Genomic DNA, 57,671 nt, shown 5'->3' with positions numbered 1-57,671 from the left:
AGCCGAAAACCCATACTCGTTGTCAGAAACGAAGCTAAAACTACTTATCAGCGCGTGCTTGTTACTGTCGATTTTTCGCCAAATTCATTGACAGCATTCGCATACAGCAATGTGATTGCACCGCACAGTGAAATTTATCTGATACATATTTTTGAAGCACTCTTTGAAGGTAAGATGCTATACGCAGGCGTCAGGGATGAAATCATTCAGGAATACCGTATCAATGCACGCCGCGAAGCCGAAGCGGAGATGAGGAGGTTTATCGAAGCATCAGGAGTGGAGAGAGGTAATATCTATCGTTTTATCGAACATGGGCATCATGTTCCCAGCAAACTACTGGATAAGGCGCGCGAAATCAGTGCGGATCTGGTCATCGTTGGCAAGCACGGCAAATCACTGGTTGAACAATTGTTGTTGGGCAGCGTGACGCTGCATCTGCTGAGAGAATGTCCTTGTGACGTGCTGGTTGCACAATAAGCAGAAGCAATTGTAACTGCGGTGCGCAATGTAACTTACTGGAAGCCCTTAACGGCGATTCCTGACTTTGGATGTTGGTTGATTTGATGAGCGCTGTGCCCAAAGCAGCAATCCTATACCGACAGCAATCATGGGCAGAGACAGCCACTGCCCCATGCTGACCCCTAAAGTTAATACGCCCATAAAGCCGTCATCAGGTTCACGGAAAAATTCTGCAAACGAGCGGAATACGCCATACCCAATCATAAACATGCCGGAGACAGCGCCCACCGGCCGGGGCTTACTTGAATAGATCCAAAGCAAAATAAACAGCATAATTCCTTCCAGGGAAAATTCATACAACTGAGAGGGATGTCGCGGCAGATTGTCGACATGCGGAAAAATCATGCCCCAGGCAGCATCTGTGGGCCGCCCCCATAATTCACCATTGATGAAATTGCCGATACGGCCTGCTCCCAACCCTAGCGGTACCAGCGGGGCAATGAAATCAGTTACAGCAAGCCATGGTAATTTATGCTTATGTGCCAACAGGATCATGGCCATGATGACGCCAATGAGGCCACCATGAAATGACATGCCGCCTTGCCATATTGCAGCTATTTCCAGCGGGTGCTGCAAGTAATAACTGAACTGGTAGAACAAGACATGTCCTAGCCTTCCTCCCAGGATAACGCCGAGGACCCCATAGAAGAGCGCATCGTCAAGGATGTTACTGGTAAACACTGACTGTGGATTTTGCTTGATGCGATAGCGGCCAAGCAAAATAAAGAGAGAAAATCCAAACAAGTACATTAGGCCATACCAATGAATGGAAAGCGGGCCAATAGAGAGTGCGACCGGATCGAATTGGGGATGGATAAGCATAGGTTCGGTACTGATTTACGGTAAAATAATCATTATACGGTAAGTAAGCCTGTCGCAGCAGTGCACGGCTTGTTAATCAAATTGCATTTTTGGTTTTTCAGGAGAAATTATGCCAGACAATAAACGTAGTCAAGCTATTACTCAAGGAGCAAAGCGTTCTCCCAACCGCGCCATGTTGCGGGCAGTGGGTTTTTGTGACGGAGACTTTGATAAGCCCATCGTTGGAGTTGCCAATGGGTTTTCTACCATTACACCCTGTAATATGGGACTCAATGATCTGTCCCTCAGTGCCGAGCGCGCATTGAGAAAAGCAGGAGCAATGCCGCAAATGTTTGGCACGATTACGGTATCCGATGGTATCTCCATGGGAACCGAAGGGATGAAATATTCGCTCGTCTCGCGAGAAGTCATCGCGGACTCGATCGAAACAGCTGTGCAGGCAGAAAGCATGGATGGCGTGATTGCGATCGGTGGTTGTGACAAAAATATGCCGGGTGCAATGATTGCGCTGGCGCGGATGAATGTACCCGCTATCTTTGTCTATGGTGGCACCATTAAACCAGGACACTATAAAGGACAGGATCTGACAATTGTAAGCGCGTTTGAAGCCGTGGGTCAGTATACTGCTCATAAAATCGATGACAAGGAGTTACTGGAAGTTGAACGGCATGCCTGTCCTGGTGCAGGCTCGTGTGGCGGTATGTTTACGGCTAATACCATGTCGTCAGCAATCGAAGTGATGGGAATGAGCTTGCCCTACTCGTCAACCATGGCAGCAGAAGATGAAGAGAAACGGCTCAGTGCTGCCCGTTCTGCAGAAATTTTGGTCAATGCAATTAAGCGGCAAATCTTTCCGCGCGATCTGATCACACGCAAATCACTGGAAAATGCCATCTCTGTTGTGATGGCGGTTGGCGGATCGACCAATGCGGTACTGCATCTGCTAGCAATTGCGCATGCTGCCGAGGTGGATCTGAGTATTGACGATTTTGAAGAAATACGCGCACGGGTACCTGTATTGTGCGATCTGAAACCTTCGGGACGTTATGTGATCACTGACCTGCATCGAGCAGGCGGTATTCCGCAAGTCATGAAAATGCTGCTGATGCAAGGTTTGCTGCACGGGGATTGTATGACGATCAGTGGTGAAACAACAGAAGAGGTATTACGCGATGTGCCCGAGAAACCGCGCCTAGATCAGGATGTCATCAGGCAATGGGATAATCCTTTGTATGCACAGGGTCATTTGGCCATTCTCAAAGGCAATTTGTCGCTAGAAGGTTCAGTCGCTAAAATCAGTGGCGTGAGAAATCCCCGAATTACTGGACCTGCACGTGTGTTTGATTCGGAGGAGGCCTGTATGAATGCCATTCTTGCCAGGGAAATTCGGCCAGGAGATGTTGTCGTGATCCGATATGAAGGACCCAAGGGCGGACCAGGGATGAGAGAAATGTTGTCGCCTACTTCGGCGTTGATTGGTGAAGGCCTCGGCGATTCAGTGGGATTGATTACGGATGGTCGATTCTCGGGAGGGACTTACGGGATGGTGGTAGGTCATGTCGCACCGGAAGCTTTTGTGGGTGGAACCATTGCTCTGGTGAAAGAAGGTGATTCTATTACCATTGATGCGACGCAGCGCTTATTGCAGCTCAATATCTCGGAGGAGGAACTGAGGCAGCGTCGTGCGGCATGGCAGCCGCCACAACCGCGTTACACACGCGGTGTGCTGGCGAAGTTCGCAAAACTAGTATCGACTGCTAGCCGCGGAGCAATTACCGATTGACGACATGACCATGCGGTGAGTCATGTTGCTGATTACATGTCAATGAGTGCCCGATTTTTAATAATCCCAGAATCGCAATCGACTGCTTGGTTGGAGGGTTAAGGCCATGATATATTGGAGAATTTTCTGCATTTTCTTAGTCAGCTATATGATGAGGCCGCTACGGGATGCATCGCATGTTGCTCCAGGCTCAAATGCAGCATTGTGTCTTGTTACAGGTTGCGGCCTCGGCGCGCCCGCCTTGCACCAGTATCGCCACGCGCTGTGTTCCGTTCAATTGCAGCTTCTAGGATAACGTCATGTCCAATTATCTGGCGGGTGAGACAAGTCCCTATCTTTTGCAACATGCAGATAATCCGGTAGAGTGGTATCCTTGGGGAGAAGAAGCGCTCGCCCTGGCGCGCAAGCAGGATAAACCTATCCTGCTATCTATTGGTTACTCTGCATGCCACTGGTGTCATGCCATGGCGCAAGAGTCATTCGAAGACAAGGAAGTGGCGGCAGTGATGAATGAACACTTTGTCAATATCAAAGTGGATCGAGAGGAGCGTCCTGATCTTGATCAGATATATCAGACAGCCCATTATATGCTTAACCATCGTCATGGTGGCTGGCCACTGACTCTCTTTCTGACACCAGACCAGAAGCCATTTTTTGGAGGTACTTATTTTCCTAAAGAGTCTCATCATGGTATACCTGGTTTTCTTGAACTATTGCCGAAGATTGCCGAACTGTATCATACGCGTAGAGACGATATTGAGCAGCAAAACAGCGCGCTCGTGAAAATGCTTGCGGAGACAATACCTGCTTCAGGCACTCACATTCCTGCATTTTCCCCTCATCTCATTGATCAGGCAATTACCCAGCTTCTAGGGTATTTTGATCGAGAGTATGGCGGATTTGGTTCTGCGCCGAAATTTATTCATCCAGCAGAGCTCGAATTCTGTTTGCGCTGTTATTTTTCTGACGGTGATACGCAAGCCATGCACATGACGACTTATACCCTAGAGAAAATGGCTATGGGGGGTATTTATGATCAGCTAGGGGGAGGATTTTACCGGTACAGCACCGATCAGTATTGGCATATTCCCCATTTTGAAAAGATGCTTTACGACAATGGTCTTCTGTTACAGCGTTACTCGGATGCCTGGCTTGCAGCACGTAACCCTTTGTTCAAACGAATTGTGCAAGAGACGGCTAGCTGGGTGATGCGGGAAATGCAGTCTGCGTATCAGGAAGGAGGCTATTTCTCGACACTGGATGCAGACTCGGAACATGAAGAAGGAAAATTTTATCTTTGGGATAAAGATGAGATTGCGCAAATTCTGTCAACCGATGATTTTGCTGTGATCGCTCCTTACTTTGGTCTTTCGCGTCCCCCCAATTTTGAGAACAAGCACTGGCATCTTGAAATTAATCAATCTGCGACAGCGATAGCTAACGATCTGGGTATTAGCGAAGAGGAAGTACAGCAACGGATTGACTCAGCGCGGTGTAAACTTTTCAATAGGCGTGAACAGCGTGTTCGTCCTGGTCGTGACGAAAAAATCCTGACTAGCTGGAATGGATTGATGATCAAGGGCATGGCGCGGGCAGGCATGATTTTTGAGCGCAGAGAATGGGTGCATTCGGCGATGCAAGCGGTAGATTTTATCCATACTGCGCTCTGGAAAAACAATCGGCTCTTGGTTACCTACAAGGATGGCAAGGCGCGCCTCAACGCCTATCTTGATGATTATGCATTTTTGCTAGATGGTCTGATAGAGCTGATGCAAGTTGAATTTCGTCAATCCGATCTGGATTTTGCGATCGCATTGGCAGAGGTATTGCTGGATCAGTTTGAAGATAAGCAATTAGGTGGATTCTTTTTTACGAGCTATGATCATGAAAAGCTTATTTATCGACCCAAGGCAGGTCAGGATAATGCGATTCCGTCAGGTAATGGTGTAGCTGCGATAGCGCTCCAGCGGCTTGGCCATTTGCTCGGGGAATACCGTTATTTGCAGTCGGCGGAACACACACTTAAATTGTTTTACGCTGAAATGCGGCAACACCCAAGTTCCTATTGTAGTTTACTGATTGCGTTAAAAGAATGGCTTGTGCCACGGCAAACTGTTGTTTTACGTGGGAAAACAGCTGCACTGACAGAGTGGCGACGGACATTAACATTTTGTGCGCCGAATACGATAGTTCTGGCGTTACCGATGGAACTAACCGGATTACCGCAAAGTCTGAATAAAGCCTTACCCGTAGATCAAGATGTCAATGCTTGGGTTTGCGCAGGTGAGAAATGTTTGCCAGAAATCACCGATTTACAGGAATTGCTGCAAGTCTGCGAAGTTAAGGGTAGAATGTAATTCCCTTTATAATTCAAAATAAGGAAAAAAATATGATGAGAAAATTTTTGTTAGGAGTAATGGCAGCATCTGCTGTATTGTGGGTTGGTAGCGTTCAAGCAAATGCAGACTTGGCAAAAAGCAGCGGTTGTTTAAATTGCCATCAGGTTGACACCAAATTGGTAGGACCTTCACTTAAAGATATCGCTGCAAAATATGCAGGCCAAGAGGGTGCAGCCGATATGCTGGCAGGAAAAATAAAAAATGGTAGTAATGGAGTATGGGGAACCATTCCAATGCCACCGAATGTAAAAGTTAGCGACGCGGATGCTAAAGTCCTAGCAGAGTTTATTCTGACGCTTAAGTAATACAGGTGATGGAGAGAGGCCGATGCGTAATAAAAGCGCATCGGCCTTTTATTTTGTAGTGATGAGCTGCTGTTGTTTTATCCTGAAAGGAAGAGCATTTATTGATAGCTTTATCGAAGCAACGTATTAGATTATGACAATAGAGAAAATTATCTTTGGGGCAGGCTGTTTCTGGGGCGTTGAAGCTACTTTCCGTGGTGTTCCTGGTGTATGCAATGTCACATGTGGTTACGCTGGTGGTCATACTAGCTATCCTACTTACCGGGATGTATGCTCAGATCAGACGGGTCACGCAGAAGTTGTGCTGGTAGAATATGATCCTTCTTTGATTTCCTTGGAAAGATTGTTAGATGCTTTCTGGAATTGCCATAATCCTACTACCTTTAATCGTCAGGGGCCAGATATTGGTTCTCAATACCGCTCGGTCATATTCTTTTACTCACCGCAGCAGGAAGTTGCCGCAAAGCTATCGCGTGACGCATTGCAGCAAAGCGGACATTGGCGGGATCCGATTGTAACTGAGATTTTGCCTGCTACTAAATTTTATCCTGCTGAAGAGGAGCATCAACGCTATTTTGAGAAACATGGGCTACATTGAAATCGCTTTGTGGGAATATTAAATACTCATTTATATAAAATGGAAATTTTCTTCTCAAACTGCAATGGAGATCCAATATAATCGCAAAATGAGTAGCTTATTTATAATCAGTGCACCTTCAGGAGCTGGCAAGACCAGCTTGATTAAAGCTTTACTTCAAACCAACGTTAATTTGAGTCTGTCTATCTCCCATACTACCCGTCAACCACGTGCTAATGAAGTAAACGGTCAAGATTATTTTTTTGTAAGTCGGGAAATTTTTCAACAAATGCTGAAACAAGGAGAATTTCTTGAAAGTGCGGAAGTTTACGGGAATTTATATGGCACTTCGCAACATTGGGTTACAGAAACCATGGCTTCAGGTCAAGATGTTTTGATGGAAATTGATTGTCAGGGAGCTCAACAAGTACGCCAGGCTTTTCCACAGGCAGTAAGCATTTTTATCCTGCCTCCTTCTCTGGCATCGTTAGAAGCTCGTTTGAAACAACGGGGGCAGGATGATCCAGAAATAATTGCACGCCGTTTGAAAGCAGCTCGTGAAGAGGTAAGTCAGGTGAGTAAATTTGACTACGTTGTGATCAATAATGAACTGGAAGAAGCGCTTCAAGATATTTGTTGTATCATCCGCGCAGAACGTCTAAAAATAATGCGGCAGCTTGCCAAGCAGTATGCCCTGGTAGCGCAGTTTAGCTAAACAGTATTTTTTTGTGAAGTTTTTTAAAGGAAATAGGAAGGGTATAATTATGGCTCGTATTACAGTTGATGATTGTTTGAAAATTATTCCCAATCGCTTTGATATGACACTGGCAGCGACTACGCGAGCAAGGCAGATAGCAATTGGCTCTGCTCCGATGATAGATGTCGCTCGAGATAAACCTACAGTTATTGCATTACGTGAATTAGCTAAGGGAAAAGTAACTCTTGATATTCTTAATACTATACGTTGAGAAGATCTTTAGCAAAGAATCAAACAATTATATTAAAAAAATTGTGAACAAAATTTATCTTTTGCTAAGTAATGGATTGAATGAAATACGGAGTATTATCAAATTTCTTATTTGAATTTTTATTAACTTTGCTTTTCTTATCTTGCACAATACGAAAATTACTATAAATTTAACGGTAGCTGGATTTGGTGCTGATTTATAGGATCTTTTGATCAGAAATACTTGTAATTTCAGCATCGCGGTTGAAGTTACAAAAATCTTATTCACTAGTTGTGGAGGAAAGTTGTATTAGCACAGCGAAAAATAAGGAAACTCTTATGTCAGAGCTTGCATTGTCAGATTCTCCGAAGATTACTTCTGAAACTGAGTCGTTATTTTCTGAAGTAACAAAATATTTCAAACCAGAAGATTTGACTTTACTCAAGAATGCCTTTTTTTTCAGTCAGGGTGCGCATTCTGGTCAGTTCCGTAAAACGGGCGAGCCTTATATCTCTCATCCCGTGGCGGTTGCCGGTATTCTTTGTGAACTTCATTTAGATGTAATCACGCTTGCTGCTGCGCTATTACATGACGTGGTAGAAGATACAGCTATTTCTAAGGAAGAAATTGGGGAGAGATTTGGCGTATCAGTAGCGGAGTTGGTGGATGGCGTTTCCAAATTGGAGAAAATTGAGTTTCAGACGCACGCCGACGCTCAGGCTGAGAATTTCCGTAAGATGTTGTTAGCTATGGCGCAGGATGTAAGAGTCATCCTGATTAAATTAGCTGATCGCTTGCATAATATGCGCACGCTTGAAGTGATGCGCCCTGATAAACAGCGACGTATCGCACGGGAAACCTTGGAGATTTATGCGCCAATCGCTCATCGCCTAGGATTAAACAGCATTTACCAAGAATTGCTGGAGCTGGGATTTCGATATTTTTACCCTAATCGTTATCGCGTACTAGTGAAAGCGACAAAGGCTGCACGTGGAAATCGCCGCGAAGTGGTTGGAAAAATTCTCGAGGCAATCAAACATCGACTTGAAGATGCAGGCTTAGATGCAATAGTGGCTGGAAGAGAGAAGCATCTTTATAGTATTTATAAGAAAATGGTTGAGAAGCACTTAAGCTTCTCAGAAGTGCTGGATATTTATGGTTTTCGTATTCTGGTGAAGGATATACCTTCATGTTATGTGGCACTGGGGGCGTTACATAGTTTATATAAGCCCATTCCTGGGAAATTTAAGGACTATATCGCAATTCCTAAACTCAATGGCTACCAATCACTTCACAATACATTACTAGGTCCTTATGGACTGCCAATAGAAATACAAATTCGTACCTATGAGATGCATCGTATTGCTGAAATGGGTGTTGCTTCACATTGGCTCTATAAAAATAATGGCGCAGAAGTGGATGAATTGCATTTAAAGACGAATCAGTGGCTAAAAAGTTTACTGGAAACATTAAGCGACTCTTCTGATTCTATTGAGTTTCTGGAACATCTCAAGGTTGATCTATTTCCTGGCGAAGTTTATGTGTTTACGCCCCAAGGAAAGATACTTGAGTTGCCAAGAGGGTCTACTGCAGTTGATTTTGCTTATGCAATCCATACAGATGTTGGTAACTGTTGTGTTGCAGCTAAAATTAATGGTGAAAGTATACCCTTACGTACTAAATTAAAAAATGGTGATCGTGTAGAAATCGTCACTGCACCCTATGCGAACCCTAATCCTGCCTGGCTTTCTTATGTTGCTACTGCAAGGGCGCGTTCAAGTATTCGTTATTTTCTTAGAACTATTCAGTTTGACGAATCAGTAAAACTCGGTGAACGTTTGCTAAATCAGGCTTTTTTGTCATTAGGTATCAATGCTGAAACAATTAATGAAGCACAATGGGAAAGGCTTGTCAGAGACAGCGGGGTTAAGACAAAAAAAGCATTGCTTGCTGATATCGCCTTAGGAAAACAGCTGCCAGCAGTGATTGCAAAGCGTTTGGCGGCGCCTGCGGAATCGATATCCGAAGTCAAAGGCATAAGTAACCCGGTTGTGATCCTTGGTACGGAAGGGATGACAGTCCAGTTTGCACGATGCTGCTATCCAATTCCAGGGGATGCGATTGTCGGATTGATTAAAAAAGATCAGGGCTTAGTGATTCATACCCATGATTGTACCGCCGTTATAAAAATCCAGAGAAGCGCGGAAAATGTATTGGATGTGGCATGGGGCAAAGATATTACTAGAACTTTTGAGATTGGCATTACCATGACAGTGGTAAACCAACGTGGTGTACTTGCCAGGGTCGCTGCAGAAATTGCCAGAGCTGGCTCGAATATTGATGATGTTACAATGGAAAGTGATAAAGATTACACCATTATGCACTTTATTTTACAGGCGAGGAATCGTCGGCATCTTGCCCAAATCATGCGAGGATTGCGGCATATCCAAGAAATCGTGAGGCTTGGTCGGGTAAAAAATTAGCTGCGTTTGCCAGACAGCTCAATAATCCTAGAAACTGTCGCCGATCGTAGTGGATCACTTAATTGGAAAATTAGCGTCATGACCTATAGGTCGGGAGAATTTTCGGAATTTTCTCATTCACCTGTATGGTGAGATTGCTACAGAGCGCGTCGCATGGTGTTGTGAGTGTGAGTGCTGTGTTGTTCTTCGTTGCAGGGGAGGCTCTATGACTCCATCACACCTAGCTTCACAGCAGGATCGCCATACGCTACACCACCCCCTATCCAACTACGGTTTTCAAATAATCAGATTGACCTTATCATGCCATCAAATGTGCTTACGAGCATTTCGGCCACTTTAATTGGAAATTTTTTCTTTCCGTGCTTTGTTAATTAATTCATCCAGTATCTGGACAGTATCGCGAGGTGTACCGCTCATCTTTCCGCTAGTTAGGTATTTTCCATCGACCACTAAGGCTGGCACACCAGTTAATTTGTATTGCCTCATTATTTGTGAGATTCTTGCTACTTGATTTTGAACGGAAAAAGAATTGTAGGCATTGATAAATTTCTCACGTTGAATTCCTTGTTTTTCAATCCAATCAAATAGTAAAGCTTCCTTGGATAAATCGATTTTGTCACGATGAATAGCGTTATACACCTTATCATGAAGCTCGTTGAAAATGTCCAGCACTTCCATTGCATAGAAAGTTTTTGCTCCAGGAGTCCAGTTAGTGCGGAAAATTGCTGGAACATAACGGAATTTTACATCCTGAGGAGCATTTTTACGCCAATTATCGATATGTGGATGTAATTCATTGCAATGTGGGCAGCCATACCAAAAAAACTCAATGACCTCAATGCTCTGCTTGTCATCGGTTGGTTGAGGGTTTGCGAGAGTAATATAATCGCGTCCCTCAATGATTTCTGCATGCGCAGGTATTATGCTTGCTAGAATAAGGCCAAAGAACAATAAGAAAAATTTAAAGAGTTTATTCACTTCCATTTTTTCACTTCCATGAGTTGTTAAATAACTTACTCTCAAGTAACAGGCTGTAGCAAATCGGGAATGTTATGGTGTTTTTCTGGGAACCCTGACAAAATTAGCTTCTATTCCATTTTCTTGCAATGAAGCGCGTACCTGATCAACTTCACCGACTTTTGAGTATGGGCCTATGCGCACTCTGTATCTTGTTCCTTTGTCAGAAGATTCTGCTGTTTGAACAGAGGCGATCATTCCTAGTAACGCTAATTCTGCTTTCATTCTTTCTGCTTCGGCAGCGTTTTTGTATGAACCTATCTGTAAAAAATAATCACTAACGACACTCGTGTCGTTAGTTATGGAAGGAGGCGATTTCATTTCTTGTGCAAATGATTCTTCGGCCAAGGGTTCATCAATACCTGGCAATATATTGTAAAAATCAAAGCGAGGTCTATTTGCGCTTGCCTGATCAATTTCTTTGGTAGTGTTATTATTCTGTGATTTTTGGGTAATGCTTTCGTCAGGCTTATGTTTGACTGATTTTTCTTCAGTGATAAATGGGCTTGGAGCCTGATTGATAAATGCCCATACGCCAATTGCGCTCACTATACCAAGCGCATATCCGATAAAGAGCCCTAGAATAAGTGAACCACTGCTCCTTGCGGTTACCTTACTCTTGGATTTGTAGTCTCTGCTCATGAAAATTCCTTTTTGGTTACATTTTGCTGGGAGCGGTTACGCCTAATAATTTTAATCCATTTGCCAGCACTTGCCTGATAGCTGCAATCAAAGTGAGTCGTGCTAATCTTACTGAGTGTTCTGGCACGATAAAACGAGTCGAATTATAATAACTATGGAATTCGCCCGCTAAGTCTTTGAGATAGAAGGCAAGCAAATGAGGAGAACGATCATTTGCTGCCGCTTCTAGGATATCGGGATAGTCAATTATTTTTTGTAGGAGCATCAATTCTGCCTGGCTGGTTAATAAATCAGCAGCGGCATTAGCGAGTATGGTTTCATCTTCGCCCCATTGAGCGAGCACGCTACAAATGCGTGCATGGGCATACTGTATATAATATACCGGATTATCATTAGATTGTGATTTTGCAAGGTCCAGGTCAAAATCCAAATGCTGATCACTTTTTCGCAATACATAAAAGAACCGTGCTGCATCATTGCCGACTTCTTGACGTAATTCCCGTAATGAAACAAATTCTCCAGAACGGGTGGACATGGAAGCTTTTTTACCATTACGGTAGAGCACGGCGAACTGGACAAGGGCAATTTCAAGTATGTCGGGATCAAGCGCTAATGCATGGATTGCGCCTTTTACTCGTGTAATATAGCCGTGGTGGTCTGCACCCCACACATTGATAATGTGTGCGAACTTACGTTCGAATTTATTGAGATGATAGGCTATATCAGAAGCAAAATAAGTATATTGCCCGTTTTCTCGTTGCACTACACGATCTTTTTCATCTCCAAAATAGGTGGAGCGGAACCAAGTAGCACCATCTTGCCTATATAAAGCATTTTTTTCATCAAGTAATTGAATAACCCGAGCTACCATGCCGCTTTCAAACAGTGATTGCTCCGAGAACCAAGTATCAAATTCTACGCCGAATTCCATTAAATCATTACGACAATCGCCTAGTTGTTCAGTAAGAGCAAAGTTGTGGATATAAGCATAATCTTCGCCTAACGTTTTTTTTGCGATAGCGATCAACTGGTCTAGGCGTTCATCAGCTTCAAGTGCTGTTTCAATTTGAGAGAGTTCTTTTAATATTAAATCGGATTGGTGAACATAGCGGTTACCATGCGCGCTATGAATTAGCTTGGCCATATCGGTTACGTATTTACCCTGATAAGCATTATCCGGGAATGGAAAGATATGCCCGCATTGCTCGAGGTAACGTAACCAGGTAGAAAGCGCTAATATATCCATTTGCCTGCCTGCATCGTTAACATAATACTCTCGAGTGACAGCGTAACCGTTAGCCGCCATAATGTTTGCGAGGCTGGCACCATAAGCTGCGCCACGGCCATGTCCAACATGCAGCGGGCCGGTTGGATTCGCGGAAACAAACTCAATCTGAATCTTTTTTCCTTCCCCCGCCTTACTATGGCCAAATTTATCACCCTGCTGTAACACACTGGATAAAAATTGCTGTTTTGCTGTAACCTTCAGAAATAGATTGATGAATCCATTGCCTGCAACTTCAGCTCTTTCCAGATAAGGCGATTGAGGTAATGCATCAATAAGTGTAGCTGCAATTTCACGCGGATTTTTATGTAAATGCCTGGCTAATTGCATCGCCAGGTTGCTTGAGTAATCACCATGATTAGTTTGCTTGGGGCGCGCCAATTCAATGCTGATGTTGTAATCCTGAGAAAGAATCTTTTGGGAAGCTAGAAGCAGTAACTGGGAAAGGTGAGATTTAAAATTACATTGAGTTGATGCTGTCATGATAAAAAAATCGATTAAATAAGGCATTATTATAACGAGGAAGGAACAAGCTAAGTTTACAGTTTTAATGGTATAACCTGATAGGCGGCAGTGATTATTTTGAATGCCTATCTGGTATTTTCTGGCTTTTAGTGCTCGCTAGCCAGTATATAATATGGTACGTTATAAATTTTGCTTAAAAAATAAAGGTTGTAAGCATGGAAGATTCAATGGTCGATCAAGAAACAGTAATGTTGGATAATTGTATTCGGCATACAAGAGAAGTGCTGAATGAGCAGATCGCACATATCAAAGGTAAGGGCTATGATTTTGCTCCTCAATTCAAAGAGATGACGATTCAGCTTTACCTGGTAGGGGTTATGTGGCGGTTCTATGAAGAACATGTTTCTTCAGAAACAGCACGTGAGAAAGCATTCTCAGCACTATGTTCGATGATGATTAAGGATGGTATCAAGCCTAAACGGGCAAAGAAGCAAGTGGATTTCCTTAAGAGAATGTCTAAGTTGGAAGATGGGGATGATGCTTTGGCAATAGCAATCGGTCATGAGTCCAAGGCAGAAGATGAGGCTCTGGCTGAGATTTTTGATCATTATGTTGATGAGATTCGTGTTTCGGGGGGCTTATGGCGACATTATGATCTAGGGAAAAAAATCATCTTATTTGGTGGATTATTGATGGGTTTTGCTGGAGTATGGTTTGTCACAATCTTCTTGCCCCAAAGCAGTGACATGTTCATTCTGGCTTTTGGTTTACTGACAGCGTTTCTTTTTGTCATTTCAGTATCGCTGATTGGCCTACTGATTTATCGTATCAAGTTCAAAAAAGGTAAACATTCAAAAATACCGCCTGCAGCATAACTAAAGCAGCTATGATTCTTGTGTCAATAATGATTGTGATCAAGGAAAATGTTTCTTTTTTACACAAGTATTCAATTTAGCCTATTTTTTATAAAGTAATGAGTGCTGACATTATTAATGGCAATATAATCGCCAGTAAAATTCGTGCGGAATTGAAAATACGCGCTGAGAATCTTGTGAAGCGTGGTATGCAACCTGGTTTGGCTGTTATTCTAGTGGGTGATGATCCTGCTTCTGCTATTTACGTACGTAATAAGGCCAAAGCCTGTAGAGAATCAGGAATGCGCTCTGAAGTTTATAATTTTCCGGGCGAAACTTCGCAAGAGGCAGTGCTTGAGCATATCCATGCATTGAACGTAAATCCTGAGATTCATGGCATTTTAGTGCAGCTGCCGTTGCCGGCACACTTTGAAAGTCACCGGCTCATCGCTTCCATCGCAATTGAGAAAGACGTGGATGGATTTCACCCTTGTAACGTTGGCGCACTCGCAACTGGCAATGCTTTATTTTATCCTTGCACGCCTTATGGTGTCATGATGATGTTAAAGGAGCGAGATATATTGATTGAGGGGCAGCATGCAGTCGTGGTAGGGCGCAGTAATATTGTGGGTAAACCGATGTCATTGATGCTTCTGGAGAAAGGCGCTACAGTTACCATTTGCACATCTAAAACAAGAGAGTTGACTGAATATACTCGCAGCGCAGATATTCTGGTTGTGGCTACGGGGAAGCCGCGCATGATAACTGCTGGCATGGTTAAATCAGGCGCAACAGTGATTGATGTTGGGATTAACCGTATGGATGATGGGACATTATGCGGTGATGTGGATTTTTTTCCGGTTATGGAAAAAGCCGGTCATATTACACCTGTTCCAGGAGGAGTTGGACCTATGACGATTACCATGTTAATGAGCAATACCATTGAGGCAGCCGAGCGCGCTCGGAAAGCTAGGTAATTTTTGCCTGCAACTGATCATATATTATTTCCAAACTGAGATACGGAGCTGCTATTCAATATGAATTCACAGGATATTGATCCACAGGAAACACAGGAATGGCTGGATGCATTGGAGTCTGTGCTTACCAATGAAGGGACTGAACGCGCACACTATTTATTGGAGAGATTGGTTGAAAAAGCGCGGCGTTCCGGCGCATACCTTCCTTATAGTGCTAATACTGCTTACATCAATACGATTCCCTCGGGCAAGGAAGAACGTTCACCTGGTAATCACGCAATAGAGCATCGTATTCGTTCCTATGTGCGCTGGAATGCTATGGCGATGGTTGCGCGTGCCAATCGGAATACCAATGTAGGGGGGCATATTGCTAGTTTTGCATCAGCAGCGACCTTATATGATGTTGGTTACAATCATTTCTGGCAAGCGGCAAGTGAGCAGAAAGGGGGGGATCTCGTTTATGTCCAGGGACATTCATCTCCAGGAATTTATGCTTATGCATTTCTGCTGGGAGTGTTGACTGAGGAGCAGCTTGATAATTTTCGTCAGGAAATAGGTGGAAAAGGCCTATCTTCTTATCCTCATCCATGGCTGATGCCGGATTTCTGGCAATTCCCAACCGTATCGATGGGGTTGGGGCCACTAATGGCGATTTATCAGGCGCGCTTTATGAAATACCTGGGCAGTCGTAAGTTAGCTCATACCGAGGGGCGTAAAGTCTGGGTTTTCACGGGCGATGGTGAAATGGACGAACCTGAGTCATTGGGTGCAATTTCACTGGCTTCACGGGAAAATCTGGACAACTTGATTTTTGTGGTGAACTGTAACCTTCAGCGACTTGATGGGCCTGTCAGAGGCAACGGTAAGATCGTGCAGGAATTGGAGGCGACGTTTAGAGGAGCTGGCTGGAATGTCATCAAAGTGATCTGGGGTTCTTACTGGGATCCACTACTGGCAAAAGATACCAAGGGACTTCTCCAGCAGCGCATGATGGAGTGCGTGGATGGAGAGTATCAAACTTTCAGGGCTCGAGACGGTGCATATGTCAGAAAGCACTTTTTTGGCAAATACCCTGAGCTGCTTGAAATGGTTGCCAATATGTCAGACGATGATATTTGGCGACTAAACCGGGGTGGGCATGATCCGCACAAGGTTTATGCAGCCTATGCTGCCGCAGTCAAACATCAGGGACAGCCTACCGTGATCCTTGCCAAGACTGTCAAGGGATATGGAATGGGTGAATCCGGTGAGGCACAGAACATTACCCACCAGCAGAAGAAAATGGGCACTACCTCACTTAAGGCTTTTCGCGATCGATATGGTTTACCGGTGCCGGATGATAAAATAGATGAGATTCCTTATCTCAAATTTGATAAGGATTCTCCTGAGCTTGCTTACATGCAGACGCAGCGTGAGGCATTAGGAGGTTTTTTGCATCATCGCCGGCGTAAGGCTGCGGCGTTGCAAATTCCACCATTGACAGCGTTCGAGGCTTTGCTGAAAAGCAGTGGCGAAGGGCGGGAGTCTTCCACCACCATGGCATTTGTGCGTATTCTCAATGTCCTGACCAAGGATAAAAATATCGGTAAACATATCGTACCTATCGTCGCTGATGAATCGCGAACGTTTGGTATGGAAGGCATGTTCCGTCAACTCGGTATCTGGTCGTCAGTAGGGCAGCTTTATACCCCCGAGGATGCTGATCAGCTAATGTTTTACAAAGAAGATAAACATGGCCAGATCCTACAGGAAGGTATCAACGAAGCAGGGGCTTTGTCTTCCTGGATTGCAGCCGCAACCGCATATAGCACGCACCACGTGCAGATGATTCCTTTTTTCATTTTTTATTCCATGTTTGGCTTTCAGCGTGTGGGCGATCTTATTTGGGCTGCGGGCGATATGCGCTGCCGTGGTTTTCTGCTGGGTGGTACGGCTGGACGAACCACGCTGAATGGCGAAGGGTTACAGCATGAAGATGGTCATAGTCATCTTGCTGCTTCTACCATACCTAACTGCATATCCTATGATCCAACTTATGCCTATGAGTTAGCGGTAATCATCCAGGATGGCTTGCGTCGCATGTATCAGGAACAGGAAGACGTGTTCTACTACATTACAGTGATGAATGAAAATTATGCTCATCCTGATCTTCCTCAAGGCACAGAGCAAGGGATATTGAAAGGCATCTATTTGCTTAAAGAAGGCAATAAGCGTAGTAAAGGGGCGCGTATACAGTTGCTTGGTTCAGGCACCATATTACGTGAAGTTATTGCAGCGGCAGACATTTTGCAAAAGGAGTATGGTGTTATCGCAGACATCTGGAGCGTCACCAGCTTTACGGAATTACGACGTGAGGCGCTGAGCATTGCGCGCTGGAATATGTTACATCCGACTGAGCCCGCTAAATTATCGTATGTTGAAAGCTGTTTCAAAGATCGCGAGGGACCTGTAGTAGCTGCTACTGATTACATGAAGATCTATGCAGATCAGATACGTGCGTTCATTCCAAAACGCTATTGTGCGCTGGGTACGGATGGCTTTGGACGCTCAGATACACGCGAAAAGCTCAGGCATTTTTTTGAAGTGGATCGTTATTACATTACGGTTGCGGCGCTTAAAGTCTTATCAGAAGAAGGTAAAATTCCGGCAAAACAGATTGCGCAGGCAATCAAGGCATTCGGGATCGATCCGGACAAGCCAGATCCCGTTAAGCAATAGGCAGCGAGTAAATATTGAGTACATATAAGAAATAGTCAGCTTTGTGGCTGATAAATAGATTGAATATCAATTGAGGAAAGCGTGTGAGTGCAATCAAAAAGGTACAGGTTCCTGATATTGGTGACTTCAAGGATGTGCCAGTCATAGAAATACTCGTCAATGTGGGTGATGTTCTCAAGGTAGAGGATTCGCTTATCACGTTGGAATCAGATAAAGCTACGATTGAGGTTCCTTCACCTTACTCAGGTACCGTCAAGGAAATTAGCGTCAAAGTAGGTGACAAGGTGTCTGAAGGCTCTGACATCCTTATCATGGAAATTTCTGCCGAACAGACTGACGATGCTGCTAAGCCTACTCAGCTTTCCACGACAGAAGAGACGACGCGCGGCAACAGTACCGTGAGCCCGACGAAGCAGGACACAGCAGTTACAGTTGCTGCCACTGATCAGGAATCACCGCAAGGCGGGCAGCTACAGTCATCTGTACAGCTTGCAGCAGCGAGTCAGCCGATTCATGTTACCGGGGTAAAACCTCATGCCAGTCCGTCTGTAAGACGTTTTGCGCGAGAATTAGGTGTGGATTTGAGCAAAATCGTGGGTAGTGGCCCGAAGCAGCGCATACTCAAAGAAGATATCCAAGCTTTTGTTAAACGAGAACTAACGAAATTACAAAGTGCAGGCTTAGGTGGTGGTGTACTTGATTTATTGCCGTGGCCTCATGTCGATTTTGCAAAATTTGGGCCAGTTGAATTAAAGTCGTTAACGCGGATCAAGCAAATTTCTGGCGCTAATTTGCATCGTAATTGGGTCATGATTCCACATGTGACGCAGTTTGACGAGGCTGATATTACCGATCTGGAGGCGCTCAGGAAAGAATATAATGAAAGCCAACAGGAGAATGGCGTCAAATTAACAATCCTGGCTTTTCTGATGAAAGCCACCACGGCAGCATTGAAAAAATACCCCGAGTTTAATGCTTCACTGGATAGTAGTAATGAAGAATCTTATCTAGTTCTCAAGCGCTATTACCATCTTGGATTTGCAGTAGATACACCCAATGGTCTGGTAGTGCCTGTTATTCGTGATGCCGATCAAAAAGGTGTCATTACGATAGCAGATGAGCTAGGAAGGCTCTCTTCACTTGCGCGCGAAGGTAAATTAAAACCGGCTGATATGCAGGGCGCAAGTTTTACTATTTCGAGTCTGGGGGGAATTGGTGGCACAGCTTTTACACCTATTATCAACGCGCCCGAGGTTGCTATCTTGGGAGTTTCGCGGGCTAGTCTGAAACCAGTGTATCGTAATGGAGAGTTCATTCCTCGTTTGATTGTTCCTTTGTCATTATCTTATGATCACAGAGTGATCGATGGCGCATCGGCTGCCCGTTTTACGTCACATCTGGCGAGTATATTAGCGGATATGCGCCTTGCTTTGTTTTGATAATTCCTGCCCTGACAATAGGATTCCCATTATTCTGCTAGCAGAGAATATTTCTCAATATTTTTTCCATTATTAATTAATGTCTTATGATACCTTTTCCCCTGATTGGAATTTATGGAGGAACGTTTGATCCGATCCATTTTGGGCATTTAAGGGTTGCAGAAGAACTCGTTGAAATTTTACGGCTAGATGAAGTACGTTTTCTTCCTGCTGGCTGTCCACGCTTGCGCAATAAGCCTGTTGCTTCGCAGCATCACCGTATGGCAATGCTGCAAGAAGCCATTCATGACAATGGAAGATTCCGGCTAGATGATCGAGAAATCAGGCGTTCTGGAGAAAGTTATAGTGTGGAATCTCTGCGTGAGCTAAGAGATGAATTCATAGGGAAGAAGACGGCATTCTGTTTTATCATAGGAATAGACGCATTCATGAAGCTATCCAGTTGGTATCTCTGGCGTGAATTGTTTGAGTTAACTCATTTTGTGATCGTTAACCGACCAGGCCATGCTTCTGTAGTGAATCAAGCAATTTTACCACCAGAATTAAAGAATGAATGCTTAGGACGCTGGACACACGATGTGGAGATGTTAAGGTCTACTCAATCCGGGCATATTTTTACCGCCATGACAACACTATTGGATATTTCAGCAACAACAATTAGAGCTTGTATTGCTGCGAAAAAGAGTGCACGTTATCTGCTTCCTGATACTGTATTGAATTATATTGGCATACATCATGTTTACCACGAGGAAAAATGAAAACAGACGAGCTGTTGAGAATAGCTACCGCTGCGCTGGAAGATTTGAAGGCTCAAGATATTCTGGTACTGGAGGCAGGGAAAATTACATCATTATTTGATTACATGATTATCGCCAGTGCCAGCTCAACGCGTCAGACCAAAGCGTTAGCCCATCATGTGCAGGAAAAAGTCAAGGCTGCAGGAGGTAAAGTATATGGTATTGAAGGTGAGCAAGCGGGAGAATGGTTACTGGTAGACTTGGGCGATGTGATCGTGCATATTATGCAGCCAGCTATCCGTGAATACTATGATTTGGAATCGCTGTGGGCAGAATCCAGTGCAATCAAGGAAAAAAATTCCTTGATGTAATAGGGGCAATTTGAGGAATGAAACTCTATATCCTGGCTGTAGGAAATAAAATGCCAGACTGGGTCGTTGCCGGCTTTATGGAATATGCACAGCGCATGCCAAGAGAAATTCCCATTCATTTGATCGAAATTAAACCAGAGAAACGGGGCTCCAAGCAAACCGAGCAATTGTTATTTAATGAGAGCGAGCGTATCCAGGCTGCACTACCATCGGCTTGTTACATTGCAGCCATGGATGAACAGGGTAAACAATTCACTACAGCTAAATTGGCAGAGTCATTGGTTGACTGGATGAGAAATGGGAGAGATGTTGCCTTCATTATTGGTGGTGCAGATGGATTGCATCGTGATATCAAGAGTATGGCCAATGAAATGCTGGCACTTTCCAGACTGACGCTTCCGCATGGTTTAGCGCGTGTCTTATTAGCAGAACAACTTTATCGCGCATTATCCATTATCAGACAACATCCTTATCACCGTGTATAACTTTTGCGGTAGATTACTAATAAGTGGTAACAGCTTTACTGCCGAGAAGAAAGTTATTGAAAAATTAAATTGGAATAAACACTCACCTCACTGATTCAAGGCATCATGACGCTTGCTGAAAATTATATATATCTAGCTTCTCGTAGTTCCCGTAGAAGAGAGTTGCTGAAACAGATTGGAGTAAGACATAGTGTGCTGCTCATGCGGGAAACCGTATCCCGCCCTGTTGATGTTGATGAGACTCCCTTGCCAGACGAATCTCCGACTGATTATGTTTACCGTATTACTCACGCGAAGGCGGAGGCAGGGTGGACGCGTTTGATCCAGCGCAAATTACCACTATTTCCAGTCTTAGCTGCTGATACGATTGTTGCATTGGATGGATGTATTTTCGGGAAACCCAGGGATGCTACTCACGCTGAGAAGATGCTGTCAGCACTTTCAGGCAGAACGCATCAGGTGCTAACTGCTATCGCCTTAAATTTGCATGGTAATATCAAACATCGTTTATCAATCACAACAGTACGGTTTCGTGATATTGGTAAGCGTGAGATTCAAGCTACTATTGCAAGCGGTGAGGTTTTTGATAAAGCAGGTGCTTACGCAATTCAAGGCATGGCGGCCGCCTTCATTATTGAGATTCTTGGGAGTTACAGTGGGGTCGTGGGGTTGCCTTTGTTTGAGACAGCCCAGTTATTGGAAGAGTCCGGGATAAAGATATTTCCTTGAGATCTGAAAGAAAGATTGTGCTATCTGCCTAAATGAGTAACGAGATTCTTGTTAATGTCACACCACAGGAAACGCGTGTTGCTGTTATTGAGCAAGGTGTCGTACAGGAATTACACATAGAGCGGACAAGCAGCCGGGGAATTGTTGGTAATATTTACAACGGCCGTGTAAGTCGTGTATTACCAGGTATGCAATCAGCTTTTATTGACATAGGCATGGAGCGGGCTGCATTCCTCCATGTGGGAGATATCAAGGAGTTGAGCTCAAGTGGTGCGCAGGATAGACCGATCGAAAGATTGTTGCATGAGGGGGGCAATATACTCGTTCAGGTGATCAAAGACGCAATTGGCACCAAGGGAGCGAGGCTTTCTACCCAGATCAGTATTGCTGGCCGCATGCTTGTCTATTTGCCACAAGAGTCTCATATTGGTGTTTCCCAGCGTATCGAAGATAATCTTGAACGTGAATTGTTGCGCGAGAAATTACAGCAGATTCTTCCATCTGATACAAAAGGGGGTTACATCATCCGGACGATGGCTGAGGCGGCAAGTGAGTCAGATCTGCATGCCGATATAGAGTATCTGCATAAGCTTTGGCACGATATTCAGAATAGATCACTAACGGTGAGTGCGCCTACTTTGCTTTATCAAGATCTGGATCTGAGTCATCGTGTATTGCGCGATTTTGTTGACGATGATACGCACCGTATCTTGGTGGATTCACGAGAAACTTTCCTGAAGCTGATTGCTTTTGCTCAAAACTATATGAGCAATGTTGCCAGCAGAATCAATCATTATACTGGGGAGCGTCCTCTCTTTGATTTATATGGTGTCGAAGAGGAAATTGAAAGATCACTCGCGCGGCGGGTTAATCTCAAATCAGGTGGCTATGTCATTATTGATCAGACCGAAGCATTGACTACCATGGACGTTAATACGGGTGGGTTTATTGGGGTGCGTAATTTTGATGACACTATATTTAAAACAAATCTGGAGGCAGCACAAGTCATAGCACGGCAGCTCCGCCTGCGAAATTTGGGGGGTATCATCATCATCGACTTTATCGACATGGAGGATGAAGAGCATAGAAATGCTGTTTTGGCAGAATTTAACAAAGCCTTAATGAAAGACAGAATGCGTATGACTGTCAGTGGATTTTCCACCTTGGGGTTGGTAGAAATGACGCGAAAGCGGACGCGCGAGAGTCTTGCGCACACGCTATGTGAACCCTGTCCAACTTGTCAGGGACGTGGGCAAATCCGGACAGCCCAAACGATCTGTTACGAAATCTTACGTGAGCTATTGCGAGAATCCCGGCAATTTGATGCTCATGAGTTCCGTATTCTTGCTTCGCAGCAGGTTATCGATTTGTTTTTGGATGAGGAGTCACAAAGTCTTGCGCAACTCGCCGACTTTATTGAGAAACAAATCAGTCTGCAGGTAGAAGCCTCTTATACACAAGAACAGTACGATGTTATTTTGATATAAAGTCAGCAATGAGTTGAGTTTGACGTGGTGATTGCTTATAAAGGTATAAGGCATAACCGAGCAAAGAACAAGGTATAATTTTAAAGTCTCTACCCGGTTATTAATAAGTTAATTACGCATAGCAACGTAACCGGCGTGAGAATTTTTCCAGTACTTCAATTCCGCTCTCTTCTGCACGATGACACCAGTCCTCAAGCTGTTTGACCAGTTCATCTTTAGACGCCGCTGAACGCTGCCAGATGGCAGCAAGTTCTTCGCGCATTGTATAAACCTTATCAAGGTTTTTGGCTTTACTTAAAACCAGATTCAGTTTGATGCGCTCTTCTTCTCGTAATGTTTTCGCATCTGCCAGTATCCAACGTTTTAGCATATTGCCGTCTATCCCTTGATGGGCAGCCACTTCGCGTAAATGGGCCACTTCCTTCTTGAGCATTGCTTTGAGTGACTGCGTATATCGCGCTAGCACTTCATAACGATGGGCAATTACTGCCTGCAGTGTGTCGAAATCACATTCGGTTTTGGTTTTGTTGATATTGAGTTTAGGTGCAATTTTTTTGACGGTCGCCAAGCCCATCATCTCTAGAATGCGGATGTACATCCAGCCAATATCAAATTCATACCACTTATTGGATAGTCTGGCTGAGGTAGGGTAGGCGTGATGGTTGTTGTGTAATTCCTCCCCTCCGATCAGAATACCCCATGGCGAGACATTGCGGCTGGCATCTTCTGCTTGAAAATTGCGGTATCCCCAGTAGTGGCCAATACCATTGATAACACCCGCAGCGAAGATAGGTGTCCACAGCATTTGAACCGCCCATATGGTAATACCAATAGGGCCAAACAGAACGAAATTAATGACGAGCATCAGGCCAATGCCCGTTGCGCTATATTTTGTGTAAATATTACGTTCTATCCAATCATCGGGCGTACCGTGACCATATCTTTCCATAGTTTCTTTGTTCTTTGCCTCCAGCCGGTAAAGTTCCGCTCCTTCGGTCAGTACCTTCTTAATACCAAAAATCTGGGGACTGTGGGGGTCATCCAATGATTCACATTTTGCGTGATGCTTACGATGGATCGCAGTCCATTCTTTAGTAACCATCCCGGTCGTCAACCATAGCCAGAAACGAAAGAAATGACTGGGGATTGGATGTAAATCCAATGCTCTGTGGGCGGAGTGGCGATGCAGGTAAATCGTGATGCTCGCAATCGTGATATGAGTAATTACCAAAGTAACAACGATATATCCCCACCATGGCAGATCAATTAATCCTGATAGTGCTGAAACGATATCCATATTAGTTTTATTCCTCCTTTAAAATCGGGCTATGGTTCAATGATGCAATCTAAAGTGATGGACAAGGTTAGTCAAGAAGTTTCGTGACATTTTTGTTGTAGCAGTTTTCTAATTTTTTATTCGCGATTCTAAGCGGAAGTTTAAGCAGAAATCGCACGTGTTTAATGAGTGTAAGTGAAATTATTCAACAATACGCCACTGTCCCGGTGTGAGATTGGCCAGGGTGTATTTGCCAATAGCGACTCGAATCAAGCGCAGTGTTGGAAACCCGATTGCTGCTGTCATGTGCCGCACCTGCCGGTTTTTTCCTTCAGTAAGAGTCAGTTCTAGCCAGCAAGTAGGGATATTTCTGCGAGAGCGTATCGCTGGGATTCTTGGCCAAAGATAAACTGGTTCATCCATTAGACGGGCTTTCGCAGGCTGGGTTCTATAACCCTTCAACAATATTCCTTCATGCAAAAATTTGAGCGCTGACTGATCGGGCATGCCCTCTACTTGCACCCAATATACTTTAGACTGCTTGTATTTGGGATCAGTGATGCGGTGCTGCAATCTTCCATCATTGGTGAGTAAGACTAATCCTTCACTATCAGCATCCAGTCTGCCAGCCGGGTAAAAATCAGGTACTGGAATAAAATCGGTTAGCGATTGATATCCTGCTTGTGGTGTAAACTGGCAAATGACACCATAAGGCTTGTTGAAAAGAAGCAAGCGCGCCATGGCTTAATTCAAGAAAGAGCATGTATCGATACGTTTATACCATGTCGGGGTTGATGACGGCACGTAAGATGGTATTTTCAGTAGTAGCGCTCTGCTTATAGCTAAACCACCAGATTGCGCCTTTTTTGACGCTGAAACCAGCACTGTTGTTGCAAATTAATGAAGCAGCCACGTTTCCCAGAGTAGGCTGATGGCCGACTACCAAAACTGTACTTTCGGCGTAAGGCCAATTAGCAGCGATAAGCACTTTATCGGCGGTGGCACTCGTTCCGATTTCCTCTATGGTTTCAAAATCACCGCTGAGCGCCAAAGCGGTCTGTTGCGTACGTTTAGTAGGGCTGACAATAATGCGTGTATTCTTGGGTAGTCTGGGTTTGAGCCATTGCGCCATATTGTGTGCTTGTTTTAACCCTTTTTCAGTCAATTTACGTGCGGCATCGGGAAATCCATCTTCCGCTTCTGCATGGCGCCATAATATCAATTCCAAAATATTTCTCCTTTCAAAGAAAGATAGCGGTTATCACCAACCGATCAAATGGTCTCTGCCCAGAGATCATGCTCATCAGAATGGGTGACCCGTACTGTTACCACGTCACCCTGGTGTAGTGATTGTCCGTTTTGCACATAGACTAAACCATCAATTTCCGGTGCATCGGCATGACTGCGTGCCACCGCACCTTGGTCATCGACTTCATCAACCAGCACCTGTATGGTTCTACCTATTTTCTGTGCCAGACGGTGTGCGCTAATTTCTGCCTGTATCGCCATTAAGCGGGCTAAACGTTCTTGCTGCAATCCGGAGGGAACATGATTGGGCAAATCGTTAGCGACTGCACCTTCAACTGGCGAATAGGTAAACGCACCAACACGATCCAGTTGGACAGCTTTAAGAAAAGCTAGCAATTCTTCAAACTCTTGCTCTGTTTCACCCGGAAAGCCGACGATGAATGTGCTGCGCAGCGTGATATCAGGGCAGATCGTCCGCCATTGCTGGATGCGGGTGAGTATATCTTCGCTGTCTGCAGGGCGTTTCATCAATTTTAGAATGCGCGCATTCGCATGCTGGAAGGGAATATCCAGGTAGGGAGTGATCTTACCTTCTGCCATCAGCGGAATGAGTTCATCGACATGAGGATAAGGGTAGACATAATGCAGGCGTATCCACACACCCAGTTCGCCCATTGCCTGGGCAAGCTCAGTAATGCGTGTTTTAACAAATTTACCTCCCCAGAATCCGCTGCGGTATTTTAGATCAACCCCATAGGCGCTGGTATCCTGTGAAATAATCAGTAATTCCTTCACGCCGGCATCCACCAGGCTTTGCGCTTCCTGCATGACATCGCCTACGGGGCGGCTGACGAGGTTGCCGCGCATACTGGGGATGATGCAAAAGGTACAACGATGATTGCAACCTTCAGAAATTTTTACATAGGCGTAATGTTTGGGAGTCAGTCTTATTCCTTGGGGCGGCACCAGATCAATATAGGGGTCGTGCAGCTTGGGTAAATGGGCATGAATGGCTGCCATAACCTCATCGGTGGCTTGCGGGCCGGTGACTGCAAGTACATTAGGATGTGCCTGTTTCACAACATTTCCTTTTGCACCAAGGCAGCCCGTGACAATGACTTTGCCGTTTTTAGTGAGTGCCTCGCCGATGGCATCGAGCGATTCGGTAATAGCACTGTCAATAAAGCCACAAGTATTGACCACAACCACATCGGAATCTTCGTAATTGGGTGAAATCAGATATCCTTCCGTGCGTAGACGCGTCAGGATGCGCTCGGAATCTACGGTCGCCTTGGGGCAACCCAGCGAAACGAAACCGACACGTGGGATTTTATTGCGCATATTCATTTACTTATTGCAAAAGATTCGGAAATGATTGATTAAAAAATATTAAATAACAGAGGTAATTAATTAAGAATAAGCGCCGGCATCAGCAGTTTTTTGGGAATTTACTCATTATTTTAAAACAAATTTGCCGGTAAATAGATTGATTTTAGACGGCTGGTTTTTTAAAAAATTACCAGCAGAGATAGTTATTTGTACAAATCGATCAAGGTATTTAGTGATCCACTGGATTAATTCTATATCAATCGCACCATAGTGGAAATTCAGGTAAGGATTTGAAAAAGATCATATCGTGGTTGGGCCATAGCTGGGCATGCTCGCTGCGGGCAAGCAATTTGAGCTTGCGTATGCTGGCAAGGGCCTGTTCCACGTTATTTTGCCAGCAACAACCAGGTGCAATCTCGTCAGATAAATTCTCATTTAAATCAGCAGCATCACCACAGAGGATGACGGGACGGCTTTTGGGTAAGCGTATGAGCAGTGACATGTGCCCGGCAGTATGACCGGGCGTAGTAATGGCTTGTACTCCTGGAGTTAGCTCATATTCACCGGTTTGTAAGTGCCATTGATCTGAATTAATCAACTCATCGGAAAATATCCCGCCGTCCAGCCCTGTCCGGGCTGCAGCCAGTTCATCTCGATGCACGTGAACTTCACAGTCAGGCAAATCACATAATCCTCCTGCGTGATCGAAATGCAGATGGCCGAGAAACACTAAATCAATGTCGGCAGGTGTTAATCCTAATCGTTCCAGGTAGTGTGGAATGCGTTGATCTGCCTGCATCTTGGGTGCTTCAACGGTAGGGCGCATGCAATCAAAATAATGTGCACACAGGCTGGTCTCAGTCAATTTGCGATAGTCGCAGCCGACGTCATACAGGATACGACCATTGGGCGTTTCAATCAGATAAGCCAGTATAGGCGCTTCAATCCACTGGCCATGGCCACGATTACGTGTTGAAATGATTTTTTCATAGCGTATGGTGCCTGTGAGCAATGTCCATATTTTGAGCGCATGGGGCATTTTTCTGATAACTGTGACCTATGACTTGATTAGCGTGCAATTGGTTTATAGCGGATGCGTTTTGGTTTAGCACCTTCCTCACCTAGACGCTGGCGCTTGTCGGCCTCATATTCCTGATAATTGCCAGCATAGAAAGTCACCTGCGAATTGCCTTCAAACGCCAGGATATGCGTGGCAATACGATCCAGAAACCAGCGATCGTGCGAAATGACCAGGACGCAACCGGCAAATTCCAGCAGCGCATCTTCCAGTGCGCGCAGTGTTTCCACATCGAGATCATTGGAGGGTTCGTCGAGCAGCAACACGTTACCGCCTGAAATCAGTGTCTTTGCCAGGTGTAAGCGGCCACGCTCTCCTCCAGAAAGCTGCCCAACCATTTTCTGCTGGTCAGGGCCTTTAAAATTGAAACGGCCAATGTAGGCGCGTGATGGCGTTTCATATTTACCGACGGTGAGGATGTCATTCCCATCTGACACTGCTTCGAAAACGGTTTTGTTGCCATCAAGTATGTCGCGCGCCTGATCGACGTAAGCGATTCTGACTGTTTCACCTATTTTGATTTCGCCTGAATCTGGCTGCTTGCGTCCCATGATCATGCGAAACAATGTTGATTTACCTGCGCCATTGGGGCCAATAATACCGACAATGGCGCCAGGTGGGACTTTGAAACTTAAATTATCGATCAGCAATCGATCGCCAAACGCTTTGGAGACATTGGTAAACTCAAACACTTCATTACCCAGTCTATCAGCCACCGGGATAAAAATTTCTTGTGTTTCGTTGCGCTTCTGATATTCCTGTGAGTTAAGTTCCTCAAAACGGGCAATCCGCGCCTTCGACTTGGCTTGCCGTCCTTTGGGGTTTTGTCGCACCCATTCCAGTTCTTTTTTGAGTGCTTTCTGTCGGGCAGATTCAGAAGATTCTTCCTGTTTGAGGCGAGTTTGTTTTTGTTCTAACCAGCTTGAGTAATTACCTTTCCAGGGAATACCGTAACCACGGTCGAGTTCCAGGATCCATTCGGCGGCATTGTCAAGAAAATAGCGATCGTGCGTCACAGCAACTACTGTGCCAGGAAAGCGTACCAGAAATTGCTCCAGCCATTCTACCGATTCAGCGTCGAGATGGTTGGTCGGTTCATCCAGCAATAACATGTCTGGCTTTGATAACAGTAATCTGCACAATGCCACGCGGCGTTTCTCCCCGCCGGAAAGATTCTTGATGACAGTATCCCATTCAGGAAGACGCAAGGCGTCAGCGGCCACTTCCATTTGCTGGGCGGTATCGCCGCCGCTGGTTGCGATGATGGCTTCAAGGCGTGTCTGTTCTGCAGCCAGGGCATCAAAATCTGCATCTGGCTCAGCATAAGCCGCGTAGATTTCTTCCAGCTTTTGCTGAGCGCTGAATATTTCGCCTAATCCTTCCTGCACTGCTTCGCGTACCGTCTGTTCTGGATTAAGGAGTGGTTCTTGCGGCAGATGACCAATTCTGAGATCAAGCATGGGCGTAACTTCACCCTCAAAATCCTTGTCTGCCCCAGCCATTATTTTTAATAAAGTAGATTTACCCGAGCCATTCAGGCCGAGTAATCCTATTTTTGCACCGGGAAAGAAACTGAGTGAAATATCTTTAAGAATCGTGCGCTTAGGTGGAACAACCTTGCTCACACGATTCATGGTTAAAACATATTGAGCCATAAATTGTGGGTAAGATGATGTGGATTATTATTAGGAATCTTATACGGTTATTTTAAAATCTGAGCTTTTGCTGCTGACAGATTGTCAGATATCAAATGAGCACACGAATTTCGTGAGCTGCGTGGACTGGCTGCTGCCAAAACCTACATTCTACCAGTCCATCTGGCTGGCCTTAATTTGATTCACGAAATTCATGAAATGTGCGCTTTACCTGAGTGATACCGAAGCTATTGCCTGCGGCAGAATGGACTTGATAAGGTGTATAAATACACACCATACAGTGCTTCGCTAACACAAGCGCTACAACCTCCGCCATCGTGAGTTCTTATTGTTGCTCTGGTAATGAGAGCCACAAATAGCATGAATGTTCCCCATTTTTTGATAAAAAACTTCAGTCATTCCATTTCTACATCAACAAAATAAGTTTTGATGTAGAAATGGAATGAGCATGAATAAGCTGAGTAGGGCAGGCAATATCTCAGGATCAGCCTTTACGTGTTTGCACGTATTCAATCGCTTGCCATTTTAATATAGTCTATTGATTGTGGTTGGCAATTAGTCTCGATGGGGTGGTTATTCAACTACCTGAGTGTTATCCCAGGATATCGCTATTTTTAATATAACAAAACGGGTTGCCATGAGGGAGACAAGTTATGCGCATGCAAAGCCAGCCAGCAGCAATAGTATTGCACACGCTTGCAATAAGCAATTTTTCCCAGGGCGTCCATTTCTGCATGAGGTGGTAAAAGCCTCCATTTATCTTGCTATCAGCGAAAAAAATCGGGGACTTCTCGCCAGGAGGAATATTGGATAAAACAAAAAACAAGTTATTGGGAGAGATATCATGAGAGTTCTGGTTTATTTCAGATCAGGCGCTAGTCAAGTATTTATCGTTCCCCGAGACATTCTTGCTGTTGAATTCCAGCGCGTGGCAGAAGCTGTAGGAGGGTGCTTTCATCGAGTAGAATTCATCCAGAAAAAAACAAAGCTACAGAGACTGAATACTTCTTATTAGAGAAGAATCAATTTCTTCGGTTCTCACGCTAAGAAAAGACAATCTAATCAGCTCGCTTATAGTGCTTCCAATACGCCGGCTGCCCCCATTCCGCTGCCTACGCACATGGTAACCATACCATATTTCTGCTGGCGGCGACGCAATCCATGCAGCAACGTCGCTACGCGGATCGCGCCGGTTGCGCCCAGGGGATGGCCGAGAGCGATAGCTCCTCCCAGCGGATTGACTTTGGCGCGATCCAGATCAAGTTCATTGATAACCGCGAGACTCTGTGCAGCAAATGCTTCATTCAACTCGATCCAGTTAAGATCATCCTGTTTCATGCCAACCTGCTTCAGTACTTTGGGAATCGCCTTGATAGGACCTATTCCCATTATCTCAGGTGGAACACCAGTTACTGAGTAGCCGATAAACCGGCCGATTGGCGTGAGATTGAAGCGTTGCAATGCAGCTGCGCTCATCATGACTACTGCACCTGCGCCATCAGACATTTGTGAACTGTTTCCTGCCGTGACCGAACCATCGGCTGCAAATACCGGCTTCAATTTTGCAAGCGCTGCCAGGCTAGTATCGGCGCGTGGTCCTTCATCCGTATCCTTTACCGATTTTACGGTCATGGTTTCATGCGAGGTTAGATCAGGTCTTTTTTCTTCAATAGGGTAGGGAGCAATTTCCTGCTTGAATTCACCCGTTTCAATTGCTTGCAACGCACGCATGTGACTCGTCATCGCAAACTCATCTTGCTGGTCACGGTTGACTTTCCATTGCTGAGCCACTTTCTCGGCGGTGATGCCCATTCCATAAGCGATGGCTACATTTTCATCATGCATGTACATCGCAGGATTCATGGCGACCTTATTGCCCATCATGGGTATCATGCTCATGCTTTCGGTGCCTCCGGCAATGATGACATCTGCTTCACCCAGGCGGATACGGTCTGCAGCCAATGCCACTGCTTGCAATCCAGATGCGCAGAAGCGGTTGATCGTCATGCCAGGTATGCTGTTGGGCAACCCGGCCAGCAACAACGCCACGCGCGCGACATTAATTCCTTGTTCAGCTTCGGGCATGGCGCAACCTGCGATCACATCGTCAATTGCGGCCGGATCGAGTCCTTCGCACTGCTTCATCACTGCTTGCAGCACGTGAACAAGCATGTCATCGGGACGGACATTCTTAAACATTCCGCGTGGAGCCTTACCGACAGGTGTGCGTAAAGCCGCGACGATATAGGCATCTTGAGTTTGCTTAGCCATGGGTTTTCTCCATCAATCTTTAGTTATAAGGTATTGAGCAGTCTGACTAGTTTCTGAGTGGCTTGCCTGTTTTCAGGGTGTGCGTGATGCGTGCTTGCGTTTTCTCTGTAGCCAGCAATTCAATGAATGCTTTTCTCTCCAGCCTGAGAAACCACTCTTCATCAACCAGACTGCCTGGTGTCAAATCGCCTCCACACATGACATGAGCGATTTTGCTGCCAATCAAATAATCGTGCTCGGAAATAAAGTGACCTTCCAGCATATTGACCAGTGTTCCTTTGATCGTTGCAATTCCAGTAGAGCCTGCGACAGGAATTCCGCGCGGCATTAAAGGGGGACGATAACCTGATTCTGCCAGAGCAAGTGCTTGTATCTTCGCTGCATGGAGGAGTTCAAAACGATGCATGATGATGGGATCAGCCGGGCGTAAATAACCCAGTTGTTTTGCTTGTTCAGCACTTTTTGCGAGTTGGGCCATTGCCACTGTCTGGAAATAATGCTTCAGCTGCGGAAAAGGATCGTCATCTATGGCATTGCGCGCTGCTCTTAGTGCCAGTTCCTTGCAACCGCCGCCAGCGGGTAATAATCCAACACCTGCCTCAACCAGTCCGATATAGCTTTCCAGTGTGGCAACAGCGCGATCACAATGCATCACGAACTCACAGCCTCCCCCTAAAGCAAGTCCATCGACTGCCGCCACGGTTGGAATCATGCAATATCGCAGATGCTGCGACAGCTGCTGGAAGCGCGTGATCAGCGTTTCTACTTCCGCAAGCTTGCCAGCCATCAGTGCATCTGCCAGATCCAGGCTGCGCGCAGCTTGTAATATAGTAGACTGCGCTGTTTTCTTGAATTTCTTCATGAACTGGTCAAAAGCTGAGGGTGGCTCCTCGCTTTTGGGTTTCTCGGTAGCTTTTTGCAGATTGGCGCCTGCCGAGAAAGGAGGTTCGGTTTGCCAGATTAGCAGTGCACGCCAGTGATGCTCTGCCTCCTCGATCGCCTGTTGCAATCCATTGAGCACTTCGATATCAATGGTGTGCATCTTGCTTTTGAAACTGACGATCGCAATTTCATCACCGGTATGCCACATGCGTACTGCGTCTGTTTCAAAGATGGTTTCCCCATATACTCTTTCTTCGTTTGACAAGCGGTCAGGGAATAACTGTCTGCGATACACTGGTAATGTGGAGCGAGGCTGCATGGCATGCGTGAGTGGTGCATAGGAACCTTGCGCGCTATGCACACCTGGCACGGCATTCTGTCCTATTTCCTCTACCCAGGCAGGTAAAGGTGCGTTGCTCATGCTTTTGCCGGCAGCGATATCTTCATTGATCCAGGCAGTAATCTGATTCCAGCCGGCTGTTTGCCAGATTTCAAATGGCCCCTGGTTCCAGCCAAAGCCCCAGCGGATAGCGAGATCAAGATCACGTGCATTGTCTGCAATTGCAGTCAAATGGACAGCGCAATAATGAAACAGATCACGGTGTATCGCCCATAAAAACTGCGCTTGCGGATGTTCGCTGGAACGCAAGGCCGAAAATTTTTCGACTGGATTCTTTAGTTTGAGGAGCGAGGCAACATCTTCATCCAATGCATCTGCCGAAAGCCGATAGCTATTCGTGGCAAGATCAAGCACATGAATCTCTTTATCAATTTTCTGATAGATTCCTTTGCCAGTTTTTTGCCCGAGCGCGCCCAGATCGATCAGGGCCTGCAGCCAGGCGGGAGGGGTGTAATAAGCATGCCACGGATCATCAGCCAAGGTATTTTGCATGGTGTTGATGACGTGCGCCAGAATATCCAGACCAACCACATCGGCCGTGCGGAAAGTGGCGCTCTTGGGGCGGCCAATAAGCGAACCCGTCAGTTTGTCAACCAGATCAAAGCCTAAACCAAAGGCTTCCGCATGATGGATGACTGCTAGCATGGAAAACACGCCTACCCGGTTAGCGATAAAGTTAGGGGTATCTTTCGCGCGAATAACACCCTTGCCCAGATAGGTGACCAAGAATGCTTCCAAGTCATCGAGCATGCTGGTATCGCTCTCCTTGCAAGGGATTATCTCGACCAGATGCATATAACGCGGCGGATTAAAAAAATGAATGCCGCAAAAGCGATGACGTAATTCCTCCGGGAATGCTTGTGCTAATTGATTGATCGATAGGCCGGAGGTATTACTGGCAAAAATAGTATGTTGACCGAGGTAAGGCGCGACCTTAGCATACAAATCGGTTTTCCAGTCCATGCGCTCAGCGATCGCCTCGATGACAAGATCACAGTCCGTGAGCAAACCGAGATGCTGGTCATAATTGGCAGGTTGAATACAAGCTGCTTTGGAGGCTACCGAAAGGGGAGCAGGCTCAAGTTTTTTCAGTTTGCCGATTGCTTTCGTTGCAGGCGTACTAGGATCGCCAGATTCGGCGGGCAATTCAAACAACAATGTTTCTATATTCGCATTGACCAAATGCGCTGCAATCTGTGCACCCATGACTCCTGCGCCCAGGACTGCGGCTTTGCGCACTATAAAGCGATAGCTACTCAATTTTCCTCCCGCTTGATCTGGTTAATGGATAACGCTGCTAATGCAGCCAATCTCCGCATATTTTTTACTTGCATCCGATATGGATGACACTTTCACGCTCATTGAGCAAGAGATTACAAGCATGAACTTCAAAGAGCAAGCGGGAATTGCTTCATTTTTTCTGCAGAGCGTCAGGTAAATTGCTTCTACAAAATAAACCATAAGCATTTGCAGCCGCATTTTTTTATTTTTTTCAGCTTGTTCAGCTTGCGTTCATTGTCTCCGGTATAAATTGACTGTCAACAGAAGAAATTCTGATCAATAAAAAAACAACCAAGGAGGTATGACTGAAAATGAGAACAAACATAATCACGCCAGCTAAATTACTGACCGGCATGTTGTTAAGCGCTGCTTTGGCAGTTCCTATGGCGGCTGAGGCTGGAAGAGGGCATCATCGTCATCACCATCATCATGACCGTCACGATCATCATGAACATCATCATTATTATGGTCCTGGGCCAGGATATGGTGGTTATGGTTATGGCGGACCGCGGCACCATAAACACAAGCATCGTCACATCCAGCATAATCATTACAACACGCGGAATATCTATTACAACCAGCCTTATTATCCACCGGTTTATGACGGCGGTTATTACGGCGCAGCGCCAGGTAATTTTTTCCTGGGCATCAACACGGGAAACGCCCGTTTTATGTTAGGCTATTAAGGTTCAAACCCGGTAGCTGAAAGCTTATTCTGCTACCGGGCGACTTAAAGCTTTTAGAGAATGATGACATATCGACATTGCTTGCTGATGGCTATTTTTATCGCTGGTTTCACTTCTGCAATCGCTGGTGCGCAGAGAAATCCTCTTTATTATCAGGCGAGCAATCATCAGACGAAAATTACCCAGCAACAGGCAGTCACCATTGCCCAGCAACACGTCCCAGGCCGTCTGCTATCCGTCCAGCGTGCAGCTGATAGTTATCGTATCAAGATTCTCAGTAGCAAAGGGACCGTGCATATTGTGACAATCGATGCGAGCAGCGGTGCGGTTATCGCTACTCATTAAATCATTGAGCAGTCACACGTCATCCCGTCCAATTGCAATCTTGACTTAAATGAGATGTGCATCATCATGCCTGCGCATCATTGAATGAATATTTGGCACAAACTTTAGTTATTTAAATCCCGGAATGGCACTATGCGTATCTTGATTATTGAAGATGAAATCAAGCTGCAAAAGCAAATTTGTCAGCAGCTGCAAGAAGATGGGTATATGGTTGATACGTGTGATAACGGTAAGGAAGGTTTGTATATCGCAAGTGAATATCCATTGGATGCAGCCATCATTGATATCGGCCTGCCTGGATTATCCGGCCTGGAAGTGATTGCTGCTTTACGAAAGCAAGGAAGCTTACTACCCATACTCATTCTCACTGCGCGTAATAGTTGGCAAGACAAGGTTAAAGGGTTGGAGATGGGAGCAGATGATTATCTGGCCAAGCCATTTCAAATGGAGGAGTTGCAGGCCAGACTCAAGGCGCTACTGCGCCGTGCAGCCGCTGTGCCAAACACGGTATTGCAATCTGGACCCATTACGCTGGATATGACGCAGCAAACCGTCAAGCTAAATGATGAGATTGTGGATTTGACTACGTTTGAATATCGCCTGCTGGAGCATTTGTTGCGCCATCAGGGTGAAGTGATCTCCAAACAAGCACTTACCGATTATCTTTATCCTCACGACGACAGTCATGATAGTAACGTGCTGGAAGTCATGATTGGCCGTTTGCGCCGCAAACTTGATCCAGACGGGAAACTCAATCCAATAGAAACGCTACGTGGCCGTGGCTATCGCTTTGCCATCAAAATTTCATCATGAGATCGCTCAACCAACGTATCCTGCTCAGTGCATCATTCGTGCTGCTGATCTTTATTGTTGGGACTGCCTTGACTTTGGATCGCGCCTTTTACGATAGCGCTCAGACGGCGCTGCAAGATCGTATGCTCGGCAAGCTTTTTTTACTGATGGGAGAGGTTGAAGTCGATGACGATGGCAATTTATCCATGCCTGAAGAACTTCCCGCCCTGACTGAATTCGAGCAACTCAATTCGGGTGTTTATGCATTCGTTACAGATCGAAAAAATACACCCGTCTGGAAATCGTTTTCTACCTTGAGCATCCCGCTACCGTCACGCGCTATTCTATTAGAGGGAGAGAGAAAATTCGAGCAGATCCTGCTTAATGATGAACCTCATTTTATCTATAGTTTTGCTGTGGCCTGGGAAACAGATGGAGGTGACTATCCGTTTACATTTCACGTGATCATAGATAGCACCTCGCTAGAAGCGCAGATAGACAGCTATCGTAGAGACTTATGGGGCTGGCTGAGCATGATGGGATTACTATTACTGATTATGCAGATGCTGGTATTGGGCTGGGGGCTGCGGCCGGTGCGGCAGGTCTCAACTGAACTGAATGCGGTCGAAGCCGGCTTGCAAGAAAGCGTGCAAGGGGTCTATCCAGTCGAGTTAAAACGCATTACCGACAATATCAATTCGCTGATCTATCACGAACGGGAGCATCAGCAGCGTTACCGCAATGCACTGGCCGATCTGGCGCACAGCCTTAAAACCCCCTTGGCTATCCTGCGAGGTGCAATCAGAACAGAAAATCTTTCAGCAACGATCAAAACCGTGTTCGATGAGCAGATTGACCGGATGGATAACATCATTCAATATCAGTTGCGCCGTGCTGCCACTGCTGGCAGTTCGCCTGGCACACGGCTGATTGCGTTACGCCCCGTCGTTGAAAAAATTGTGAACACAGTCAATCGCGCCCACTACGAGAAAGATCCACAGATTGCCATTGAAATTGCGCCTGAGATTTGCTTGAGAATGGATGAAGGGGACCTGATGGAGTTACTCGGGAACCTGATAGATAATGCTTTCAAATGGTGCCGGCAGACTGTTGCTATTTGTGCTCAATACGAATATGACGATATCGTGCTTAAAGTAGCAGACGACGGCCCCGGCATTAAACATGAGGAAATAGGCAGAATCATCGAACGCGGGGTGAGAGCCGATCAATCGATGCCAGGTCATGGTATTGGTCTGGCTATCGTGCGTGATATTGCCCAGGCATACGAGGGTGCTTTATCTATTGATCCAAACAGAAACAGCGGCGCATCCTTTATCGTCAGATTGAAGCGCTAAGAGCAAGAAGCCGTTCTGAAACAACACATTGGGGTCGCGAATCAAGAAAAATAAGAGCGACGATTGGGATTATTGTTTATAAGAGTAAGAATTCTTGATTCTGGAGCTGACCCTGAGATGCGGGAAATGTGTTTCTGGAAGACCTGATTCTAATTTGCACTAGAAACTGCATTAATAATCCAATTCCAACCAGTAATACTTTTAATTAAAGCCGGGGCATTTTCGAGCTCACCTAATGCACTAACCAAATGATTCTCAAGCGCATCAATGCTGTCAAACACACGATTATGGAAATATTTTTCTCGCAGCTCATCCCAAAGATGTTCCTGTGGATTCAATTCAGGTGAATACGGTGGCAGGAATAACAAACGGATATTCTCAGGCAAATGGAAATTCTTGCTTTTATGCCAGCCGGCACCATCCAGGACTAAAATAATATTATCACCAGGGTAACGACTGGCTATTTCATTGATGAAAATCTGCATGCAATCGCTGTTAACATGCGGCAACACCAAACTGTCGAAGGCTCCATCGAAGGGACTGACTGCCCCGTAAGCATAAGTATATTGCTGCGTCATCATAGTATTCACCAGCGGTCGATCTGGACGGCGACACCAGCAATAACGTTTATCCGTAATACGGCCGAAGCGTGCTTCATCCTGGAACATCAAACGTAATGGTCGATCATTACCCCAGCTAGCTATCATTTCATCTAGCCGTTCCTTAAATTTTTTTTCCAGTCCTCGCGCAGCGCAGCATCCCCCTGAGGATGAGCGGTATCCGGTGCTAATTTACGCCAGCCATGGCGAGCCAGCATTCGATAAATCGTTGAGAGTGCTACGCGCTTGCCCAGCCGTTTCTCGATTTTCTCTTTAAGCGGAGGAACAACCACCACGCCGCCTTGAGTCGCTTCCACCAAAACCTCATTCAGAATTTGGGCTTCCTGCTCAAGTGTGGCAATCGCACGGTTACGCAGGCTCCGTTTCGTGCGAGGCGCCTCTTCCTCGCAGCGAGCGATTCTACAGTAACGCGTGCGCATACTGCACGTCCATCTAACAGAACGTCCAATAGCCTGCGCTGTTTGCTCTATCGACATGCCCAATTCTAATGGCAGTAATACTGCTTGCGCCGCTCTCAACTCCTCTGCTGTTTTAGCTGCCCTCAATAATTCTCGCGCCGATACTAATTGATCTATTCCGCTCGCTTTTCTTGCCATGATTCTTTTCCTCGTAATACATGGCTATATTGTTTCATTATTTAATAGGAATTGGAATGACACCTCCATTGCATTGTATGCTTCACAAGAAACATAACGTTCCAGTTCGATAGGGTGACAGTCGTGAAGCGGCTGGCGCGTCGGCTGAAAGTGATTGTTAGTCTCCATTACGTTTTGATAAGATTAATTTGTTAATTTTTACTTGAATAAACGAAAAAAGAGCGCTGATGATGAAGCGCTCTTTTCATGGTCATAATTTGCTAATTGTCTTATTTTCCATTTAGCTTTGCGTGCTTTCTCAACTGGCTCATTCGTCCTTCAGTAATACCTAAGTATTCTGCTGCTGCCTTACTTGATCCCATCGAGGCGGCGAGATCGTCAGCAAATCTGGCTTTTCCATTTGAAGTATGTCCTTTGTAAGTGGCCCGAGCCACAGCTCTGGTTATCTCTGCTTCTCTACGAATAGCTTGGGCAGCTGCGCTAAGCCCGGTAGTGACCAATTTTTCAAGGGATTCTAATTCTGGATTGTTAGGCATCTTTTCTCCTCAATACTTTAGTAAAAGTTTAATCTTTAATATGGCTTGGAAAAATTATAATATATGGGTTATCGCTTGTTTACAAGAATTAGAATCTAAACTTTTTATAATGTTGTTATGCGGTAATAATAAAGAAACAGGGGATACCCATTAGCTGGCCCGTGTCAAGCATAGGTAAAATAGAGGACAGACCACGGTTTCTAACTAAGTTCTGTTAATTTTGGAAATAATCGTGGTCTGTCCCCTATTACTTTGATCACTATAGATGTGTATAGATGATCATGATCACATAGATGCATTTGCTCTCTTGTCCGTCGAACGTTCGAGCTAAGCTGGCCGGGCTTGCCTGCCTGCGCGGGTCGGTTTAAGCGAGGAAGTTAGGCATCACCACGTGCTCAGAACGGATGTCATCATCAAAGGGCTTGGCTGGCCGCTTGGTGACTACGGGCTCGATACCACGTCCAGAAAGTAGGACATTCAGTTCCTCCAGCGCCTTGCCAGCCATCAGCACCGAGCCCTACCGAGCCCTCTACCGAGCCCTAAGCGAGCCCTAAGGGTCAGGCCTTACATTTGACATAGATAAGCAGATATTTTGATATGAGCTGCGTGATCGTTAGTCGGATAGTCAAATAGGCTGAAAGGAGAGGGTGAAAAATACAATGGTAGACCTCAAAGCCGTATGACCATCAAAGGAGTACAGTGTTTGAAAGATCGACAAATTAGTCTCGCTCGTCAGTTCTTGACGCGTGAGGATTTCATTCCATTGGACTGTGCTTAGTTCGGTGGTCATGGGCGTTTGTGCATAACGAATAGTATTTTTGTAGAAAAATGATGTTTGACCAAAATTGGCTGTCAAGAAATGGATAGCGTAAAACTGAGATTAAGAGAAGAAATCAAAAAATCTGCTTTTGATTTTTGTAATAGAGCTTTTATACTCAATTCACTACCCATTTAGTTTATGAAAAGTGCTCATGCGACCGTCAATCGCCCTTAATCTCAAGCGAAATGCTGTCCGCGAGGCGGCAAGCCGCTTTCGCGCGGCGAACCTGCGCGTTTTCGGATCGGTGCTGCACGGTTCCGACAAAGACGGTAGCGACCTTGATCTGTTGGTGGATGCACTACCCGGTGCAACATTGTTCGACCTTGGCGGTTTGCAAATTGAGTTGGAAGAGCTGTTAGGCGTTCACGTCGATCTGTTGACGCCTGGTGATCTGCCGCTGAAGTTTCGCAATCAGGTCCTTGCGGAAGCCAAGTCTGTATGAGGGCGAGCCGTCTTTCTGACTACCTGGATCACATCCAGCAGGCCGCGATGGATGCCTGCAGCTTTGTTGAAGGCTTGAGTAAGGATGATTTTTTTGCTGATAAGCGAACTCAACAGGCTGTCATCATGAGCCTTGTTATCATCGGCGAAGCCGCAACGAAAGTGATAGAAGCCTGCCCTGAGTTTACTCAATCACACCCGGAAGTACCATGACGAAGTATGCGTGGTATGCGTAACCGCATCGCACATGGCTACTTTGAGATCGATCTTGATGTGGTATGGAATACAGTGCAGACAGCGCTGCCGGAATTGCTAAAACAATTGTCCGCTGTGCGCATTGATGGGGGCCGATGAAGATTGAAATGAGCGTAGCGATAGAGCAATAGAATTGTCTTAACACGATCATTGGCTCACATTATAAAAAAAGAGATTGTTATCCCAGTTTAATTCGCTACTTCACTGCGACATTCCTACAGTCTAATTTCGCTTTCAAACCAAGTTGTGTTAATCACAGAATTTGCAGCATGCTTTTCTTGTTTGGCAATACGATATCAATGAAATGATGTGAGATAATTGGAAGCAAATATCTATTATCTATCTACGCAGACTTAGCCGCTTCATTGAACAATACCAGCATGTCTAGATTTATTGCCTTGATCCCTGCCGCAGGCTTCGGTGCGCGCATGGGTAATCAGTTGCCAAAACAGTATTTATCATTGGCGGGGAAGCCAATGATTTACCATGCTTTGCACACGCTGTGCAGTTCCGCAAGTATTTTTAGGGTATTTGTCATTCTCGCCCCGGATGATCATGAATGGGCGCGTTATGATTGGTCATCTTTTGCTGACGACAAGCTAGCCGTGCGCTATTGTGGCGGAGCGACGCGTGCTGACAGCGTATTGAACGGACTGAAGGCCATGCAATCAGAGGCATCCATTGGTCAGGATGATTGGGTGCTCGTGCATGATGCGGCGCGTCCTTGCCTGAGCGCTGCTCAGCTCGAACAGCTGATTGAGGTGTTGGCGCCGGATGAGGTTGGCGGGTTATTGGCCATTCCGGTTGCGGATACCTTAAAACGCGCCGATGCGGATCAGCGTGCTGTCGCCACAGCATCCAGAGCAGGTTTATGGCAAGCGCAAACACCGCAAATGTTTCGCCTTGGTTTGTTAAAGGAGGCGTTGAGTAAAGTAGACAGTGCCAGTATCACGGATGATGCCAGTGCGATCGAGGCGATGGGTCTTCACCCCAGATTGGTGCTGAGCGATGCCTATAATTTCAAAGTCACGTATCCGCAAGATCTGGCTTTGGCAGAACTCATTTTGCAGAAGAGAGAAACAAAGTGAAAAATATAAGAATTGGCCAAGGGTTCGATGTACATCAGTTGGTGGCAGGCCGTGATCTGATCATCGGTGGGGTGACGATTCCCTACGAAAAAGGGCTGCTAGGGCATTCTGACGCTGATGTGCTGCTGCATGCGCTGTGTGACGCATTGCTGGGTGCGGCAGCGTTAGGCGATATCGGTCAGCATTTTTCAGACAGCGATGCACGTTATAAAGATATCGACAGTCGCCTGCTGTTGCGCGAAGTCCATTGCTTGCTCGCCAGCAAACATTATGGGGTCATGAATATCGATGCAACCATCATCGCCCAGGCACCTAAAATGGAGCCGCATATTCCAACGATGATCACCAATATTGCCCAAGATCTGAACATGCCTGCCAGCGATATCAATATCAAGGCAAAAACTGCGGAGAAACTTGGATATATTGGTCGGGGCGAAGGTATCGTCGCCGAAGTCGTTTGCCTGATTGCTAAAACTGACGACATTCGTGGCTGAAGCAAATAATACTGCAGAAAGCACTTATAAGGTTTTTTTTGCCATCTGGCCGGATGCCGCTGCCCAAGAAAAACTGAGCAAGTTAGCGGGAAAACTTGCCGGCGATTGTGGCGGAAAGAAAACCAGCTTACCGCTGATACATCTCACTCTGGTATTTATCGGTTATGTAGATCATTATCAGCTGGAAACGCTGCGGCAGATAGCCAGTCAAGTCAAGCAGGCTAGTTTCGATTTGACTGTGGATGAAATTCAATACTGGCAACATAACCGTATCGTCCACGCTGCTCCAAGTCAGTGTCCCGCGGGGCTTACTGCCTTGGTAAACGATTTGCAGCACAGATTGATGCTGGCAGGTTTCCCGCTGGAGAAGCGTCCCTATATTCCACACGTAACGTTAGTAAGAAAAGCTTTGTGCAAGACATTGTCAAATTTGATGACGCCCATTAGCTGGCATGTAAATGAATGGACATTGGTGCAGTCCAACCAAACCGATCAGGGTACGGTGTATGTTTCATTAGATCGTTGGTCGCTGCAAGAAGTCTGAACAAGGCATAACATTACTCTTCTGATTTGGATTCTGATGAAAATTCTTGCACTCGATACATCGACTGAATATTGCTCGCTTGCGTTATGGCAGGACGGGTCTGTGCTGAGCAGGGAAATTCTGGCTGGGCAAAAGCATACTGAATTACTACTGCCGCTGCTGCAGGAAATGCTGGCTGAATCTGGTCTGACTTTGGCCCAATTGGATGGTTTTGCTTTCGGAGCGGGTCCTGGGTCATTTACCGGTTTGCGCATTGCTTGCGGGATCGTGCAGGGACTGGCGCTTGCTACTGATCTGCCTGTTATCGGTATCAGTACGCTAGAAGCGATGGCACAAAGAATTGGCGCCAGTCACGTCATGACGGCGCTTGATGCGCGCATGGGTGAAATTTATTATGCTGCTTATATTCATACGGCGGATGGCTGGTCAAATGTACAAGCGCCCATCCTCTGTTTGCCCCAGCATATTCCGCCGCTGCCGGGTGATAACTGCTGGATTGGGTGTGGTAGCGGTTTTGATCAACATCATGAGATGTTAAGTACGCTCTATAGCGGCAGTTTGTGCCGAATTGATCGAGGATGTTATCCGCGTGCGCAGGAAATGGCGCAACTGGCTGCACCAAGGTTGATGAAAGGATTAGGTGTCTCTGCCGAAGAGGCTGCTCCTGTTTATATACGGAACAAGGTGGCTTTGAAGGAAAGCGAGCGATGAATGAGTGTTTGCAGCAAGCGTATCAGATCAGGGAAATGCAGCTGGATGATGTGCGCCGTGTCATTCAGATCGAGCGTGAAATTTTTCTTTTTCCCTGGACGGAGATGAATTTCTCCGACTCGATCAGAGCAGGCTATCACTGTCGCGTGCTGGAGCAAGATGATACGCTCATGGGTTACGGTATCATGATGATGGGGCTGGATGAAGCCCATATTCTGACGATTGGCATTTCAGCACAATGGCAGCATCAGGGCTGGGGTGGCAGGCTACTGCAGTATTTCATCAATCTTGCCAAACAGCAGCAAGCTGCATCAGTATTGCTGGATGTGCGTGAATCCAATATCGGTGCCGCCAACTTGTATCGGCGACTGGGTTTTAAACAAATCGCGATTCGTAAGGGGTATTATCCCGCCATGTGTGGGCGTGAGGATGCGTTGGTGATGAGATTAGAATTATGAGGCGGCAACGCCGTAAGGAAATATTACACGAACTTGGTTTGACCCCTATCTGGCGCCGCAGAGCAGATAACAAGCTGAAAGAGGGCGAATCGATGAGCATAAATACCGATGAATCGACCCCAGAGATGACTGCTCCAATATCAGCGGGTGACGATCGAGCGGCACGCATCGCAAGAATGAACTGGGGACAGCTGGAAGCTGCCGTTGCTTGTTGCACTGCATGTCCATTATGTCAGTCCAGAACGCGCACAGTATTTGGCGTGGGCGATAAGCGAGCCGACTGGTTGTTTATCGGGGAAGGGCCTGGGGCGAAAGAAGATGAATTAGGAGAGCCTTTTGTCGGTCAAGCGGGTAAATTGCTTGACAATATGCTGATGTCTATTCAATTGCGGCGCGGTGATGAGGTTTATATCACCAATATCGTAAAATGCCGCCCGCCTAATAACAGAAACCCTGAATCCAGTGAAGCTGAGCAATGTCATCCTTACCTCGCACGGCAAATCGTATTGATTAAGCCTAAACTGATTGTTGCGTTAGGAAAAGTTGCCGCTCAGAATTTACTGCATACCAATGAGAGTATCGCCAATTTGCGCGGCAAGTTACATTACTACTCAGATATACCTTTGATCGTTACTTATCATCCTGCTTATCTGTTACGTTCACTTTCCGATAAAGCCAAAGCATGGGAGGATTTATGCTTTGCCAAGGCAACTATGCAGTCATTGTTAACCCGCTGATTCTGGAGCATCTTGCAGGAAGGGTGGATTCATGATGTTTATCAGTGTATTTTGTGCATCCCAATCAGATGCAGCGAGTCCTGTTTACTCTGGTTAGACAGGTGCCATTTGCGGATGAGAACCATGGTCACCGCCACAAACAAACCAAATAGCGCGATTACAACATAAATATGCACATCCAGCATGACGAGGAGCGCGTACAGCAATATCATGGTGAGAATGCTGAGATTCTCATTGAAATTCTGTACTGCGATCGAATGACCGGCACCCATCAAAATATGTCCGCGATGCTGTAGCAGGGCGTTCATGGGTACCACAAAAAAACCTGCCAGACCACCGATCAAGATAAGCAGCACAATTGCAATCCATAAATCCCGCACAGTAATCATCATCATGACGACTAATCCCATGGCAATACCCAGAGGAATGACTTTCACTGAATCACGCAGCGAGACCAGTTTAGCCGCCAGGACTGCTCCCAGCGCAATGCCAAACGCTACTACACCTTGTAATTGCGCAGCTTCATTAAGTTGAAACCCAAGCGCGATATCAGCCCACTTCAAGACGATAAATTGCAAGGTGGCGCCTGCTCCCCAGAATAAAGTAGTGACAGCAAGCGAAATTTGCCCGAGCTTGTCGGCCCATAACAGCCTGACACAATGTGCGAATTCATGGATCAGGAATGATGGGTTCTTTTTCAGTATCCGATGATCTATCCCGGTATCGGGTATGAATAAGTTAAAAATAGCCGCAATGGCATAAAATGTTGCAACAAACAGAATAGCCACTTCTATATGCGTATCCAAGCCTGTATCGATGAAAGGAAAATCGAGCAATAGCAGGGCAGACGAAATAGCAGGGGTGATGATAAGTCCACCGAATACTGTGCCAAGTACGATAGAAGCAACTGTCAATCCTTCAATCCAGCCATTGGCAATTACTAATTTTTCCGGTGGCAGCAATTCAGTCAAGATACCGTATTTTGCAGGCGAATAGGCTGCTGCGCCTAGCCCGACAATGGCATAGGCAGAAAGTGCGAAATACTGATGCATGGTAAAGAACAACAGGATACAGCCAACAATTTTAATCGAGTTGCTGATAAACATGACGCGCCCCTTGGCCATGGAGTCAGCAAATGCACCAACGAATGGTGCTAGGATGACATAAAACAGCACAAATACGAATTTGAGCATCGGGGTAAGAAAAGCGGGGGCATGCAAATCAACTAATAGCGCGATCGCTACCACCAGTAATGCGTTATCAGCTAATGACGAAAAAAATTGTGCCGCCATTATCGTATAAAATCCGCGCCCCAAATGTTCCCCCTGATTCATCTCAAATTAAAATTTTTGCTGTAGTGCTTATCAGAAAATAGCAGGTTTATATCATAAAAAATGATTTGCTACTCATAAGCTGAATAATATCTACTCTGTACTTCATTTAGATGAAACTCAACCTTGCCATACTAGGGCGGCAGAATGTCTATACCAACGCGTTCATTTCCGTAGACTGGGTGGGCCAGGTGCTATGGATTGCTGGCCATGCTCTTGAGGTATTCCACTTTGACTTCAGTCAGTCCACGTAAACCAATCCTTTTGGCTGCGCCATGCGAGAGATCAATCAATCTGTTTTTCTTGAAGGGACCGCGATCGTTGACAATGACATCAACAGCACGGCCATTACGCAGGTTGGTAACTCTTACTTTGGTGGGTAAGGGGAGGGTTTTATGCGCGGCTGTCAACCCTTGAGGATAAAAACGTGTGCCCATCGCAGTGCGGTTGCCTGATTCTGCGCCATACCATGAAGCAATGCCCTTCTCGCTATAACCAACTGCGGAAGGCATCGGGTAGTATGTTTTACCTCGAACTTTGTAGGGCCTGTTGTATGGTGCATTTTGATGGGAACGGGATACTGATGGTGTGGGAGTTTTTACGGGAGCAGAGCAGCCACTGAATAAGATGGGGATCAGTAATACTAATATTCCGCTACAGTTTAAAAGGAGTAACTTACTGGATTTTTGCAATACCACAAACTTGGTTGCAAATAAGTTACAAACTGATTTTGCTTTAAAGAATTTGATTCTTGATCTTATCATCATCTTTATCAAATTGTGCCAGTTGTCAAATAGCGCCTTCATTCAGATTGAACGTAAAGAGATTAACTTTATGTCAGATTTTAAATATTGTTTCAAATTTTTAAAATGGTCAGAAGCGCGATACTGTGTAATAAGGAGCACTTACTATCATAACAATCGTTTCTCAATTGGCAAAATTTCATATGCATAATAGCGGTTCATATCTGGACATACGGCGCTTCATTACTCATTTGAAAGGCACATTGCAGTCGGAAATGATTTCACCTTGCAACCAGGCAATTTGGATCAAATAACGCTACAATAACCGGATTTATTTGATAAACATTCTTTGGATAGTATATGGATGCTGAACAACTTAATACCCTGACTCATCAGTTGGATGATCTTGATGACCGAGAAAAGGCATTACGGAGGTATCTTTGACTTTGATAGCAAGAAGTTACGTCTGACTGAAGTCACACGGCAGGCAGAAGATCCGTCTATCTGGAACGATGCCCAGCGCGTCCAGGAGTTGGGGCGTGAAAAAAAGACGCTAGAAAGTGTAGTGTTGGCACTCGAGACGATCGGGCGGCAATTGCAGGATGCCAATGAGCTGTTGCAGATTGCGAAAGAAGAAAATGATGAAGCAACCTTACAAAGCATCGTTTCCGACGTAATACAGATCGAGGAAACGGTAGCGGCTATGGAATTCCGCCGCATGTTTGCAAATCCGATGGACCCCAGTAATTGTTTTGTCAATATTCAATCAGGTTCGGGGGGAACTGAGGCACAGGATTGGGCATCCATGCTGGAGCGAATGTATTTGCGCTATTGCGAGCGCCGTGGTTTTGACGTGGAAGTGTTGGAAGAGTCTGCGGGCGATACCGCAGGCATTAAAAGTGCCACGCTCAAAGTAAGCGGTGAATATGCCTATGGTTATCTACGAACTGAAACAGGGGTGCATCGCCTCGTGCGTAAATCGCCGTTCGATTCGGGTAACCGCCGGCATACCTCTTTCGCCAGCGTGTTCGTTTACCCGGAAGTGGATGATAGTATCGACATCGATATCAATCCCGCCGATTTGCGTATTGATACTTTCCGCGCTTCCGGGGCAGGTGGTCAGCATATCAATAAGACCGATTCAGCGGTGCGGATTACGCACCTTCCTACCAATATCGTGGTGCAATGTCAAAGTGGTCGCTCGCAACATCGGAATAAAGCCGATGCCATGGCCATGCTGAAATCGCGTCTTTATGAGGCAGAACTGCGCAAGCGTAATGAAACCAAGCAAGCAGTAGAGGATGCCAAGACCGATATTGCCTGGGGTTATCAGATTCGTTCTTATGTACTGGACCAATCCCGTATCAAGGATTTACGGACCAATGTTGAAATCGGCAATACTCAAGCAGTACTCGATGGCGATCTGGATGAATTCATTGAGGCCAGTCTGAAGCAAGGAGTCGAGATTTGAGGCGCAACTCAGCTTTTCGCCCGAGCCAATAATTCGCAAGCGCTTGTTCGATTGCAGAGTGAGAGCCACTTCAAACCTTGCTGAATCAGACGCATCAGCAGGCAGTCCTAGCGCAGGATATAGCTGATCTGGAAGACTATGGTTTACTCGATTATTCCCTTTTGCCTGATCTTGCTGCTTCCCTGTTAAGCGTATTGCCTGCGAGGCCTGCTTTCTTTCAGCAGGGCGATTTTCGTGTCACGTACGAAAAAGTGATGAAGCGGGTCATCAAACAAGTCCGCCTTGCGCTTAAAACGGCAGCATCATCGGATGATAGCCGCTCAATAATCACTACCCCAGCAGATAAACCGCATGTTGTGCTTGATAGTACCTATCAGCCTGTCGTTGCCGGATTAGCGGTGCAGGTGCGCTGGATGGACTGGGTATCTGCGCTGCAGCAGCTTGCCGAGGCTGATTTGCCCGATCTCCAGCCGGAAGTTGCGGCTTTATATCATGTCCGTATGGCGAGCCTGCATTTATTGGCACAAGGTGCGGTCTTGCCGCAAGTATTCCGAGCGGGCAAATTGGAAACAGCAGAAATAGGCTTGCGTTGGTTACCTGCGATGCTGGATGAGATTGTCAAAGACTTGATCAATCGACTGGCAGCACTTTTGCCAACCGGATTGCTGGCTTATCGCAGCGGCAAAAAAGAAACCCGTCTCTCCGGCGAAGTACAAGCCATTGCATTATGCAGCTTATTTCTCAGTGAGTTTACTCATGTTTGGGGAGAGGTTCACAACGAGAAAGCGTATGGCAACAAACTGCTTGATCTCTTTTTTGGTCGTAGTCATGCCCGCTTCGATGGGCCAGGCGAGGGCGAAGTAGCTTCTGGTGTGCAGTTGTGGTTATCGCGCTTTCATATTGGCCAGCAAGCTTATGTGCCGGTATTGCAGTTTGAAGATAACGGTGCAGGGTTCAGCTTATCGCTGGGTGTAGTCGCGCGCGACCACCCCTTGCAAGAACCCGTACCACTTGCCTCTTTGCTGACATAACGCCTGGCAGACAAATCGCTATGGTGTGTTGCAAACGGTATCATTGCTCGCAGAATTTTTTCCTGCCTTCAACCCCTATATCAGTGCGGGCGCTACTGCTCCGATTACGCTGAGCACTGAAGCGCTCCCTGCCTTTCTGTTCGATACGTTGCCGATTATCCGGTTACTTGGGATACGCGCATTGCTTCCCAAGGCGCTCGACCATATCCTGCGGCCCCGGTTATCGATGAAGCTATCCGGTAAGAATACCGGCAGTACTGGCTTTCTCAATGCGAATGATATTTTTGGTTTTGACTGGACGGTGGCGATTGGCCCCACTCAACTTACTCGGGCTGAGTTTGAGGAATTGGTCAAAGATGCCCATGGCATCGTGTGCTTCAAGGGCGAATATGTCTATCTCGAGCCTGCCGACATTAAACGGTTACGCCTGCAACTGGAAAAACCGCCCCCCATCACCCCGGCTGAACTGCTGCGCATCGCATTGAGCGAGGAATATTCCGGCACACCCGTCACCCTCGACCCAACTGCACGGGATATTATTTGCAAGCTCACTGAAATCGGCAGTGTACCGCTGCCCCGCGCACTCAATGCAACCTTGCGACCGTATCAGGAACGCGGCTATGCCTGGCTGTATCGCAATATTCTGGCCGGATTTGGCAGCGTCATTGCCGATGACATGGGATTGGGCAAGATGCTACAGGTGATTGTCACTTTGCTGAAGCTCAAGGAGGAAGGCAGCCTGAATGAGGCAAGAGAGCTGGTGATTGTGCCCACCAGTTTGCTTACCAACTGGAGCAAAGAGATTGCACGTTTTGCACCGACTATGAGGGTAGCTATTTTTCACGGTGCGGAGCGTGTGCTGGCATATGAAGGCGCGGATGTGCTGCTGACCACCTACGGCATGGTACGTACTGATCTGGCCAAGCTTAAGAAACTCCCCTGGCGCATCGTCATTGCTGATGAAGCTCAGAACATCAAAAATGCTGCTGCGGCACAAACCAAGGCTGTTAAATCCATCCCTGCGTCTGCTTTCGTTGCCTTGACGGGCACACCAGTTGAAAACCGGCTAACCGAATACTGGAGCATCATGGATTTTGCCAATCGCGGCTTTCTGGGTAATCTCACTCATTTCACCAAAGAGTTTGCCGTACCGATACAAAATCACCATGATCAACACGTGGCGCAGCGTTTCAAGCGCATCACCAGTCTATTCTTGCTGCGGCGACTTAAATCAGACAAAAACATTATCAGCGACCTGCCGGACAAGATCGAGCAGAATCAATACTGTGAGTTAACGAAGAAACAGGCAGCCTTGTATGAATCCGTCGTGCGGGAAGCCTTGCAAGTCATCAACGGCGAATCGGATACTTTCAAGCGCGAAGGATTGATTTTGCAAATGATCCTGGCTTTGAAGCAAATCTGTAATCATCCGCTGCAGTATCTCAAGCAGGGAGATAACGACGCAAACTTGTCCGGCAAAGCGGAACGGTTTCTCGACCTGCTTGAACCCATTCTGGCGGCCCATGAAAAAGTACTGGTATTACACAATTTCGTGAAGCAGGAGATTTACTGGCGGCATGGATCAGAGCACGGTTCGGACGCGAGCCTCAATTCTTGCACGGCGGTATCGCACGGAAATCACGCGATACCATGGTGGAGCGCTTTCAAAATGACCGCACCGAACGCATCTTTCTGCTGTCATTAAAGGCGGGTGGTACCGGCCTTAACCTGACAGCGGCTAATAATGTCATTCATTTCGATTTGTGGTGGAATCCTGCAGTCGAGGCACAAGCAACCGACCGGGCCTACCGGATTGGTCAGCAACATAATGTACAGGTACACCGCCTGATCACCCGTGCCACGTTCGAGGAACGCATCAACGATATGATTCAATCCAAACGCAATCTAGCTGAGCTAACTGTCGAAGTCGGAGAAAAATGGATCGGCCATCTGAGCAATGCAGAACTCAAAGATGTGTTTAGTTTGAGGTAAAAAATTATTTTGTTTTTTGAACCTGAGAGGGTTTGATAAGATGGCAGCTAAATTGGTCAATTAGTGGGAACATTCCCTGAAACAGAATATCCCTGTCGTGCCGATTCTTGTGGAGGGCGGCGAAATGCCGCTAGTCGAAAAGCTATCTGATGATTGGGTGCAATCTCAATAATCTTATGAATATTTTGCGGGAATTCCCTAGATCTATCTCCCATTGTTCCTAAGCAATCACTGGCCAATCAAACTGCGAATGCTCTCACCGGTAAGTAGTACGCCTACGGCGAGTGCGCTGAAGTAGATGATCGTAGCGACGTTCATCAAGTAACCCATGACGATGAAGAGTCCGTCGCGCTCCAACATTCCAACTGCGAGGAAGAGAATTGCTATTGCCGGTAGCGTATTCGAGAACGGGACAAGGCCGAGTGGGAAGATGAGCAGGATACCGCCGAAGGTCAGGGCTGCGCCGTTGAAAAAATTGATGGCGGCGCTGCCAGACAATACGAGCCAGCGTGGCCTGATCAAGTGCTCGATGCGTTCAATGATGCTGGCGCCACGCCGGAAGACATCTTTCAGGTAGTCAGTCGATAGTGGCCGATCAAGAATCTGGCGGGGCAGCAACGGCAATCGATTGAAAGTCACGCCCGCGCCGATGAGGATAATCGTCAGGCCGAACACGGTGCTGACGCCAGGAATGGAAACGGGCAGGAGGAAAGGCAGGCTAAGGAAGATGCAGAGCAGGAGCAATCCCTGTTCGCCAATCAGTTCAAGCAAATCCCGCAACATAACTGATTCACCTGGCAGCGAATCCGCCACGCTTACCAGCGTAGCTGAAAGCTTTCGGCTCGGATCATGTGTTTCGACTTGAGTCATGGAGGGGAGTATTTGTGCCAGTATGGCTTTTTAGATCTCAATAATCCGTCAGCGATAGATTTCTGGGTATCGATGAATTAAGGCTACGCCTCCAAAATGACATAGATATTACGTCAAAAATGAGATCCCTTACAGTAATACTCATGCTCTCCTCTTTGTTTTATGGAATTGAATCAATTCAGTCTGCATCATAACAAACTTTGTTAGATCGACAAATAAGTATGATGAATTGATCCATGAGAAACAAGCCAGTGTGAACGGTAAAGTCTTTACTGGAGCGATCTATCCTCTCATTAATAAAACATAGCATCAGAAATTTCTCCTACTTCTTTTCCTTGGCACGTGCCAGTGCCAGTGCAAATGTGCTGACTGGTTCAGGTTTACGGGAGGTCTTTTGTTGCGAGTCACGCGATTGCCGTTTGCGCGTTTCCTGGAATCGGGTATTGCGCGTATCAGCGTCAGCGGAGGAAGTGTCCGTCTTATCGTCCAGGCGCATGGTCAGGCTGATACGCTGCCTGGCTGCATCGACTTCCAGCACTTTGATCTTGACAATTTGGCCAGGTTTGACAACTTGATGGGGATCCTTGACGAATTTGTTTGCCAGGGCTGAGACGTGTACGAGGCCATCCTGATGCACACCGATATCGACGAAGGCGCCAAAGGCGGCCACGTTGGTGACGACACCTTCGAGGACCATGCCGGGTTGCAGGTCTGCAAGTGTTTCGATGCCTTCCTGAAAGACGGCTGTTTTGAATTCCGGCCGTGGATCGCGTCCGGGTTTTTCCAATTCTGTGAGGATATCCTGAACGGTCGGCAGGCCAAAGGTATCATCGGTAAATTCGTTGGGGGAGAGACCTTTCAATATTTCCGGCCGGCCCATGACGTGTTCGATGCCTTTTTTCAAACGTGTGAGAATGCGTTCGACCACAGGATAGGCTTCCGGGTGAACGGCTGATCGATCCAGTGGATTATCACCATCGCTGATGCGTAAAAAGCCTGCTGCTTGTTCAAAGGTTTTTTCGCCGACGCGTGGCACTTTGCGGATCGTTTGTCGATTCAGGAAGGGGCCATGGTTGTCGCGATATTCCACAATGTTTTGTGCCAGTACGCGGTTTAAACCGGAAACCTGCGCCAGCAAGGGCGCCGATGCGGTGTTGACATCGACACCGACTGCATTGACACAGTCCTCCACGGTGGCATCGAGCGAGCGCGCCAAGATACGCTGGTTGACATCGTGTTGATATTGGCCGACACCAATCGATTTCGGTTCGATTTTGACGAGTTCAGCCAGCGGGTCCTGCAAACGCCTGGCAATGGACACGGCGCCGCGCAGACTCACATCTAGATCGGGAAATTCGGCTGCAGCAAAGGCTGAAGCGGAATAGACCGAAGCACCGGCTTCGCTCACGACGATTTTGGCAACTTTAAGTTCCGGCTTTTGTTCTGCTATCAGCTTGATGACCTCAGCAGCTAATTTATCCGTTTCACGGCTGGCGGTGCCATTACCGATCGAAATCAATTCAACATTATGCCGGATCACTATTTGTGCGAGGATTGCGAGTGATTCTTGCCAGTCGTTGCGTGGTTGATGCGGGTAGATGGTACCGGTTTCCAACAGTTTTCCGGTTGCATCGACGACCGCTACTTTGCAGCCGGTACGGTAACCCGGATCGAGGCCGAGCACCGCCTTGGGACCGGCTGGGGCGGCGAGCAGTAATTCACGCAGGTTGCGGCTGAAAATTTTGATTGCCTCTGCTTCGGCTGCTTCGCGCAATTGCAACAGCAGTTCCGTGCTCAAATGCAGGTGTGTCTTGACGCGCCAGGTCCATTGGCAAACATCCAGAAGCCATTTGTCTGCGCTGCGTCCCAGATTTTTAATGTCGAAATGAGCGGCGATCATAGCCACGCAAGGGTGTGGCACGATGGCTTCTGACGCCTCGTCCAAACCGAGGTCAATTTTGAGTACTCCTAGGGCGCGTCCTCGGAACAGTGCTAGCGCGCGATGCGAAGGGATCGAGCGAATGGGCTCTGAATAAGCGTAGTAATCGCGAAATTTTTCTTCTTCTGCCGTCTCCTTGCCGGCGATGACAGTGGAAGTCAGGATTCCTTCATGCCAAAGCTTGGTTCGGAGAGCGGCGAGTAAGTCAGCTGTTTCGGCAAAATGTTCAGCCAGAATGTCGCGTGCGCCTTCGAGTGCAGTTTTGACATCGGGTACGTTGATTGCTTCCACGCCCTCAGCGGCTGGCTGCACTTTGATATATTTGGCAGCTTCCTGCTCAGGAATCAGAGTGGGATTGTGTAGTAGCGCATCAGCCAAAGGCTCCAGTCCTGCCTCGCGTGCAATCTGCGCTCGGGTGCGGCGTTTTGGCTTGTAGGGGAGATAAATATCTTCCAGAAGCTGCTTCGTTGCTGCTTGTTCGATTGCCTGGCGCAATTCGTCTGTTAGCTTGCCTTGTTCCTCGATCGAAGCCAGGATTGTCTGGCGGCGTTCTTCCAGTTCGCGCAGATACTGCAGACGCTCTTCAATAGAGCGTAGTTGTGTGTCATCCAGGTTTTGGGTAGCTTCCTTGCGATAACGCGCGATGAAGGGCACAGTTGCGCCACTATCGAGCAGGTTGACTGCTGCTGCTATTTGCGAAGATGCAACGTTAAGTTCTGTTGCAATGAGCTGGATAATTTTCTGTTGTGTTGCGTCTGGAATCAATGGTGTTGTTAAAGAAGTCATATATTCTGCGTGTGGTATTTCCTGATAACAGGGCGTAATCAATGATCCTCTGCCCGATCCGGTCCTCTAGGTGCTTTTTTATCAGGTCAAGGAGAAAGCTTTAGCTATTTAGAACTGGAATCTGATTGATAAAAGTTCATTAGGATAGGCTTTATACCATTTCAGCAGGTGCTTTTCCACTAGGAATGAAATGGATTTTCAAGTAGCAAAGGCCATGAATTGTGAATAATGATGCAAACATGCGCTCTCCGCAATTAACCAATGCTGTAGAGCATAACCGATTAACAGACGGTTGAAAGGCTGTCTGCGTTACTGTTGCAATATTAAAAATGGATGCGCATTCATCATACATAACACCGCTTTTTCGCCTGTTTTACCTTGCATTAACTGTTTCAGATAGATTTTTCAACCTCCTGCCAAAGCTTAATAATTGTGTCATCAAGCTGATTTAGCATTCACAAACAACTGTTTGGGGCAGTTGTTTTATGTCAGTAAAAGTAGTAGCTGTGACAAATTGCCGTGCGGCAATTTGTCACATTCCAAGACTGTTTTTTTCTCTCTACAATGCAATTTATGTGGTTGATTATTACGGGAACATCGTAATGATTGCAATCACCATCAAGGAGGCAGATATGTTTTTTAAATTCACCGGAAGTAGTTTGTATCAAATGCTGCTAAATAAGCTTGACAACTCTACCAGAATTAGAAAGCAAGCGACATCTCATAGAGATGCGAGCAAAAGGGTTGCTGTAGATAAACAAATGCCGCTCCAAGATGCGGTATGGCATCGAAGCAAATCGGCAAGGTATCTGCAAAATCAATCAATGCTGAAAAGTGAGGTAACCGCTACCTGATTTCTCACCGTTGAATAGAGAGCATTCATTTATGTGAAAGGAGTATGGAAAGCAGGTGACGTTTTGACGTGCTGACATAAAAACTTATGAAAATCCCCAAAAGAATTGAACCGCTGGTTGAGGAAGGTCTTGTTGATTCGGTTATTGGTCAACTGATGAATGGCAAGGAGGCAATGGTATATGTGGTACGTTGTGGAAGCGATATTCGTTGCGCCAAAGTATACAAGGAAACTAGTAAGCGTAATTTTCGCCACAATGTGAGTTATACAGAAGGAAGGCAGATTAGAGGTAGCCGAGGGGCGCGAGCCATTCGAAGAAGAAGTTACTTTGGCCGTCTGGCGCAGAAAGAAGCATGGCAAAGCACAGAAGTGGATACGATGTCACGTCTGGCTACAGTAGGTGTGCGGACGCCAAAGTGTTATAACTTCTTTGAAGGCGTATTGTTAATGGAACTAATTACTGACAGCAATGGCCATGTTGCGCCCAGATTGAATGATGTAATATTGACTGCTGATCTGGCGAGAACATACCATAATTTTTTAATTAGGCAAATTGTCCGTATGCTTTGTTATGGCGTCATTCACGGCGATTTATCCGAATATAATGTCTTAATTGGTGCGCATGGCCTAGTCATGATCGATTTTCCTCAGGCAATTTTTGCTGCAAGTAATAACAGTGCAGCGAGAATGCTTAAACGAGATGTTGATAATGTGACTGCTTATTTAAGTCGTTTTGCTCCGGAACTTGCTCGTACTGATTATGGTTCTGAGATTTGGTCGCTTTATCAACGTGGAAAATTGCATTTAGAGGTTAATTTGACAGGAAACGTTGAAGAGAAGATCAAACCGGCCAATGTGGATAGTGTTTTGAGCACCATCAATGCTGTGTTAAGAAAGGAACTGGCTTGGCAACGTTACAAGCAGGAACGCTGGACAGGGCGTCAATTGCAATATTAGCACGCGGAATTAGCTTTCTGGTTAAGCGATCAGCTACGGTTTCTAGGATTATAATTTGACGCTATGATCATTAATCGCTATTATAGGCGGTTCTGGCGCGGGGTGGAGCAGTCTGGCAGCTCGTCGGGCTCATAACCCGAAGGTCGTAGGTTCAAATCCTGCCCCCGCAACCACCGTTATCTTACTCAAGGCGGCTAGTCCGCCTTGATTTATTTCTGCCCACAGCTCTCCATCTTTTGGCTGTAATTCAATTTCTCCCACGATAGCTTTGATTGCTTCACGTGCTGAGATTACATCTTGGATATGTTCCAGTTTTTGCACGAGGCTTCGATAGATTTCTCTGGCACGCGGGAGTATTTGCGTAGGTTGCCAGGCTTGAATTTCTTTGAGCTTTTGTTGTGCAGATGCTAGCTTGGCTTCGGCATACTCCAGAGCCTGTTTAGTGCTAGGGGTAATGATGCCCTGGCGGATAGCCTGCATGATGTTATCGATTTCAGCTTGAGCTTTGGCGATTTCCTGTTTTGCCTGGCGTGGGTCTGGGTGTTGATCTTTAAGTATTCCCCTGACCTCTTCTTCAAATAGCCGGTAAGCTTTCTCTGAGAGCAGTTCTGATTTGATGCCAGCAAGCAGCTTGGTTTCCAGTATGGTCCTGGCTACTTTGATGCGATTCGAGCAGGCGGCATCGCCCCGGTCTTTGTTGGTGGCGCAGCCGTAGCGGTAGCGGTCAACGATGACATAGGCGCCTTCGCATTGCCCGCA

The 57,671-nt window shown here is 46.3% G+C and carries 54 protein-coding genes, 1 tRNA gene and 1 pseudogene (1 of these 56 running past the window's edge); 37 read left to right on the top strand and 19 right to left on the bottom strand.

Annotation, left to right across the window (positions count from 1 at the left end):
* Window positions 1-477, top strand: the 3' portion of a protein-coding gene (locus J5I83_RS10835; protein ID WP_304055914.1) for a universal stress protein. The gene continues 405 nt to the left of window position 1, outside the view; the window shows 477 of its 882 coding nt (coding positions 406-882); the start codon falls outside the window, past its left edge; its stop codon occupies window positions 475-477.
* A gap of 48 nt (window positions 478-525) precedes the next feature.
* Here the strand turns inward: J5I83_RS10835 and lgt are convergent, their stop codons facing one another.
* Entirely contained in the window at window positions 526-1,341 is an 816-nt protein-coding gene (gene lgt / locus J5I83_RS10830) for a prolipoprotein diacylglyceryl transferase (RefSeq protein WP_304055913.1), read from the bottom strand.
* A 109-nt stretch (window positions 1,342-1,450) separates the two neighbouring features.
* Here lgt and ilvD point away from each other — a divergent pair, with 109 nt between their 5' ends.
* The 7 genes from ilvD to J5I83_RS10795 all read left to right on the top strand — a co-directional run bounded on the left by ilvD (window position 1,451) and on the right by J5I83_RS10795 (window position 9,835).
* Window positions 1,451-3,124, top strand: a complete 1,674-nt coding sequence (gene ilvD, locus J5I83_RS10825; RefSeq protein WP_304055912.1) for a dihydroxy-acid dehydratase — start codon at window positions 1,451-1,453, stop codon at window positions 3,122-3,124.
* Between the two features lie 299 nt (window positions 3,125-3,423).
* Window positions 3,424-5,481 (top strand): thioredoxin domain-containing protein, encoded by a 2,058-nt coding sequence (locus J5I83_RS10820; protein ID WP_304055911.1) that lies wholly within the window; start codon window positions 3,424-3,426, stop codon window positions 5,479-5,481.
* Between the two features lie 35 nt (window positions 5,482-5,516).
* Complete coding sequence (locus tag J5I83_RS10815; RefSeq protein ID WP_304055940.1) at window positions 5,517-5,828, top strand: c-type cytochrome; 312 nt, start codon at window positions 5,517-5,519, stop codon at window positions 5,826-5,828.
* 133 nt (window positions 5,829-5,961) lie between these two features.
* The gene (gene msrA, locus J5I83_RS10810) at window positions 5,962-6,426 is read left to right on the top strand and encodes a peptide-methionine (S)-S-oxide reductase MsrA (RefSeq protein WP_304055908.1); all 465 of its coding nucleotides are present in this window, start codon (window positions 5,962-5,964) and stop codon (window positions 6,424-6,426) included.
* An 88-nt stretch (window positions 6,427-6,514) separates the two neighbouring features.
* A complete protein-coding gene (gene gmk, locus J5I83_RS10805; RefSeq protein ID WP_304055905.1) occupies window positions 6,515-7,120 on the top strand; it encodes a guanylate kinase in 606 nt (201 codons plus the stop codon).
* 49 nt (window positions 7,121-7,169) lie between these two features.
* Window positions 7,170-7,373, top strand: a complete 204-nt coding sequence (rpoZ, locus tag J5I83_RS10800) for a DNA-directed RNA polymerase subunit omega (RefSeq protein WP_304055903.1) — start codon at window positions 7,170-7,172, stop codon at window positions 7,371-7,373.
* A 317-nt stretch (window positions 7,374-7,690) separates the two neighbouring features.
* Window positions 7,691-9,835, top strand: a complete 2,145-nt coding sequence (locus tag J5I83_RS10795; protein WP_304055901.1) for a bifunctional (p)ppGpp synthetase/guanosine-3',5'-bis(diphosphate) 3'-pyrophosphohydrolase — start codon at window positions 7,691-7,693, stop codon at window positions 9,833-9,835.
* Window positions 9,836-10,171: 336 nt separating this feature from the next.
* Here the strand turns inward: J5I83_RS10795 and J5I83_RS10790 are convergent, their stop codons facing one another.
* From J5I83_RS10790 to argS, 3 genes are all read right to left on the bottom strand, one after another.
* Window positions 10,172-10,819: a thiol:disulfide interchange protein DsbA/DsbL gene (locus J5I83_RS10790; protein WP_304055898.1), complete on the bottom strand. Its 648-nt coding sequence runs from the start codon at window positions 10,817-10,819 to the stop codon at window positions 10,172-10,174.
* A 66-nt stretch (window positions 10,820-10,885) separates the two neighbouring features.
* Entirely contained in the window at window positions 10,886-11,494 is a 609-nt protein-coding gene (locus tag J5I83_RS10785) for an SPOR domain-containing protein (protein WP_304055896.1), read from the bottom strand.
* Window positions 11,495-11,510: 16 nt separating this feature from the next.
* On the bottom strand, window positions 11,511-13,262 hold the full coding sequence (gene argS / locus J5I83_RS10780; protein WP_304055894.1) for an arginine--tRNA ligase: 1,752 nt from the start codon (window positions 13,260-13,262) through the stop codon (window positions 11,511-11,513).
* Between the two features lie 197 nt (window positions 13,263-13,459).
* Between argS and J5I83_RS10775 the strand changes: the two genes are divergently transcribed.
* The 9 genes from J5I83_RS10775 (at window position 13,460) to rng (ending at window position 23,041) form a co-directional block, all read left to right on the top strand.
* The gene (locus J5I83_RS10775) at window positions 13,460-14,119 is read left to right on the top strand and encodes a hypothetical protein (protein ID WP_304055892.1); all 660 of its coding nucleotides are present in this window, start codon (window positions 13,460-13,462) and stop codon (window positions 14,117-14,119) included.
* Between the two features lie 98 nt (window positions 14,120-14,217).
* The gene (gene folD, locus J5I83_RS10770; RefSeq protein WP_304055889.1) at window positions 14,218-15,075 is read left to right on the top strand and encodes a bifunctional methylenetetrahydrofolate dehydrogenase/methenyltetrahydrofolate cyclohydrolase FolD; all 858 of its coding nucleotides are present in this window, start codon (window positions 14,218-14,220) and stop codon (window positions 15,073-15,075) included.
* 60 nt (window positions 15,076-15,135) lie between these two features.
* A complete protein-coding gene (gene aceE, locus J5I83_RS10765; protein ID WP_304055886.1) occupies window positions 15,136-17,793 on the top strand; it encodes a pyruvate dehydrogenase (acetyl-transferring), homodimeric type in 2,658 nt (885 codons plus the stop codon).
* 83 nt (window positions 17,794-17,876) lie between these two features.
* On the top strand, window positions 17,877-19,232 hold the full coding sequence (aceF, locus tag J5I83_RS10760; protein ID WP_304055883.1) for a dihydrolipoyllysine-residue acetyltransferase: 1,356 nt from the start codon (window positions 17,877-17,879) through the stop codon (window positions 19,230-19,232).
* 86 nt (window positions 19,233-19,318) lie between these two features.
* Window positions 19,319-19,990 carry a nicotinate-nucleotide adenylyltransferase gene (nadD, locus tag J5I83_RS10755; protein ID WP_304055880.1) on the top strand — a complete coding sequence of 224 codons (672 nt, stop codon included), beginning with the start codon at window positions 19,319-19,321 and terminating at the stop codon, window positions 19,988-19,990.
* Window positions 19,987-20,340: a ribosome silencing factor gene (gene rsfS, locus J5I83_RS10750; RefSeq protein WP_304055879.1), complete on the top strand. Its 354-nt coding sequence runs from the start codon at window positions 19,987-19,989 to the stop codon at window positions 20,338-20,340. The genes nadD and rsfS overlap by 4 nt, the downstream gene beginning before the upstream one ends.
* Window positions 20,341-20,357: 17 nt before the next feature.
* Window positions 20,358-20,825 (top strand): 23S rRNA (pseudouridine(1915)-N(3))-methyltransferase RlmH, encoded by a 468-nt coding sequence (gene rlmH / locus J5I83_RS10745; protein WP_304055877.1) that lies wholly within the window; start codon window positions 20,358-20,360, stop codon window positions 20,823-20,825.
* Between the two features lie 105 nt (window positions 20,826-20,930).
* Window positions 20,931-21,554, top strand: a complete 624-nt coding sequence (locus J5I83_RS10740; RefSeq protein ID WP_304055875.1) for a Maf family protein — start codon at window positions 20,931-20,933, stop codon at window positions 21,552-21,554.
* Window positions 21,555-21,586: 32 nt separating this feature from the next.
* The gene (gene rng, locus J5I83_RS10735) at window positions 21,587-23,041 is read left to right on the top strand and encodes a ribonuclease G (protein ID WP_304055874.1); all 1,455 of its coding nucleotides are present in this window, start codon (window positions 21,587-21,589) and stop codon (window positions 23,039-23,041) included.
* 112 nt (window positions 23,042-23,153) lie between these two features.
* Here the strand turns inward: rng and J5I83_RS10730 are convergent, their stop codons facing one another.
* The 6 genes from J5I83_RS10730 to ettA form a co-directional block, all read right to left on the bottom strand.
* Window positions 23,154-24,338, bottom strand: a complete 1,185-nt coding sequence (locus J5I83_RS10730; protein WP_304055871.1) for a fatty acid desaturase — start codon at window positions 24,336-24,338, stop codon at window positions 23,154-23,156.
* Between the two features lie 180 nt (window positions 24,339-24,518).
* Window positions 24,519-25,058 (bottom strand): pseudouridine synthase, encoded by a 540-nt coding sequence (locus tag J5I83_RS10725; protein WP_304055868.1) that lies wholly within the window; start codon window positions 25,056-25,058, stop codon window positions 24,519-24,521.
* 34 nt (window positions 25,059-25,092) lie between these two features.
* Window positions 25,093-25,545 (bottom strand): histidine phosphatase family protein, encoded by a 453-nt coding sequence (locus tag J5I83_RS10720; protein WP_304055866.1) that lies wholly within the window; start codon window positions 25,543-25,545, stop codon window positions 25,093-25,095.
* Between the two features lie 44 nt (window positions 25,546-25,589).
* Window positions 25,590-26,906 (bottom strand): 30S ribosomal protein S12 methylthiotransferase RimO, encoded by a 1,317-nt coding sequence (gene rimO / locus J5I83_RS10715; RefSeq protein WP_304055863.1) that lies wholly within the window; start codon window positions 26,904-26,906, stop codon window positions 25,590-25,592.
* Window positions 26,907-27,150: 244 nt separating this feature from the next.
* On the bottom strand, window positions 27,151-27,933 hold the full coding sequence (locus J5I83_RS10710; RefSeq protein ID WP_304055861.1) for an N-acyl homoserine lactonase family protein: 783 nt from the start codon (window positions 27,931-27,933) through the stop codon (window positions 27,151-27,153).
* Between the two features lie 29 nt (window positions 27,934-27,962).
* Window positions 27,963-29,627 carry an energy-dependent translational throttle protein EttA gene (gene ettA, locus J5I83_RS10705; RefSeq protein WP_304055859.1) on the bottom strand — a complete coding sequence of 555 codons (1,665 nt, stop codon included), beginning with the start codon at window positions 29,625-29,627 and terminating at the stop codon, window positions 27,963-27,965.
* Between the two features lie 844 nt (window positions 29,628-30,471).
* Between ettA and J5I83_RS10700 the strand changes: the two genes are divergently transcribed.
* Window positions 30,472-30,642: a hypothetical protein gene (locus J5I83_RS10700; RefSeq protein ID WP_304055857.1), complete on the top strand. Its 171-nt coding sequence runs from the start codon at window positions 30,472-30,474 to the stop codon at window positions 30,640-30,642.
* A 56-nt stretch (window positions 30,643-30,698) separates the two neighbouring features.
* Here J5I83_RS10700 and J5I83_RS10695 read toward each other — a convergent pair whose 3' ends face one another.
* Both J5I83_RS10695 and J5I83_RS10690 read right to left on the bottom strand, forming a co-directional pair.
* Complete coding sequence (locus J5I83_RS10695) at window positions 30,699-31,898, bottom strand: acetyl-CoA C-acyltransferase (protein WP_304055855.1); 1,200 nt, start codon at window positions 31,896-31,898, stop codon at window positions 30,699-30,701.
* Window positions 31,899-31,944: 46 nt separating this feature from the next.
* Window positions 31,945-34,440, bottom strand: a complete 2,496-nt coding sequence (locus tag J5I83_RS10690; RefSeq protein WP_304055853.1) for a 3-hydroxyacyl-CoA dehydrogenase/enoyl-CoA hydratase family protein — start codon at window positions 34,438-34,440, stop codon at window positions 31,945-31,947.
* Window positions 34,441-34,772: 332 nt separating this feature from the next.
* Here J5I83_RS10690 and J5I83_RS10685 point away from each other — a divergent pair, with 332 nt between their 5' ends.
* The 4 genes from J5I83_RS10685 (at window position 34,773) to J5I83_RS10670 (ending at window position 37,639) form a co-directional block, all read left to right on the top strand.
* Window positions 34,773-35,147, top strand: a complete 375-nt coding sequence (locus tag J5I83_RS10685) for a hypothetical protein (RefSeq protein ID WP_304055851.1) — start codon at window positions 34,773-34,775, stop codon at window positions 35,145-35,147.
* A gap of 60 nt (window positions 35,148-35,207) precedes the next feature.
* A complete protein-coding gene (locus J5I83_RS10680) occupies window positions 35,208-35,492 on the top strand; it encodes a PepSY domain-containing protein (protein WP_304055849.1) in 285 nt (94 codons plus the stop codon).
* Between the two features lie 132 nt (window positions 35,493-35,624).
* Window positions 35,625-36,305 carry a response regulator transcription factor gene (locus J5I83_RS10675; protein WP_304055847.1) on the top strand — a complete coding sequence of 227 codons (681 nt, stop codon included), beginning with the start codon at window positions 35,625-35,627 and terminating at the stop codon, window positions 36,303-36,305.
* Complete coding sequence (locus J5I83_RS10670) at window positions 36,302-37,639, top strand: ATP-binding protein (RefSeq protein ID WP_304055845.1); 1,338 nt, start codon at window positions 36,302-36,304, stop codon at window positions 37,637-37,639. The genes J5I83_RS10675 and J5I83_RS10670 overlap by 4 nt, the downstream gene beginning before the upstream one ends.
* Before the next feature lie 149 nt (window positions 37,640-37,788).
* Here J5I83_RS10670 and J5I83_RS10665 read toward each other — a convergent pair whose 3' ends face one another.
* The 3 genes from J5I83_RS10665 to J5I83_RS10655 form a co-directional block, all read right to left on the bottom strand.
* Entirely contained in the window at window positions 37,789-38,346 is a 558-nt protein-coding gene (locus J5I83_RS10665) for an IS630 family transposase (RefSeq protein ID WP_304055844.1), read from the bottom strand.
* A 5-nt stretch (window positions 38,347-38,351) separates the two neighbouring features.
* Window positions 38,352-38,855, bottom strand: a complete 504-nt coding sequence (locus tag J5I83_RS10660) for a winged helix-turn-helix domain-containing protein (protein WP_304055843.1) — start codon at window positions 38,853-38,855, stop codon at window positions 38,352-38,354.
* A gap of 269 nt (window positions 38,856-39,124) precedes the next feature.
* Complete coding sequence (locus J5I83_RS10655) at window positions 39,125-39,391, bottom strand: hypothetical protein (protein ID WP_304055842.1); 267 nt, start codon at window positions 39,389-39,391, stop codon at window positions 39,125-39,127.
* Between the two features lie 971 nt (window positions 39,392-40,362).
* Between J5I83_RS10655 and J5I83_RS10650 the strand changes: the two genes are divergently transcribed.
* The 8 genes and pseudogenes from J5I83_RS10650 to J5I83_RS10615 all read left to right on the top strand — a co-directional run bounded on the left by J5I83_RS10650 (window position 40,363) and on the right by J5I83_RS10615 (window position 44,939).
* Window positions 40,363-40,653 carry a nucleotidyltransferase family protein gene (locus tag J5I83_RS10650; protein WP_304055841.1) on the top strand — a complete coding sequence of 97 codons (291 nt, stop codon included), beginning with the start codon at window positions 40,363-40,365 and terminating at the stop codon, window positions 40,651-40,653.
* Window positions 40,650-41,013, top strand: a pseudogene (locus tag J5I83_RS10645) (DUF86 domain-containing protein). Before J5I83_RS10650 ends, J5I83_RS10645 begins: the two are co-directional and overlap by 4 nt.
* A gap of 274 nt (window positions 41,014-41,287) precedes the next feature.
* The gene (gene ispD / locus J5I83_RS10640; protein WP_304055840.1) at window positions 41,288-41,995 is read left to right on the top strand and encodes a 2-C-methyl-D-erythritol 4-phosphate cytidylyltransferase; all 708 of its coding nucleotides are present in this window, start codon (window positions 41,288-41,290) and stop codon (window positions 41,993-41,995) included.
* On the top strand, window positions 41,992-42,489 hold the full coding sequence (gene ispF / locus J5I83_RS10635; protein WP_304055838.1) for a 2-C-methyl-D-erythritol 2,4-cyclodiphosphate synthase: 498 nt from the start codon (window positions 41,992-41,994) through the stop codon (window positions 42,487-42,489). The genes ispD and ispF overlap by 4 nt, the downstream gene beginning before the upstream one ends.
* Window positions 42,482-43,033: an RNA 2',3'-cyclic phosphodiesterase gene (thpR, locus tag J5I83_RS10630; protein ID WP_304055837.1), complete on the top strand. Its 552-nt coding sequence runs from the start codon at window positions 42,482-42,484 to the stop codon at window positions 43,031-43,033. The genes ispF and thpR overlap by 8 nt, the downstream gene beginning before the upstream one ends.
* 36 nt (window positions 43,034-43,069) lie before the next feature.
* Window positions 43,070-43,744, top strand: a complete 675-nt coding sequence (tsaB, locus tag J5I83_RS10625; RefSeq protein WP_304055835.1) for a tRNA (adenosine(37)-N6)-threonylcarbamoyltransferase complex dimerization subunit type 1 TsaB — start codon at window positions 43,070-43,072, stop codon at window positions 43,742-43,744.
* Window positions 43,741-44,202, top strand: a complete 462-nt coding sequence (gene rimI, locus J5I83_RS10620; RefSeq protein ID WP_304055831.1) for a ribosomal protein S18-alanine N-acetyltransferase — start codon at window positions 43,741-43,743, stop codon at window positions 44,200-44,202. Before tsaB ends, rimI begins: the two co-directional genes overlap by 4 nt.
* Window positions 44,199-44,939 (top strand): uracil-DNA glycosylase, encoded by a 741-nt coding sequence (locus J5I83_RS10615; protein ID WP_304055828.1) that lies wholly within the window; start codon window positions 44,199-44,201, stop codon window positions 44,937-44,939. The genes rimI and J5I83_RS10615 overlap by 4 nt, the downstream gene beginning before the upstream one ends.
* Window positions 44,940-44,980: 41 nt before the next feature.
* On the opposite strand, the gene lplT is transcribed toward J5I83_RS10615, so the two are convergent.
* The gene (lplT, locus tag J5I83_RS10610) at window positions 44,981-46,255 is read right to left on the bottom strand and encodes a lysophospholipid transporter LplT (RefSeq protein WP_304055938.1); all 1,275 of its coding nucleotides are present in this window, start codon (window positions 46,253-46,255) and stop codon (window positions 44,981-44,983) included.
* 209 nt (window positions 46,256-46,464) lie between these two features.
* Entirely contained in the window at window positions 46,465-46,782 is a 318-nt protein-coding gene (locus J5I83_RS10605; RefSeq protein ID WP_304055827.1) for a septal ring lytic transglycosylase RlpA family protein, read from the bottom strand.
* Window positions 46,783-47,373: 591 nt separating this feature from the next.
* On the opposite strand from J5I83_RS10605, the gene prfB reads away from it, so the two are divergent.
* From prfB to J5I83_RS10585, 4 genes are all read left to right on the top strand, one after another.
* Window positions 47,374-48,484, top strand: a protein-coding gene (gene prfB / locus J5I83_RS10600; RefSeq protein WP_304055825.1) for a peptide chain release factor 2 whose coding sequence is annotated in 2 segments (ribosomal slippage) — window positions 47,374-47,454 and window positions 47,456-48,484 — 1,110 coding nt in all. Because the reading frame shifts where the segments join, the coding sequence is not laid out codon by codon here.
* Between the two features lie 77 nt (window positions 48,485-48,561).
* On the top strand, window positions 48,562-49,515 hold the full coding sequence (locus tag J5I83_RS10595) for a hypothetical protein (protein WP_304055823.1): 954 nt from the start codon (window positions 48,562-48,564) through the stop codon (window positions 49,513-49,515).
* Between the two features lie 25 nt (window positions 49,516-49,540).
* Entirely contained in the window at window positions 49,541-51,220 is a 1,680-nt protein-coding gene (locus J5I83_RS10590; protein WP_304055820.1) for a DEAD/DEAH box helicase, read from the top strand.
* Window positions 51,130-51,507 (top strand): C-terminal helicase domain-containing protein, encoded by a 378-nt coding sequence (locus J5I83_RS10585; protein WP_304055817.1) that lies wholly within the window; start codon window positions 51,130-51,132, stop codon window positions 51,505-51,507. The genes J5I83_RS10590 and J5I83_RS10585 overlap by 91 nt, the downstream gene beginning before the upstream one ends.
* Window positions 51,508-51,735: 228 nt before the next feature.
* On the opposite strand, the gene J5I83_RS10580 is transcribed toward J5I83_RS10585, so the two are convergent.
* Together J5I83_RS10580 and J5I83_RS10575 are read right to left on the bottom strand one after the other, a co-directional pair.
* Window positions 51,736-52,377 carry an exopolysaccharide biosynthesis protein gene (locus tag J5I83_RS10580; RefSeq protein WP_304055815.1) on the bottom strand — a complete coding sequence of 214 codons (642 nt, stop codon included), beginning with the start codon at window positions 52,375-52,377 and terminating at the stop codon, window positions 51,736-51,738.
* Window positions 52,378-52,699: 322 nt separating this feature from the next.
* Window positions 52,700-55,102: a Tex family protein gene (locus J5I83_RS10575; protein ID WP_304055812.1), complete on the bottom strand. Its 2,403-nt coding sequence runs from the start codon at window positions 55,100-55,102 to the stop codon at window positions 52,700-52,702.
* 485 nt (window positions 55,103-55,587) lie between these two features.
* Between J5I83_RS10575 and J5I83_RS10570 the strand changes: the two genes are divergently transcribed.
* The 3 genes from J5I83_RS10570 (at window position 55,588) to J5I83_RS10560 (ending at window position 57,085) form a co-directional block, all read left to right on the top strand.
* Window positions 55,588-55,956 carry a hypothetical protein gene (locus tag J5I83_RS10570; protein WP_304055810.1) on the top strand — a complete coding sequence of 123 codons (369 nt, stop codon included), beginning with the start codon at window positions 55,588-55,590 and terminating at the stop codon, window positions 55,954-55,956.
* Between the two features lie 86 nt (window positions 55,957-56,042).
* The gene (locus J5I83_RS10565) at window positions 56,043-56,912 is read left to right on the top strand and encodes a PA4780 family RIO1-like protein kinase (RefSeq protein WP_304055809.1); all 870 of its coding nucleotides are present in this window, start codon (window positions 56,043-56,045) and stop codon (window positions 56,910-56,912) included.
* A gap of 96 nt (window positions 56,913-57,008) precedes the next feature.
* Window positions 57,009-57,085, top strand: a tRNA-Met gene (locus tag J5I83_RS10560).
* Window positions 57,086-57,671 lie beyond the last annotated feature (586 nt).

It is taken from the genome of Nitrosomonas communis, from assembly GCF_024102715.1.
GTDB lineage: Bacteria > Pseudomonadota > Gammaproteobacteria > Burkholderiales > Nitrosomonadaceae > Nitrosomonas > Nitrosomonas communis_B.
Note: the sequence above shows the minus strand (reverse complement) of the source record. Positions and strands in the feature narration are given on the sequence as shown.

Coding starts and splice junctions, on each gene's coding strand:
- rng (WP_304055874.1), top strand. CDS start 21,587: ATGAGTAACGAGATTCTTGTTAATGTCACACCACAGGAAACGCGTGTT.
- J5I83_RS10675 (WP_304055847.1), top strand. CDS start 35,625: ATGCGTATCTTGATTATTGAAGATGAAATCAAGCTGCAAAAGCAAATT.
- J5I83_RS10795 (WP_304055901.1), top strand. CDS start 7,691: ATGTCAGAGCTTGCATTGTCAGATTCTCCGAAGATTACTTCTGAAACT.
- J5I83_RS10790 (WP_304055898.1), bottom strand. CDS start 10,819: ATGGAAGTGAATAAACTCTTTAAATTTTTCTTATTGTTCTTTGGCCTT.
- nadD (WP_304055880.1), top strand. CDS start 19,319: ATGATACCTTTTCCCCTGATTGGAATTTATGGAGGAACGTTTGATCCG.
- J5I83_RS10605 (WP_304055827.1), bottom strand. CDS start 46,782: ATGCCTTCCGCAGTTGGTTATAGCGAGAAGGGCATTGCTTCATGGTAT.
- J5I83_RS10575 (WP_304055812.1), bottom strand. CDS start 55,102: ATGACTTCTTTAACAACACCATTGATTCCAGACGCAACACAACAGAAA.
- lgt (WP_304055913.1), bottom strand. CDS start 1,341: ATGCTTATCCATCCCCAATTCGATCCGGTCGCACTCTCTATTGGCCCG.
- ispD (WP_304055840.1), top strand. CDS start 41,288: ATGTCTAGATTTATTGCCTTGATCCCTGCCGCAGGCTTCGGTGCGCGC.
- J5I83_RS10685 (WP_304055851.1), top strand. CDS start 34,773: ATGAGAACAAACATAATCACGCCAGCTAAATTACTGACCGGCATGTTG.
- J5I83_RS10670 (WP_304055845.1), top strand. CDS start 36,302: ATGAGATCGCTCAACCAACGTATCCTGCTCAGTGCATCATTCGTGCTG.
- aceE (WP_304055886.1), top strand. CDS start 15,136: ATGAATTCACAGGATATTGATCCACAGGAAACACAGGAATGGCTGGAT.
- ilvD (WP_304055912.1), top strand. CDS start 1,451: ATGCCAGACAATAAACGTAGTCAAGCTATTACTCAAGGAGCAAAGCGT.
- J5I83_RS10695 (WP_304055855.1), bottom strand. CDS start 31,898: ATGGCTAAGCAAACTCAAGATGCCTATATCGTCGCGGCTTTACGCACA.
- folD (WP_304055889.1), top strand. CDS start 14,218: ATGAGTGCTGACATTATTAATGGCAATATAATCGCCAGTAAAATTCGT.
- J5I83_RS10680 (WP_304055849.1), top strand. CDS start 35,208: ATGATGACATATCGACATTGCTTGCTGATGGCTATTTTTATCGCTGGT.
- msrA (WP_304055908.1), top strand. CDS start 5,962: ATGACAATAGAGAAAATTATCTTTGGGGCAGGCTGTTTCTGGGGCGTT.
- J5I83_RS10660 (WP_304055843.1), bottom strand. CDS start 38,855: ATGGCAAGAAAAGCGAGCGGAATAGATCAATTAGTATCGGCGCGAGAA.
- J5I83_RS10570 (WP_304055810.1), top strand. CDS start 55,588: ATGTCAGTAAAAGTAGTAGCTGTGACAAATTGCCGTGCGGCAATTTGT.
- rimI (WP_304055831.1), top strand. CDS start 43,741: ATGAATGAGTGTTTGCAGCAAGCGTATCAGATCAGGGAAATGCAGCTG.
- ettA (WP_304055859.1), bottom strand. CDS start 29,627: ATGGCTCAATATGTTTTAACCATGAATCGTGTGAGCAAGGTTGTTCCA.
- J5I83_RS10725 (WP_304055868.1), bottom strand. CDS start 25,058: ATGGCGCGCTTGCTTCTTTTCAACAAGCCTTATGGTGTCATTTGCCAG.
- gmk (WP_304055905.1), top strand. CDS start 6,515: ATGAGTAGCTTATTTATAATCAGTGCACCTTCAGGAGCTGGCAAGACC.
- J5I83_RS10740 (WP_304055875.1), top strand. CDS start 20,931: ATGACGCTTGCTGAAAATTATATATATCTAGCTTCTCGTAGTTCCCGT.
- J5I83_RS10730 (WP_304055871.1), bottom strand. CDS start 24,338: ATGGATATCGTTTCAGCACTATCAGGATTAATTGATCTGCCATGGTGG.
- J5I83_RS10565 (WP_304055809.1), top strand. CDS start 56,043: ATGAAAATCCCCAAAAGAATTGAACCGCTGGTTGAGGAAGGTCTTGTT.
- J5I83_RS10655 (WP_304055842.1), bottom strand. CDS start 39,391: ATGCCTAACAATCCAGAATTAGAATCCCTTGAAAAATTGGTCACTACC.
- argS (WP_304055894.1), bottom strand. CDS start 13,262: ATGACAGCATCAACTCAATGTAATTTTAAATCTCACCTTTCCCAGTTA.
- tsaB (WP_304055835.1), top strand. CDS start 43,070: ATGAAAATTCTTGCACTCGATACATCGACTGAATATTGCTCGCTTGCG.
- rlmH (WP_304055877.1), top strand. CDS start 20,358: ATGAAACTCTATATCCTGGCTGTAGGAAATAAAATGCCAGACTGGGTC.
- rsfS (WP_304055879.1), top strand. CDS start 19,987: ATGAAAACAGACGAGCTGTTGAGAATAGCTACCGCTGCGCTGGAAGAT.
- J5I83_RS10615 (WP_304055828.1), top strand. CDS start 44,199: ATGAGGCGGCAACGCCGTAAGGAAATATTACACGAACTTGGTTTGACC.
- J5I83_RS10775 (WP_304055892.1), top strand. CDS start 13,460: ATGGAAGATTCAATGGTCGATCAAGAAACAGTAATGTTGGATAATTGT.
- rpoZ (WP_304055903.1), top strand. CDS start 7,170: ATGGCTCGTATTACAGTTGATGATTGTTTGAAAATTATTCCCAATCGC.
- J5I83_RS10710 (WP_304055861.1), bottom strand. CDS start 27,933: ATGCCCCATGCGCTCAAAATATGGACATTGCTCACAGGCACCATACGC.
- rimO (WP_304055863.1), bottom strand. CDS start 26,906: ATGCGCAATAAAATCCCACGTGTCGGTTTCGTTTCGCTGGGTTGCCCC.
- J5I83_RS10580 (WP_304055815.1), bottom strand. CDS start 52,377: ATGACTCAAGTCGAAACACATGATCCGAGCCGAAAGCTTTCAGCTACG.
- J5I83_RS10665 (WP_304055844.1), bottom strand. CDS start 38,346: ATGATAGCTAGCTGGGGTAATGATCGACCATTACGTTTGATGTTCCAG.
- J5I83_RS10820 (WP_304055911.1), top strand. CDS start 3,424: ATGTCCAATTATCTGGCGGGTGAGACAAGTCCCTATCTTTTGCAACAT.
- J5I83_RS10700 (WP_304055857.1), top strand. CDS start 30,472: ATGAGAGTTCTGGTTTATTTCAGATCAGGCGCTAGTCAAGTATTTATC.
- J5I83_RS10815 (WP_304055940.1), top strand. CDS start 5,517: ATGAGAAAATTTTTGTTAGGAGTAATGGCAGCATCTGCTGTATTGTGG.
- J5I83_RS10785 (WP_304055896.1), bottom strand. CDS start 11,494: ATGAGCAGAGACTACAAATCCAAGAGTAAGGTAACCGCAAGGAGCAGT.
- J5I83_RS10650 (WP_304055841.1), top strand. CDS start 40,363: ATGCGACCGTCAATCGCCCTTAATCTCAAGCGAAATGCTGTCCGCGAG.